Annotated in this window: 60 protein-coding genes, 3 tRNA genes and 1 other RNA gene (1 of these 64 running past the window's edge); 43 read left to right on the top strand and 21 right to left on the bottom strand. The window is 68.8% G+C overall.

The annotated features are described in order from the left end of the window. From ACIQF0_RS34775 to ACIQF0_RS34755, 5 genes are all read left to right on the top strand, one after another. On the top strand, positions 1-657 hold the 3' portion of the coding sequence (locus ACIQF0_RS34775; protein WP_401036747.1) for an ATP-dependent DNA helicase UvrD2. It extends 1,413 nt beyond the left edge of the window; 657 of the gene's 2,070 nt are visible here — the last part of the coding sequence; its start codon lies off the left edge, out of view; its stop codon occupies positions 655-657. Positions 658-803: 146 nt separating this feature from the next. Further along, positions 804-1,076, top strand: a complete 273-nt coding sequence (locus ACIQF0_RS34770) for a hypothetical protein (protein ID WP_401036744.1) — start codon at positions 804-806, stop codon at positions 1,074-1,076. Positions 1,077-1,174: 98 nt separating this feature from the next. Next, positions 1,175-1,495, top strand: coding sequence for a WhiB family transcriptional regulator (locus ACIQF0_RS34765; protein WP_093598193.1), 321 nt, complete (start codon positions 1,175-1,177; stop codon positions 1,493-1,495). A 286-nt stretch (positions 1,496-1,781) separates the two neighbouring features. Then, positions 1,782-2,654: a methyltransferase gene (locus ACIQF0_RS34760; RefSeq protein ID WP_401036740.1), complete on the top strand. Its 873-nt coding sequence runs from the start codon at positions 1,782-1,784 to the stop codon at positions 2,652-2,654. After that, entirely contained in the window at positions 2,651-2,821 is a 171-nt protein-coding gene (locus tag ACIQF0_RS34755) for a hypothetical protein (protein WP_330270783.1), read from the top strand. The genes ACIQF0_RS34760 and ACIQF0_RS34755 overlap by 4 nt, the downstream gene beginning before the upstream one ends. Before the next feature lie 796 nt (positions 2,822-3,617). Here ACIQF0_RS34755 and ACIQF0_RS34750 read toward each other — a convergent pair. The 4 genes from ACIQF0_RS34750 to ACIQF0_RS34735 form a co-directional block, all read right to left on the bottom strand. After that, the gene (locus tag ACIQF0_RS34750) at positions 3,618-4,160 is read right to left on the bottom strand and encodes a hypothetical protein (protein WP_401036738.1); all 543 of its coding nucleotides are present in this window, start codon (positions 4,158-4,160) and stop codon (positions 3,618-3,620) included. 85 nt (positions 4,161-4,245) lie between these two features. After that, complete coding sequence (locus tag ACIQF0_RS34745; RefSeq protein WP_401036736.1) at positions 4,246-5,556, bottom strand: ABC1 kinase family protein; 1,311 nt, start codon at positions 5,554-5,556, stop codon at positions 4,246-4,248. Continuing rightward, complete coding sequence (locus ACIQF0_RS34740; protein ID WP_360039638.1) at positions 5,553-6,317, bottom strand: TOMM precursor leader peptide-binding protein; 765 nt, start codon at positions 6,315-6,317, stop codon at positions 5,553-5,555. Before ACIQF0_RS34740 ends, ACIQF0_RS34745 begins: the two co-directional genes overlap by 4 nt. An 82-nt stretch (positions 6,318-6,399) precedes the next feature. Continuing rightward, entirely contained in the window at positions 6,400-6,555 is a 156-nt protein-coding gene (locus tag ACIQF0_RS34735; protein ID WP_169746029.1) for a DUF5679 domain-containing protein, read from the bottom strand. Between the two features lie 195 nt (positions 6,556-6,750). Here ACIQF0_RS34735 and ACIQF0_RS34730 point away from each other — a divergent pair, with 195 nt between their 5' ends. After that, a complete protein-coding gene (locus ACIQF0_RS34730; RefSeq protein WP_360039641.1) occupies positions 6,751-7,278 on the top strand; it encodes a M48 family metallopeptidase in 528 nt (175 codons plus the stop codon). A 103-nt stretch (positions 7,279-7,381) separates the two neighbouring features. Here ACIQF0_RS34730 and ACIQF0_RS34725 read toward each other — a convergent pair whose 3' ends face one another. Continuing rightward, positions 7,382-8,683: a zinc-dependent metalloprotease gene (locus tag ACIQF0_RS34725; RefSeq protein ID WP_401036731.1), complete on the bottom strand. Its 1,302-nt coding sequence runs from the start codon at positions 8,681-8,683 to the stop codon at positions 7,382-7,384. Between the two features lie 44 nt (positions 8,684-8,727). Between ACIQF0_RS34725 and ACIQF0_RS34720 the strand changes: the two genes are divergently transcribed. Continuing rightward, complete coding sequence (locus tag ACIQF0_RS34720; protein WP_360039647.1) at positions 8,728-9,807, top strand: PDZ domain-containing protein; 1,080 nt, start codon at positions 8,728-8,730, stop codon at positions 9,805-9,807. Positions 9,808-9,812: 5 nt separating this feature from the next. Here ACIQF0_RS34720 and ACIQF0_RS34715 read toward each other — a convergent pair whose 3' ends face one another. Both ACIQF0_RS34715 and ACIQF0_RS34710 read right to left on the bottom strand, forming a co-directional pair. Then, complete coding sequence (locus ACIQF0_RS34715; RefSeq protein ID WP_401036728.1) at positions 9,813-10,379, bottom strand: hypothetical protein; 567 nt, start codon at positions 10,377-10,379, stop codon at positions 9,813-9,815. A 133-nt stretch (positions 10,380-10,512) separates the two neighbouring features. Next, complete coding sequence (locus ACIQF0_RS34710) at positions 10,513-11,052, bottom strand: PPA1309 family protein (protein WP_093598216.1); 540 nt, start codon at positions 11,050-11,052, stop codon at positions 10,513-10,515. A gap of 94 nt (positions 11,053-11,146) precedes the next feature. Between ACIQF0_RS34710 and ACIQF0_RS34705 the strand changes: the two genes are divergently transcribed. The 3 genes from ACIQF0_RS34705 to ACIQF0_RS34695 all read left to right on the top strand — a co-directional run bounded on the left by ACIQF0_RS34705 (position 11,147) and on the right by ACIQF0_RS34695 (position 14,594). Then, positions 11,147-14,149, top strand: coding sequence for a UPF0182 family protein (locus tag ACIQF0_RS34705; protein ID WP_401036725.1), 3,003 nt, complete (start codon positions 11,147-11,149; stop codon positions 14,147-14,149). A gap of 53 nt (positions 14,150-14,202) precedes the next feature. After that, positions 14,203-14,276, top strand: a tRNA-Met gene (locus ACIQF0_RS34700). A 244-nt stretch (positions 14,277-14,520) separates the two neighbouring features. Next, a tRNA-Met gene (locus tag ACIQF0_RS34695) sits at positions 14,521-14,594 on the top strand. 118 nt (positions 14,595-14,712) lie between these two features. Here ACIQF0_RS34695 and ACIQF0_RS34690 read toward each other — a convergent pair. Further along, positions 14,713-14,922, bottom strand: coding sequence for a hypothetical protein (locus ACIQF0_RS34690; protein WP_089922009.1), 210 nt, complete (start codon positions 14,920-14,922; stop codon positions 14,713-14,715). A 386-nt stretch (positions 14,923-15,308) separates the two neighbouring features. Here ACIQF0_RS34690 and ACIQF0_RS34685 point away from each other — a divergent pair, with 386 nt between their 5' ends. The 7 genes from ACIQF0_RS34685 (at position 15,309) to ACIQF0_RS34655 (ending at position 20,396) form a co-directional block, all read left to right on the top strand. Beyond that, on the top strand, positions 15,309-15,809 hold the full coding sequence (locus ACIQF0_RS34685) for a PadR family transcriptional regulator (RefSeq protein WP_030470382.1): 501 nt from the start codon (positions 15,309-15,311) through the stop codon (positions 15,807-15,809). A gap of 61 nt (positions 15,810-15,870) precedes the next feature. Beyond that, entirely contained in the window at positions 15,871-16,974 is a 1,104-nt protein-coding gene (prfB, locus tag ACIQF0_RS34680) for a peptide chain release factor 2 (RefSeq protein ID WP_401036721.1), read from the top strand. After that, positions 16,947-17,360 (top strand): hypothetical protein, encoded by a 414-nt coding sequence (locus tag ACIQF0_RS34675; protein WP_401036719.1) that lies wholly within the window; start codon positions 16,947-16,949, stop codon positions 17,358-17,360. Before prfB ends, ACIQF0_RS34675 begins: the two co-directional genes overlap by 28 nt. Positions 17,361-17,429: 69 nt before the next feature. Further along, positions 17,430-18,119 carry a cell division ATP-binding protein FtsE gene (ftsE, locus tag ACIQF0_RS34670; RefSeq protein WP_086666930.1) on the top strand — a complete coding sequence of 230 codons (690 nt, stop codon included), beginning with the start codon at positions 17,430-17,432 and terminating at the stop codon, positions 18,117-18,119. A 40-nt stretch (positions 18,120-18,159) separates the two neighbouring features. Beyond that, positions 18,160-19,062: a permease-like cell division protein FtsX gene (gene ftsX / locus ACIQF0_RS34665; protein ID WP_360039663.1), complete on the top strand. Its 903-nt coding sequence runs from the start codon at positions 18,160-18,162 to the stop codon at positions 19,060-19,062. Positions 19,063-19,092: 30 nt separating this feature from the next. Continuing rightward, positions 19,093-19,569 (top strand): SsrA-binding protein SmpB, encoded by a 477-nt coding sequence (gene smpB, locus ACIQF0_RS34660; RefSeq protein ID WP_093598230.1) that lies wholly within the window; start codon positions 19,093-19,095, stop codon positions 19,567-19,569. Further along, positions 19,569-20,396 (top strand): amidohydrolase family protein, encoded by an 828-nt coding sequence (locus ACIQF0_RS34655; RefSeq protein ID WP_401036714.1) that lies wholly within the window; start codon positions 19,569-19,571, stop codon positions 20,394-20,396. Before smpB ends, ACIQF0_RS34655 begins: the two co-directional genes overlap by 1 nt. Here the strand turns inward: ACIQF0_RS34655 and ACIQF0_RS34650 are convergent. Both ACIQF0_RS34650 and ACIQF0_RS34645 read right to left on the bottom strand, forming a co-directional pair. Beyond that, positions 20,381-21,022, bottom strand: a complete 642-nt coding sequence (locus tag ACIQF0_RS34650; protein WP_360039668.1) for a response regulator transcription factor — start codon at positions 21,020-21,022, stop codon at positions 20,381-20,383. The two genes, ACIQF0_RS34655 and ACIQF0_RS34650, sit on opposite strands and share 16 nt — an antisense overlap. Further along, the gene (locus tag ACIQF0_RS34645; protein WP_401036711.1) at positions 21,010-22,248 is read right to left on the bottom strand and encodes a sensor histidine kinase; all 1,239 of its coding nucleotides are present in this window, start codon (positions 22,246-22,248) and stop codon (positions 21,010-21,012) included. Before ACIQF0_RS34645 ends, ACIQF0_RS34650 begins: the two co-directional genes overlap by 13 nt. A gap of 122 nt (positions 22,249-22,370) precedes the next feature. On the opposite strand from ACIQF0_RS34645, the gene ssrA reads away from it, so the two are divergent. Then, positions 22,371-22,748, top strand: a transfer-messenger RNA (tmRNA) gene (gene ssrA, locus ACIQF0_RS34640). Positions 22,749-22,920: 172 nt separating this feature from the next. On the opposite strand, the gene ACIQF0_RS34635 is transcribed toward ssrA, so the two are convergent. Both ACIQF0_RS34635 and ACIQF0_RS34630 read right to left on the bottom strand, forming a co-directional pair. Beyond that, positions 22,921-23,370, bottom strand: a complete 450-nt coding sequence (locus tag ACIQF0_RS34635; protein WP_360039673.1) for a hypothetical protein — start codon at positions 23,368-23,370, stop codon at positions 22,921-22,923. Positions 23,371-23,424: 54 nt separating this feature from the next. Then, the gene (locus tag ACIQF0_RS34630; RefSeq protein WP_401036708.1) at positions 23,425-23,556 is read right to left on the bottom strand and encodes a hypothetical protein; all 132 of its coding nucleotides are present in this window, start codon (positions 23,554-23,556) and stop codon (positions 23,425-23,427) included. A 96-nt stretch (positions 23,557-23,652) separates the two neighbouring features. Between ACIQF0_RS34630 and ACIQF0_RS34625 the strand changes: the two genes are divergently transcribed. Beyond that, complete coding sequence (locus tag ACIQF0_RS34625; RefSeq protein ID WP_401036706.1) at positions 23,653-24,615, top strand: GlxA family transcriptional regulator; 963 nt, start codon at positions 23,653-23,655, stop codon at positions 24,613-24,615. A 42-nt stretch (positions 24,616-24,657) separates the two neighbouring features. After that, positions 24,658-25,296 carry an HD domain-containing protein gene (locus ACIQF0_RS34620; RefSeq protein WP_401036703.1) on the top strand — a complete coding sequence of 213 codons (639 nt, stop codon included), beginning with the start codon at positions 24,658-24,660 and terminating at the stop codon, positions 25,294-25,296. Here the strand turns inward: ACIQF0_RS34620 and ACIQF0_RS34615 are convergent. After that, positions 25,271-26,197, bottom strand: coding sequence for a saccharopine dehydrogenase NADP-binding domain-containing protein (locus tag ACIQF0_RS34615; protein ID WP_401036700.1), 927 nt, complete (start codon positions 26,195-26,197; stop codon positions 25,271-25,273). The two genes, ACIQF0_RS34620 and ACIQF0_RS34615, sit on opposite strands and share 26 nt — an antisense overlap. A gap of 72 nt (positions 26,198-26,269) precedes the next feature. Between ACIQF0_RS34615 and ACIQF0_RS34610 the strand changes: the two genes are divergently transcribed. Genes ACIQF0_RS34610 through menC form a run of 4 tightly spaced genes read left to right on the top strand, consistent with a single transcriptional unit; the run spans position 26,270 to position 30,434 of the window. Beyond that, positions 26,270-27,196, top strand: coding sequence for a GlxA family transcriptional regulator (locus tag ACIQF0_RS34610; protein ID WP_401036698.1), 927 nt, complete (start codon positions 26,270-26,272; stop codon positions 27,194-27,196). Between the two features lie 28 nt (positions 27,197-27,224). Further along, on the top strand, positions 27,225-28,637 hold the full coding sequence (locus tag ACIQF0_RS34605) for an amino acid permease (protein ID WP_360039687.1): 1,413 nt from the start codon (positions 27,225-27,227) through the stop codon (positions 28,635-28,637). Beyond that, the gene (locus ACIQF0_RS34600) at positions 28,615-29,334 is read left to right on the top strand and encodes a hypothetical protein (protein WP_401036695.1); all 720 of its coding nucleotides are present in this window, start codon (positions 28,615-28,617) and stop codon (positions 29,332-29,334) included. The genes ACIQF0_RS34605 and ACIQF0_RS34600 overlap by 23 nt, the downstream gene beginning before the upstream one ends. Then, positions 29,331-30,434, top strand: a complete 1,104-nt coding sequence (gene menC, locus ACIQF0_RS34595; RefSeq protein ID WP_401036692.1) for an o-succinylbenzoate synthase — start codon at positions 29,331-29,333, stop codon at positions 30,432-30,434. The genes ACIQF0_RS34600 and menC overlap by 4 nt, the downstream gene beginning before the upstream one ends. Here menC and ACIQF0_RS34590 read toward each other — a convergent pair. The 3 genes from ACIQF0_RS34590 to hrpB are packed head-to-tail and all read right to left on the bottom strand — an operon-like array spanning position 30,419 to position 34,437. Further along, positions 30,419-31,021: a hypothetical protein gene (locus ACIQF0_RS34590; protein WP_401036689.1), complete on the bottom strand. Its 603-nt coding sequence runs from the start codon at positions 31,019-31,021 to the stop codon at positions 30,419-30,421. The genes menC and ACIQF0_RS34590 overlap by 16 nt on opposite strands. Then, complete coding sequence (locus tag ACIQF0_RS34585) at positions 31,018-32,100, bottom strand: macrolide family glycosyltransferase (RefSeq protein ID WP_401036687.1); 1,083 nt, start codon at positions 32,098-32,100, stop codon at positions 31,018-31,020. The genes ACIQF0_RS34590 and ACIQF0_RS34585 overlap by 4 nt, the downstream gene beginning before the upstream one ends. 57 nt (positions 32,101-32,157) lie before the next feature. After that, positions 32,158-34,437, bottom strand: a complete 2,280-nt coding sequence (hrpB, locus tag ACIQF0_RS34580; protein WP_401036684.1) for an ATP-dependent helicase HrpB — start codon at positions 34,435-34,437, stop codon at positions 32,158-32,160. A 26-nt stretch (positions 34,438-34,463) separates the two neighbouring features. On the opposite strand from hrpB, the gene ACIQF0_RS34575 reads away from it, so the two are divergent. The 4 genes from ACIQF0_RS34575 to ACIQF0_RS34560 are packed head-to-tail and all read left to right on the top strand — an operon-like array spanning position 34,464 to position 38,481. After that, positions 34,464-35,513, top strand: a complete 1,050-nt coding sequence (locus ACIQF0_RS34575; protein WP_401036681.1) for a glycosyltransferase — start codon at positions 34,464-34,466, stop codon at positions 35,511-35,513. Beyond that, a complete protein-coding gene (locus ACIQF0_RS34570) occupies positions 35,506-36,315 on the top strand; it encodes a GNAT family N-acetyltransferase (protein WP_401036679.1) in 810 nt (269 codons plus the stop codon). The genes ACIQF0_RS34575 and ACIQF0_RS34570 overlap by 8 nt, the downstream gene beginning before the upstream one ends. Before the next feature lie 50 nt (positions 36,316-36,365). Then, positions 36,366-37,652, top strand: coding sequence for an MFS transporter (locus tag ACIQF0_RS34565; protein ID WP_360039710.1), 1,287 nt, complete (start codon positions 36,366-36,368; stop codon positions 37,650-37,652). A 46-nt stretch (positions 37,653-37,698) separates the two neighbouring features. Continuing rightward, entirely contained in the window at positions 37,699-38,481 is a 783-nt protein-coding gene (locus tag ACIQF0_RS34560) for a DsbA family protein (RefSeq protein WP_401036674.1), read from the top strand. On the opposite strand, the gene ACIQF0_RS34555 is transcribed toward ACIQF0_RS34560, so the two are convergent. Beyond that, complete coding sequence (locus tag ACIQF0_RS34555) at positions 38,474-39,712, bottom strand: phenylacetate--CoA ligase family protein (protein WP_401036672.1); 1,239 nt, start codon at positions 39,710-39,712, stop codon at positions 38,474-38,476. The genes ACIQF0_RS34560 and ACIQF0_RS34555 overlap by 8 nt on opposite strands. A gap of 123 nt (positions 39,713-39,835) precedes the next feature. Here ACIQF0_RS34555 and ACIQF0_RS34550 point away from each other — a divergent pair. The 3 genes from ACIQF0_RS34550 to ACIQF0_RS34540 all read left to right on the top strand — a co-directional run bounded on the left by ACIQF0_RS34550 (position 39,836) and on the right by ACIQF0_RS34540 (position 42,714). Continuing rightward, a tRNA-Ala gene (locus ACIQF0_RS34550) sits at positions 39,836-39,908 on the top strand. Between the two features lie 214 nt (positions 39,909-40,122). Further along, entirely contained in the window at positions 40,123-42,264 is a 2,142-nt protein-coding gene (locus ACIQF0_RS34545; protein ID WP_401036670.1) for a DEAD/DEAH box helicase, read from the top strand. A gap of 51 nt (positions 42,265-42,315) precedes the next feature. After that, on the top strand, positions 42,316-42,714 hold the full coding sequence (locus ACIQF0_RS34540) for a hypothetical protein (protein WP_401036667.1): 399 nt from the start codon (positions 42,316-42,318) through the stop codon (positions 42,712-42,714). A 96-nt stretch (positions 42,715-42,810) separates the two neighbouring features. Here ACIQF0_RS34540 and ACIQF0_RS34535 read toward each other — a convergent pair whose 3' ends face one another. Next, complete coding sequence (locus tag ACIQF0_RS34535; protein WP_030475722.1) at positions 42,811-43,014, bottom strand: cold-shock protein; 204 nt, start codon at positions 43,012-43,014, stop codon at positions 42,811-42,813. A gap of 338 nt (positions 43,015-43,352) precedes the next feature. Between ACIQF0_RS34535 and ACIQF0_RS34530 the strand changes: the two genes are divergently transcribed. The 4 genes from ACIQF0_RS34530 to ACIQF0_RS34515 are packed head-to-tail and all read left to right on the top strand — an operon-like array spanning position 43,353 to position 46,358. Beyond that, positions 43,353-43,916, top strand: a complete 564-nt coding sequence (locus ACIQF0_RS34530) for a hypothetical protein (RefSeq protein ID WP_360039721.1) — start codon at positions 43,353-43,355, stop codon at positions 43,914-43,916. A gap of 5 nt (positions 43,917-43,921) precedes the next feature. Further along, the gene (locus tag ACIQF0_RS34525; protein WP_401036664.1) at positions 43,922-45,013 is read left to right on the top strand and encodes a sensor histidine kinase; all 1,092 of its coding nucleotides are present in this window, start codon (positions 43,922-43,924) and stop codon (positions 45,011-45,013) included. Continuing rightward, the gene (locus tag ACIQF0_RS34520; protein ID WP_401036661.1) at positions 45,010-45,633 is read left to right on the top strand and encodes a response regulator; all 624 of its coding nucleotides are present in this window, start codon (positions 45,010-45,012) and stop codon (positions 45,631-45,633) included. Before ACIQF0_RS34525 ends, ACIQF0_RS34520 begins: the two co-directional genes overlap by 4 nt. Before the next feature lie 32 nt (positions 45,634-45,665). Then, entirely contained in the window at positions 45,666-46,358 is a 693-nt protein-coding gene (locus ACIQF0_RS34515) for an excalibur calcium-binding domain-containing protein (RefSeq protein WP_401036659.1), read from the top strand. Here the strand turns inward: ACIQF0_RS34515 and ACIQF0_RS34510 are convergent, their stop codons facing one another. Continuing rightward, entirely contained in the window at positions 46,359-46,520 is a 162-nt protein-coding gene (locus ACIQF0_RS34510) for a hypothetical protein (RefSeq protein WP_360039733.1), read from the bottom strand. A 142-nt stretch (positions 46,521-46,662) separates the two neighbouring features. Between ACIQF0_RS34510 and ACIQF0_RS34505 the strand changes: the two genes are divergently transcribed. Continuing rightward, positions 46,663-47,532, top strand: a complete 870-nt coding sequence (locus ACIQF0_RS34505) for a peptidase inhibitor family I36 protein (RefSeq protein ID WP_401036657.1) — start codon at positions 46,663-46,665, stop codon at positions 47,530-47,532. Between the two features lie 55 nt (positions 47,533-47,587). On the opposite strand, the gene ACIQF0_RS34500 is transcribed toward ACIQF0_RS34505, so the two are convergent. After that, positions 47,588-48,814 carry a PucR family transcriptional regulator gene (locus tag ACIQF0_RS34500; protein WP_401036655.1) on the bottom strand — a complete coding sequence of 409 codons (1,227 nt, stop codon included), beginning with the start codon at positions 48,812-48,814 and terminating at the stop codon, positions 47,588-47,590. A 205-nt stretch (positions 48,815-49,019) separates the two neighbouring features. Between ACIQF0_RS34500 and ACIQF0_RS34495 the strand changes: the two genes are divergently transcribed. From ACIQF0_RS34495 to ACIQF0_RS34465, 7 genes are all read left to right on the top strand, one after another. Next, positions 49,020-49,286, top strand: coding sequence for a hypothetical protein (locus tag ACIQF0_RS34495; protein ID WP_360039741.1), 267 nt, complete (start codon positions 49,020-49,022; stop codon positions 49,284-49,286). Between the two features lie 77 nt (positions 49,287-49,363). Beyond that, on the top strand, positions 49,364-50,014 hold the full coding sequence (locus tag ACIQF0_RS34490; protein ID WP_401036652.1) for a hypothetical protein: 651 nt from the start codon (positions 49,364-49,366) through the stop codon (positions 50,012-50,014). A gap of 12 nt (positions 50,015-50,026) precedes the next feature. Beyond that, complete coding sequence (locus ACIQF0_RS34485; protein WP_360039746.1) at positions 50,027-50,869, top strand: NYN domain-containing protein; 843 nt, start codon at positions 50,027-50,029, stop codon at positions 50,867-50,869. A 69-nt stretch (positions 50,870-50,938) separates the two neighbouring features. Continuing rightward, positions 50,939-51,829: an ABC transporter ATP-binding protein gene (locus ACIQF0_RS34480; protein WP_401036649.1), complete on the top strand. Its 891-nt coding sequence runs from the start codon at positions 50,939-50,941 to the stop codon at positions 51,827-51,829. Next, the gene (locus ACIQF0_RS34475) at positions 51,826-52,575 is read left to right on the top strand and encodes an ABC transporter permease (protein WP_401036647.1); all 750 of its coding nucleotides are present in this window, start codon (positions 51,826-51,828) and stop codon (positions 52,573-52,575) included. The genes ACIQF0_RS34480 and ACIQF0_RS34475 overlap by 4 nt, the downstream gene beginning before the upstream one ends. Continuing rightward, the gene (locus tag ACIQF0_RS34470; protein ID WP_401036644.1) at positions 52,572-53,636 is read left to right on the top strand and encodes a sensor histidine kinase; all 1,065 of its coding nucleotides are present in this window, start codon (positions 52,572-52,574) and stop codon (positions 53,634-53,636) included. The genes ACIQF0_RS34475 and ACIQF0_RS34470 overlap by 4 nt, the downstream gene beginning before the upstream one ends. Then, a complete protein-coding gene (locus ACIQF0_RS34465; protein WP_401036642.1) occupies positions 53,633-54,235 on the top strand; it encodes a response regulator in 603 nt (200 codons plus the stop codon). The genes ACIQF0_RS34470 and ACIQF0_RS34465 overlap by 4 nt, the downstream gene beginning before the upstream one ends. Here the strand turns inward: ACIQF0_RS34465 and ACIQF0_RS34460 are convergent. Further along, complete coding sequence (locus tag ACIQF0_RS34460; protein ID WP_401036640.1) at positions 54,232-54,897, bottom strand: DNA alkylation repair protein; 666 nt, start codon at positions 54,895-54,897, stop codon at positions 54,232-54,234. The genes ACIQF0_RS34465 and ACIQF0_RS34460 overlap by 4 nt on opposite strands. Between the last annotated feature and the right edge of the window lie 94 nt (positions 54,898-54,991).

Raw genomic sequence — 54,991 nt, 5'->3', positions numbered from 1 at the left:
CACCCGCCGACGGTCGAAGGTGTGACGCTGGCGTCGCTGCACGCGTCGAAGGGCCTCGAATGGGACGCCGTGTTCCTCGTCGGACTGGTCGAGGGCACGATGCCGATCCAGTACGCCGACGGCGACGACGCGAAGATCGAGGAAGAACGCCGCCTTCTGTATGTAGGTGTCACACGCGCGCGTGAGCACATCTGGCTGTCGTGGGCCTTGGCGCGCGCGGCCGGTGGGCGCAAGTACCGCCGCCGGTCGCGGTTCCTCTACAACCTCGTTCCCGAGAACCACCCCGCCGCACGCGTATCCGGTGGCGCGCAGCGTCCTCCTCTCATGAAGAAGGAGAAGCCGACCTGCCGGGTGTGCGCGTCGACGCTGGTCGAGGCGCAGGCCGTCAAGCTCGGCCGATGCAGGTCCTGCCCGTCCGATGTGGACGAAGAGCTGCTCGAGTCGCTGCGCCGATGGCGTGCGGGACGGGCGCGGGAGCTCAAGGTGCCCGCGTACGTCGTCTTCACCGACGCGACCCTGGTGGCGATCGCGGAGCAGCGACCCACGGATTCGGCCGGACTCGTCGCGATCTCGGGCATCGGCGCCTCCAAGCTTGATAAGTTCGGTGACGACGTGTTGGGCCTGGTCCGAGCCGGTGTCGGGTACTCCGCCACCTGATCGGGACAAGTTTCGTTAAATAGGTTGCGAGCCCCAGGTACGGGGTCATAACCTGCTCATGCCGGGTCCGGAGGACCCGTCTGGGGAAGAAGAACTACTACTAGCTCTCGATGCAGAGCTCTCTCGTTCGGAGGAGGTGGCCCGTTGTGAAGATCTTCAGCATCTCTCGCGCGCTCGGCCTCCCGTTGACCGAGGGCATCTGCACGTCCGCATCCGCTCAGGCCATGTGGCACACCTCTGCCCACAAGCCAGTGGCACTGCTGGGCCGCGAGCGGGGCACCGCTCTGCGCGGCACCGCTCTGACTGTCTCGGAACTGGGCAGCGAGCAGTCGATCGCGCTGCCGGTCATCGATGACGTCGACAACTACACGAATGCGCTGTCCGCGCATCAAGTGAGAAGGCTCCTGCCGACCCCCTAGAGGGTCGAAGGACCACCAGGCTCACGAAAGCCGCGGACTCGCCAAGAGTCCGCGGCTTTCGTGTTTTTTGCTGTACCCCACACAAGGAGAAAACCCTGATGTTGACCGCGACTGTCCCGCTCACGGGCGAGACACTTCCGGACCTCGCGGAGGGGCTGGACATCCCCTGCCGCACCCACAACCCCGACCTCTGGTTCGCCGACGCGCCTGCTGACCTCGAGAAGGCGAAGTCCTTCTGCGGGACCTGCCCGGTCCTCGCGGAGTGCCTCGCCGGCGCGATCGCACGTCACGAGCCTTGGGGCGTCTGGGGTGGAGAGATCTTCGAGCGCGGTGTCGTCATCGCGCGGAAGCGCCCTCGTGGCCGTCCGCGCAAGGACGCGACCGTTGTCACTGCCAGCAAGACGGAGGCGGCGGCGTGAACACCGACCAGCTCAGCAACAGCGCGTTCCCCACCTACCTGAACGAGGGCCTGACACCCATGTCTCTGAATGAAGAACTCGTGCGAATACGAATACAAGAAGCCCAGAGGTTCGCTGAAGAGCAACGCCTGGCGAACCGCCTCGCGTCAGCGCAACGTTGGCGCAGGTTGTCGCGATGGGCGGGACGCAGAGCGGCTCGCTTCGACCTCTGACAGTCTCGAGCTGAGGCCGTCATCCACGAGAAGGTGGATGGCGGCCTCGGCCGTTCCTCCGTACCGTTCCCTTTGTGCCGCACCACACTCACGACGGAATCGACTGGTCCGCCCGCCTCCACGCGATGAGGCGCTACGGCTCGCTGCAGGCGGAGGCCCTGTCCTCGGTCGCGCGCAGGCTCGTCGCCCCACTGCCGGACTCGCCGGTGGTGATGGACGTCGGCTGCGGCGCCGGCTCGATGAGCGTGCCGCTCGTCTCGGCCCTGCGCGAGCACGGCGGAGGCGTCCTCGTGCTGGTCGACGCCACGCCCGAACTGCTGGACGCCGCGTGCGCCGCGGCCCGCACCGAAGGCGATGGCGTCGTCACGGTGAAGCCCGTGCTGGCAGACCTCGCCGCGGAAGACCCGCTGTCGTTCGCGGGCCCGGTCGAGCTCATCTGGGGCTCGCGGGTGATCCACCACCTCCCTGATCAGTTGCGCGGGGTGAAACGCCTGGTAGAAGCCTTGGCTCCCGGCGGCTGGCTGGCACTCGCGGAAGGCGGCCTCGAAACCCGCTTCCTCCCGTGGGACCTCGGCGTCGGCTCACCCGGCCTCCAGGACCGCATGGCCGCGGCCCGCGCGTCGTGGTTCACGGCGATGCGCGAGAACATGAAGGGCTCCGTCCGCCTCCCGGTCGGCTGGAACGTGGCCCTGGCCGACGCGGGCCTCGGCGAGATCAGCGCCTTCAGCTTCGTCGTCGACCACCCGGCCCCGGCCAAGCAACTCGTCCGCGACTGGGCGGTCGACCGCCTGACCTGGCTGTCCGAGATCACCGGCCCGCACCTGCACCCGGCCGACCGCGACGCACTGCGCCGCCTGCTCAACCCCTCCGACTCGGAGTACGCGGGCGCCCGCGAGGACGTCTTCCTGCTGGAGACCGACACCGTTCACGTGGGACGGCGCCGGTGACCGCCTGCCACAGATGCGGGCGGCTGCGTTCTTCCGTTTCCGACCTGGAGTTCCTGGCCTGGTCGTCCGAGCGGACCGGTGGCTCGATCCGGTGGTTGTGTCAGGTGTGCTCGAAGACCCACGTGCGGGACATCGAGGGCAAGCTGCCGGACGAGTACTGGCGCTGACTCACCTGGTCCGCGGGTCGCGCGGCGGGTGAGGTGACGCGGGTTCGCGGATGTGGGCCGCGTTGGTGAACGTCGTCCGCTGGGTGTGAGGGATGAGGTCTGCCTCCGTTGTCTGCAGGTGGCGCTGGCGCGGCGCTCGGCATGTGGCCGGTGGTCAGGGCCGTGCTGGCTGACCTGCGGTGTCTTGGGTGTGGTGGTGGTCGGTGGTCCGCTGGGGTGGGTTGGTGAGCGGGGTCGTGCGGTGCCCGGTGTGCCTTCGGTGGTCAGGAGCGTGCTGACCTGCGACGTTCCGGATGTGGTGGTGGTCCGCTGGGGTGGGGTTGGCGAGCGGGGTCGCGCGGTGCCTGGCGTGCCTTCGGTGGTCAGGAGCGTGCTGACCTGCGACGTTCCGGATGTGGTGGTGGTCCGCTCGGGTGGGGTTGATGAGCGGGGGTCGTGCGACGCCTGGCATGCCTTCGGTGGTCAGGACCGCGTTGGTGGACCTGTGGCGTTTCGGATGTGGTGAAGGTCGGCGGTCCACTCGGGTGGGTCGGCGAGAGGAATCGCGCGGCTCTCGGCATGCTGCCGGTGATCAGGACCGTGGCGGCTGACCTGCGGTGTCTCGGGTGTGGTGGGGTCGGCGGTCCGATCGGGTGGAGTCGGCTAGCGGGGTCGCGCGGCGGTTGAGGCGAAGCAAAACCTCGTCGGTGAAGGCATGCCGCCTGAGTGAGGGGCCGCCTCCGAGACCGGGCGGCAGTGCCCGCGCGACGCCGAACATGACCTTGCCGACTTGCGGCCGCACCTGCCGCAAGTGGCGTCAGGTCGGGTAGAGGTGGCTTAAGGCCCGCCTGACCAGCGCCGTTCCCCTCCGGCTGCTCACCCGCAACTCCTCCGCGAGATCCGCCGGCGAGCACAGCCGCGCCCCCACCACGGCGTCGAGGATCTCTGTGACGGCCCGCGGGTTCAGCTCTCGCCGAGCGAGGTCCAGAGCAGCCCGCGCGGGACCGGCCAGCCGAAGCCCGTGCCGCTCCACCACGTCCGGCGGACGGCTCGTGCGTTCGAGCAGAATCCACGGATGTGCTCTTCGCGCATTACTTCCCGCGAGCACGTGAATGTGCCGCGGAAGGGGAAGTACGGCGCCTTGGCGAACCAGTGCGTCGGCTCCCGTGATCACCGAGGAAGGCCCGGCAAAGGAAAGGACGGCGCGCAGCCGATCAAGCCTGGTCGCCGGTGACGGCTTGGTCAGAACGACGCCGGGCAGCAGCTGCTGCCACGACCCGGCGGGGGTGCAGTGGCGCAGGACCTCCCGCGAGGAGATACCGGATTTGCGCAGCTCAGCGGTGGTCGCGATGTGTGTCATGCGTTCATCGTGGCGCAGGGGAGGACAGGCGAAGTGGGGCTGAAGCCAACCTGTGGACAACTTCGGCCGGGTTCACTCGGACGAGTTAGTCGTCGAATCCCGGCTGCCAGCGCGCGACGATTTCGCGTGCGGTCACATGGGCGTCCAACTGGCAGAGAATGCCCGTCGCTCCCATTGTCACGCGGTGAATCAGCAGGTATTGCGGCGGCAGGTTCAACGAACGGCCCGTCTGCGAGTCCGGGCTGCGCAGATCACCCACCCGTTCGGCCTGCGACTGCAGCCAGCGGCGGGTGAAGTGGAACGACTCGGCGCGCAGCGGCTCCACGAACGGCGCCAGGTAGCCGAGCACGTCCTCGCCGTGCAGTTCCATGCCCTCGCGGATGAAGTTCTCGGTGCGCAGCAGCTCGACCAGGTCGGCGGAGCGGCCGTCCAGCGCCAGCCTGGTCATCAGGCCCAGCGTCTTCGGCAGGCCGTCGGGCAGGCGGGCGACGGCGCCGAAGTCGAGCACGCGCAGGCGGCCGTCGTCGCCCAGCATGAAGTTGCCGGGGTGCGGGTCGGCGTGCAGCAGGCCCGAGCGCGACGGGGCCGAGAAGTGGAACTCGGCGAGCAGCTGGCCCGCCAGGTCGCGGTCCTCCGCGGTGCCCTCGCGGATGATGTGGGCCAGGCCCACGCCCGACGTCCACTCGGTCACCATGACCTTGGGCGACGAGGCGATGACGCGGGGGACCAGCACGTGCGGGTCGTTCTCGAAGGCCTTCGCGAACGTGCGCTGGTTCGCGGCCTCGTCGCGGTAGTCGAGCTCCTCCAGGTACCGGTCGCGCAGCTCCTCCAGCAGGGGGCGCACGTCGGTGCCGGGCATGATCGCCTGCAGCAGCCGGCTGAACCGCAGCAGCTGCTTCAGGTCGGCGCGCAGGGCCTCGTCCGCGCCGGGGTACTGGACCTTCACCGCCACGTCGCGGCCGTCGTGCCACACGGCGCGGTGCACCTGGCCGATGGACGCCGACGCGGCCGGGTCGTCGTCGAACTCCTGGAAGCGCTTCGTCCAGGACGCGCCGAGCTGTTCGGCGAGCACGCGGTGCGTGGTGCGGGCGGGCATCGGCGGGGCGGCGGTCTGCAGCTTCGTCAGCGCCTCGCGGTACGGCGCCGCCAGCTCGTCGGGAACCGCGGCCTCGAACACGCTCAGGGCCTGGCCGAACTTCATCGCGCCGCCCTTGAGCTGGCCCAGCACCGCGAAGACCTGTTCCGCCGTCTTGGCCGTCACCTCGGCGTTGACCTCGTCGGCCGCGCGTCCGGTCAGTCGCTTCCCCCAGCCGCCGACAACCCGGCCGGCCACCCCGAGCGGGAGGCTCGCCAGCTTGGCGGTGCGCTGCACGGCCTTGCGCGGAATCTCGGTCACTCGGCCATGTTATGTGCGGAGCACTGACAGTCAGGGTGCGGATACCAGCTTCGCCTCTCAGCGACGCCCGCCGCGAGGTCGAGTTCGAGAGTGGCGTTCAGCACGGGCGGCGGAGCCAGGTCGCGGCCGCGGACGTAGATCAACGACTCCAGGATCTGCGCCACCGCCAGCGCCGCCGTTCCCGACGCGAACAGCACGTCGGTGGAGGCCGGTCGGTTCGCGAGCTGGGCGGCGATGACGGGCCACGCCGGATCCTGGTCGGCGCGGTGCAGGTCCGCGCAGTTCAGGCAGGAAGAACGGCCGGGCAGCACCAGCGGTCCGACGATGCCCACGCCCTCACGCACGCGCACGGCCAGATGCGGCGTCCGGAACGCCATCAGCGTGCTCACGAGGTTCGGATCGGGGACCTGCGTCGCCGCCAGCACCGTCAGATCGGCGTTGTGCGCGAGCTGAACGCTGGATTCAGCCAGAAGCGAAGTGATGGAGAGGGCGAGGTGCCCGGACCCGTGGACCGCGGCCGTCCCGCCCCTCGAAGGCGGGCCGTCGTCGAGCAGGCCGGCTTCTTCGAGTGAGACGAGAACTTCACTCAGCTGGGTGGGGTCCTCGCCCCGAGATTTCAGTCTTTCACCCAGTTCAGCGACGGTGTGGCGGCCGTCGAGGGTGATCAGTTCGTCGACCACCGCCTCGGGCAGCGAGTCGATGACGACGGCGTGCTTCGGGTCGGTGCCGACCTGGACGACGCCGGGGGCTCTGCGCACCACGGCCAGTCCTGCACGCACACGGGGTCTTGTGTCCACGAGGGTAGAGACTGGCAGGGGGCGGGGCCCCCTGCCAGCGCAAACGTCAGACCTTGGCCTTGCCGAGGATCCGCGTCATCTTCGTACCGCAGACAGGGCAGGTGCCCTTCGCCATGCGCCGCCCATTGGTCTCCTCGACGTTTCCGTCGAAGTCGCGCTTCTCGCGACACTTGACGCAGTAGCCGTTGTAGGTGTCGGCCACAGCCCCTCCCTTGCAGTTGTGAGTGCGGACACACTCGGGGACCTTGGCGCGACGGTACCTCCGCAGGCGTGCGAAACCGCGCATGTCGATCCCGCGCGTGTCCAGCCGCCGTTCGGTGGAACTTCACCCGCCGGGTGCGCGCCTGCCGCCGGTTGGGGGCCGAAAATTGTCGGTGACGACGTTTACGGTGACTGCATGGCCGAACCGCGGGTGGAAGTGCGGCGGAGCCCCCGGCGCCGCCGCATGGTCAGCGCGTACCGGGAGGGCGACACCGTCGTCGTCCTTCTGCCGGCACGGATGACCAAGGGGGAAGAGAAGCACTGGGTGGCGGAGATGTTGAGCCGCCTCCAGCGCAGTGAGACGCGCAGGAAGTCCCCTGCGCGCACATCGGACGAGGCGCTCATGGCGCGTTGCGCCGAACTGTCGGCGCGTTATCTCGACGCGCTGGCCGAACCGGTGAGCGTGCGCTGGGTGCCGCCCATGCGGACGCGTTGGGCGTCGTGCACGCCGACGGAGGGCACGATCCGCGTGTCCGAACGGCTGCGCGACGTGCCGCCGTGGGTGCTCGACTACGTGCTGGTGCACGAACTCGCGCACCTGCTGGTGCCAGGGCACGGCAAGGACTTCTGGGAGTGGGTCCACCGCTACCAGAAGACCGAGCGGGCCATGGGCTATCTGGAGGGCCTCTCGGCCGCCGCAGGCTGGGGGATCTCGGAAGACTGAAGATCGACCACGAAGAACACTCGGCGACGGTGTGCGCCGAGGCCCCGAACGCGAAGCGCCCGGTGAGGGAACTCCTCACCGGGCGCGGCGTTCAGGACTCAGGTCAGGCTTCGTCGGGCTTGCCGCCCTTCTCGCCGTCCTCGCGCATGGTGCGCTCCAGCTCGGCGATCGGGTCCTCGAGAGCCTTGCGGGTGTTGGTCAGGCGCTCGGCGAACTCCAGCGGGTCGTCGAGGTCCTCGGCGGTCGGGACGAGCTCGGCGTGCTCCCACACGCTGTCGCGCACCTCGACGCCGTGCTGGTCGCCGATGAGCTTCCACAGCGCGGAGGCGGCCCGCAGCTTGCGCGGGCGCAGTTCCAGGCCCACGAGCGTCGCGAACGTCTGCTCGGCCGGGCCACCGGAGGCACGGCGGCGGCGCAGCGTCTCGCGCAGGGCGGGCGCACCGGGCAGCCGGTCGGCGACGGCGGCGTCGACCACGACGTCCACCCAGCCCTCGACGAGCGCGAGGAGCGTCTCGAGGCGGTTGAGCGCCGCCTTCTGCTCCGGCGTGGTCTGCGGCTCGAGCAGGCCCGAACTCATGGCCTCCTCGATGGAGGCCGGGTTCGACGGGTCGATCTGGCCCGCGAGCTGCTCCAGCGCCGAGGTGTCGACCTTGATGCCCTTGGCGAACTCCTCGACGGTGTCGAGCAGGCGCTGGCGCAGCCACGGCACGTGCGTGAAGAGACGCTGGTGGGCTGCCTCGCGGGCGGCCAGGAACACCATCACCTCGGACGCGGGGCGCTCCAGGCCCTCGGTGAACTTCTCGATGTTCGCCGGCAGCAGGGCCGACGTGCCCTCGGGCCCGAGCGGCAGGCCGACGTCGGTCGAGGTGAGCACCTCGGAGCCGAGCTGCGCGAGCGCGTTGCCCAGCTGCGAGCCGAACGCCATGCCGCCCATCTGCCCGAGCATCGCGAGCAGCGGACCGGCCGCCTGCTTCGCCTCGGCGGGCATCGCCTCGACCCACGCGCCGGACATGCGCTGCGCGACCGGGTCGCACAGGCGCTGCCAGGTGGGGATGGTGCGCTCGATCCAGTCGCGCGCCGTCCACGCCTGCGTCGTGCGGGTGCCCGCGGGCAGTGACGTGACCGGGTCCAGCCACATCTCGGCCAGGTGCACGGCGTCGGTGACCGCGCTCGACTGGTCGGAGGCGAACCCGATGGTGGTCGTCGTCGAGGACAGCTGCTGGAACGCGATCTGCTTCGCGAGGTCGTAGTTGACCGGCCCGCTCGACGACCCCGCGTTGCTCAGCATGGAGCCCAGCTGACTGAGCATGTTGCCCAGCTGGCTGAAGTCGAACGGGTTGTCTCCCGGCTTCCCGCTCTTGTCGTCGGGGTCGTGCGGGCTGAACCCGAACGGCACGTCACTCATGCCTCTACCGTACGCGGATAGACATGGTCGTACGCTGTTCAGCCGTGAGTGAAACCGTCACGACCGCACCCCCACCAGCGCTCCCGCCGAGGGAACGCGGACTGACCCGCCGGACGTGGACGCTGATCGTCAGCTTCCTAGTGGTGGCGGCGCTCGGACTGCTCGGCGGTTTCGCCAGAGTCCCGTACGTCGCGCTGGGCCCCGGCCCCACCTACGACGTGCTCGGCAAGGTCAAGGACACCGACGTCGTCTCGGTGGACGGCCAGGACACGTTCCCCACCAAGGGAACCCTGCGCATGACGACGGTCTCGCTCACCGACGACGTCTCGCTGTTCGGCGCACTGGGCCTGTGGCTGTCGGGCCGCTACGCCCTGGCGCCGCGCGAGGAGTTCTTCAAGCCCGGCGAGTCGGAGGAGGAGGTGCAGAAGAACAACGAGCTCGCGTTCAGCGAGTCGCAGACCTCCGCCGAGGTCGCCGCGCTGCACTACCTCAAGTATCCGGGCATGGTGATCGCGAACCAGGTCACCAAGGGCAGCCCCGCGGAGAACATCATCCCGCTCGGCGCCCGCATCATCTCGGTCAACGGCAAGCAGGTGCAGAGCGCCGCCGACGTCAGCAGCGCCCTGGAGAACACCAAGCCGGGCGACCGCATCGAGGTGGCGTTCGAGAAGGACGGCACCTCCCAGTCGACCCAGCTCACCCTCGGCACCCGCGACGACGGCCGCCCCGCCGGCTTCATCGGCATCTCGCCGGTCGACCGCGCCGACGTGCCGTTCAAAATCAAGATCAGCCTCTCCGACGTCGGCGGCCCCTCTGCCGGCCTGATCTTCGCGCTGGCGATCGTCGACAAGCTGACGCCGGGCGAGCTCAACGGCGGCAAGGCCATCGCGGGCACCGGCGAGATCGCGGGCGACGGCACGGTGAAGCCCATCGGCGGCATCGCGTTCAAGATGGTCGCCGCGAAGGAGGCGGGCGCGCAGGCGTTCCTCGTGCCCGCCGCCAACTGCACGGACGCGAAGCAGCAGGCGCCGGCGGACCTCAAGCTGATCAAGGTCGAGAACCTCTCGGACGCCGTGTCGTCGCTGGAGGCGCTCAACTCCGGCAAGGACACGCCGAGCTGCTGACCTGATCAGGTCAGCACGGCCGGAGGCCACCCGTCCAGGCCGGCGAACTGGCGCAGGTACCGCTCGCACCGCGGCCCGAAGTCGGGGCCGCGGTCGGGCAGCCTCGTCAGCTCGACCACGCGCTGCGGCGAGGGCTCCGGCGGCTGCAGCATGAAGATGTTGATGTCGACGAACTCACCGCCGCCCCGCTCGGCGGCGGTGAGGGCGAGCGCGGTCGCGACCACGACGCCGGCGCAGGTCCGCTCAGGACTGAAGGACGGTTCGACGTGGTCGAACGCGACCGCCACCGCACCGCCTTCCGCCGAGGTGGCGAAGCGGAACCAGCGGCGGCTCGGCAGCTCGGCGGGCGCGTCCCGGTCGTGCTCCGCGACCGTCAGGGAGTGCTGTTCGGCCGAGTCGAGGCGACGGCCGGCGTACACGAGTCCGGCATCGCCCCACTGCGGGTCCGCGAAGACGTGGACGGCGGGCGGGTCGTCGATTCCGAGAAGCCGCCCCATGGTGTCGCGCGCACCCGTGACGAGCTCCTCGAGGGAGATCGGGGTGCGCATCGTTGCCCAGAGGTCGACGGTCATACCGGGACCGTAGGCAGCCGTCTCGTGCCGTTGCCACCGGGAAATCGCTGTCCGCTTGCCGCGAACACCGGGCAACGAGATCAACCCCGGCGCGAGCACGCGCCGGGGTTGTGCCAGCCTGGGGACGTGACGACTAGGGCCGCAGCGTGGCGAGCAGGGCGTCGGTGAGGTTGGGCGCCAGCTCGGGGTGCTCGACGACCTCCTCTGGCACCTCGACCGTGCCGCGCAGCCGCAGCAGGCAGGAGACCGAGCCGTCGCGCAGCACCACCGCCACCAGGCGGGCCTCGCGCCGCGCCGGGTGCGCGGCCGCGAACTGGCGGGCCGCCTCGTCGTCCAGGTCGCCGTGGCTCAGTTCCGTCTCCGCCTCCGGGGGCAGCACGACGATCTCCTGGGCCAGGGCGCAGCCGGTGACGGCCGGGGGCCATTCGATGCCCGCGAGCGCGTCGGCCAGGTCGCCGTCCAGGGCGTCCTGGGCGATCGGGGTCAGCGGGCTCGACTCCGGGTCGAGCTGGCTGCGCAGCTCCGGCTGCTGGTCGATCAGGTCTGAGGTGGCCACGAGGGCGAAGAGTTGCGGAGGCTGCTCCCAGCCGCCTGCCGCTACGAACTCCTCAACCTCGCGGGCGACCGTCGGGAGGATGACCGCTGGCGTTTCACTCGCTGACACGCGTGTCATCGTAAGACTGCGGGCTTCACGGGAACCCAGGGCGTCGTCCGTAGAGTTGGACTAAACGTACGTAACGAAATACCGCGATCCAGGAGCGTGCCTCGTGGCCACACGGCCTCCGGTCGGACTGCCGAAACTGTCCCGGCGCAGCCGAATACTGCTCATCGTAGGTGTTGTGCTCCTGTTCGGTCTCATCACGGGATCGCGGCTGCTCGACACCTACGTGAACTGGCTGTGGTTCGGCGAGGTGAAATTCCGCGACGTCTACAGCACGGTGCTCCTCACCCGGCTGGCGCTCTTCGTGGCCGCCGGCGCCGTCGTCGGCGGCATCGTCGCGCTCAACCTCTACCTCGCCTACCGGGCCCGGCCGGTGTTCGTGCCGGTGTCCGGACCGGACGACCCGGTGGCGCGCTACCGGACCGTCGTGATGCGGCGGATGCGTCTGTTCGCGATCGGCATCCCGGTGTTCGTCGGGCTGATCGCGGGCGCGTCGGCGCAGGACGACTGGCAGCAGATCCAGCTGTTCCTGAACTCCCAGCCGTTCGGCGTGACCGACCCCCAGTTCGGGCACGACATCGGCTTCTACGCGTTCCAGTTGCCGTTCTACGAGTGGCTGCTGTCGTGGCTGTTCATCACGGTCGCGGTGTCGTTCATCGGCGCGGTGATCGCGCACTACCTGTTCGGCGGCATCCGGCTGGCCGGTCGCGGCGGTCAGCTCTCCGGCCCCGCGCGGCTGCACCTGGCGCTCGTCGCCGGCACGTTCGTGCTGCTGAAGGCGGTCGCGTACTTCTTCGACCGGTACACGCTGCTGCTGCACGAGAACGAGAAGTTCGTCGGTGCGAGCTACACCGACCTCAACGCGGTGCTGCCCGCCAAGCTGATCCTGCTGTGCATCGCGGTGTTCTGCGCCGTCGCGTTCTTCGCGGGCGCGTTCATGCGCAACGTGCAGCTGCCCGCCATCGCGACCGTCCTGCTGGTGCTGTCGAGCGTGCTCGTCGGCGCGGCGTGGCCCGCGGTGCTGGAGCAGTTCTCGGTCAAGCCGAACGCCATCCAGAAGGAAGCCGAGTCGATCACCCGCAACATCGCGGCGACACGGCAGTCGTTCGGGCTGACCGACGACAAGGTCGAGACGAAGCCCTACGAGGGCAAGCAGAACGTCAGCAACGACCAGGTCAAGACCAACGACGCGGCGACGCTCGGCAACATCCGCCTGCTCGACCCGGCGGTCCTGTCGCGCACCTTCACGCAGTTCCAGCAGCTGCGGCCGTTCTACGGCTTCCCGAACAAGCTCGACGTCGACCGGTACACAGTGGACGGGAAGCTGCGCGACTACATCGTCGCGGTGCGCGAGCTGAAGCTCGACAGCCTGCCGCAGGGTCAGCGCGACTGGATCAACCAGCACCTCATCTACACGCACGGCAACGGCTTCGTCTACGCCGAGGCGAACAAGGTGAACGCGGTCGCCGACGAGTCCAACGGCGGCTACCCGGACTTCAAGACCGGTGAGGTCAAGTCCAACGGCGACGTCGGCAACGTGCAGAACGGCATCAGGGTCGACCAGCCGCGCACCTACTACGGCGAGCTGTTCGGCCAGAACGACTACTCGATCGTCGGCGGCCGGCCGGCCGGTTCGGCGGCGGAGTACGACACGGACGCCAAGTCCTACACCTACACCGGCACCGGTGGCGTCCCGATCGGCGGCCTGTTCGACAAGCTCGCCTTCGCGGCCTACTACGGCGAGCGCAACATCCTCTTCAACCAGTCGATCGCGGACGACTCGAAGATCCTCTTCAAGCGCACCCCGCGCGACCGCGTGCAGGCCGTCGCCCCGTGGCTCACGGTGGACAGCGACCCGTACCCGGCCGTCGTCAACGGCCGCATCACGTGGATCGTCGACGGATACACCACGCTGGAGAACTACCCGTACGCGCAGCGCACCCAGCTCGGTGACGCGACGAACGACTCGCTCACCGCGGACGGCGTCGTCATCTCGCAGGTCAACAAGCCCGTCAACTACATCCGCAACTCGGTCAAGGCCACTGTGGACGCCTACGACGGCTCGGTGAACCTGTACCAGATCGACGACAAGGACCCGGTCCTCAAGGCGTGGATGGGCGTCTTCCCGAACACGGTGAAGCCCGGCAGCGAGATCTCGAACGAGCTGCGCCAGCACTTCCGCTACCCCGAGGACCTGTTCAAGGTGCAGCGGCAGATCCTGTCGAAGTACCACGTCTCGTCGCCGTCGGACTTCTACTCCGGTGTCGCCTACTGGGCGCCGCCGCAGGACCCGACGATCGACAACGTCACGACGGCCGACGCCCAGCGCGACGCGGCGAGCAAGCGCAGGGACGCCCAGCCGCCGTTCTACGTCCTCGCCGGTGACCCGAGCGACCCGAGCAAGGTCCGCTTCCAGCTGACCAGCCCGCTCGTGCGGGAGAACCGCGAGTTCATGGCGGCCCACGTCTCGGTCGGATCCGACCCGGACAACTACGGCAAGATCAGCGTGTTGCAGCTCAGCCAGGACGCCAAGGGTCCGCAACAGATCCAGACGCAGTTCCTCACGTCGGACAACGTCAGCCGCGAGCTCAACCTGCTGACCCAGCAGAAGACGACCGTCGTCTACGGCAACCTGCTCACGCTTCCCGTGGGCGGAGCGCTGCTCTACGTCGAACCCGTCTACATCGAGCGCGCGTCGAACAACACGTCGTACCCGCAGCTGTCCAAGGTGCTCGTCTGGTACGGCGACCGGGTCGGCTACGCGTCCACGTTGAACGAGGCGCTGGACCAGGTCCTCAGCGGTGCCGGCGCGGTCGTGCCGCCGCCGAGCGACAACAACACCGGCAACGGCCAGACCTCCACGCCGCCGTCGACCACGCCGCCGACCAACGGGGCACTGAGCCCTGAGCTGCAGAAGGCGGTCAACGACATCGACGCGGCGCTGGCCGACATCAAGAGGGCCCAGCAGAACAGCAACTTCACCGAGCTCGGCCAGGCGTACGCGAAGCTGGACGACGCCACGAAGAGGTTCAAGCAGTACAACACCGGTGCCGCGACACCGCCGACGGGCCAGTCGTCGGTTGTGCCGAGCCCCACACCGTCCGGCTGACCTACCGATTTGCTTTTAGCTGCTCCCTCCGCGTAAGGTTCTATTCATACCGACGCGGGGTGGAGCAGCTCGGTAGCTCGCTGGGCTCATAACCCAGAGGTCGCAGGTTCAAATCCTGTCCCCGCTACAAAGTTGGAAGAGCCCTGTTCGCGGAGATCGCGAACAGGGTTTTTTCGCATTTACATTGGGGGCTTGCCCCCAGACCCCACCCTGGGGGCAAGCCCTCAGACCCCCGTAGGTCGCCCAGTTGACGCGGTGTCGGCGGCGAACAGTGGTTGACCTGCGGAAATGGCGGTTAGTGGGGGGTGGTAAAAACGGGTTCTCAGAGGGTGTATAGTTCTACTTACAACAGCAAGACAAGCAAGAAGCGGCGCGGGGTGGAGCAGCTCGGTAGCTCGCTGGGCTCATAACCCAGAGGTCGCAGGTTCAAATCCTGTCCCCGCTACAAAGGTAAGAAGGCCCGATTCGCGGAGATCGCGAATCGGGCCTTCTTCGTATTGTGCTCGGTGTCCCCGGTCCGGGGGCTCGCCCCCGGACCCTGCAGGTCGTCCAGGTGGGGTCGTTCAGGTCATGTTCTCCGCCCAGTACTGGGCGCACAGCATGCTGGAGCAGATGCGGCCTTCACCGTTGACGGTGCGGTGCTTGCGGATCTGTTTGCCGCACACCATGCACTCGTCCTTGCCGGCCTGCTCCGGGATGCCCCCCGTCACCCACGCCCTCGTGTGCGCCGCCACCTTCTTGTGGTCCAGCCACTTCAAGTTCAGGTTCTTCATGGGTCCCCGACCTCCGTCGTCTCGCACCGCTGCCTGGCAATGATCATTTTCCCGCAACGGCGGGCCTGGGAAAGGGGTCTGCGCCTACATCACCGGGTCGTGCGACGTTGCACCCCGACCGTCCATTCGGGTGGCTTCGGCCGGTGAGCTCGTACCGCCGATCGAGTGAGAGTGGGGGACTTTCGTTTCTGCGAAAGGACTTTTCCATCCGGGATGGACACGGACGGTCAAGCGGCCAAACGCGTGAGGTCTGAAAACTGCCGCTTACTCAGCGAGACTTTTCGTTGCTCCGCATGGCCCATCAGACTAGCCCGGTGATCAGCCACTGTGGACAGAACGGCTGACCATTGTGGACAGCTTCCCCCAGACGTGGGAACGTTGTCGTTGTGTCAGACCTGAATGCGACCGCAGCCGCCCTGCTCGGGCTGCTGCACGACGGACCCAAGACCGGTGGCCAGTTGGTGGCGGAGGCAGGAGACCGCTTCGGCGCGTTCTTCAGCGTGACCCGCTCCCAGGTGTACCGCGAGCTGCCCGCGCTGGCTGACCAAGGCCTGCTGCGCCTCGGCAAGCAGGGACCGCGGTCCAGTCAGCAGTACGTGCTGACGGCCGCGGGCAAGAAGGCCTTCAAGAACTGGCTGCTGTCCGAGCCTGGCCCGGACCACCTGCGCAGCCCGCTCATCCTTCGTCTGGTGCACGCCGGTTCGCTGACCGCGAAGCAGCGTGAATCCCTGATCACGACCGCGCGTTCGACGTACGGTCAGGAACAGGAGAGCGCGAAGAGCGCCGCCAAGACGGCGGAGGACCCCTACGCCAAGGCGGTGGCCGAGTTCGGTCTCGCTCACGCCAAGGCCGTTCTCAAGCTGCTCGACGCGATCCCCACCGCGTAACAAGAGAGCGCCAGTGAGCACCGGTCGCGTACGGCGGCCGGTGCTGGCGTAATCTTTTTGCGTGAACCCGGACGTCGAAGCAGACATCAAGGACCTCTCCGCCACTCTTTCGAGCATCGAGGCGGTGCTGGACCTCGATGCGTTGCGCGCCGCTGTCGCGGACCTGGAGGCGCAGGCGACCCGCCCCGACCTCTGGGACGACCAGGAGAAGGCGCAGAAGGTCACCAGCGCGCTCTCGCACAAGCAGGGTGAGCTGCGGCGCGTGACCGGCCTGCGTTCGCGTCTCGACGACCTGCCGCTGCTCTACGAACTCGCCGAAGAGGCAGAGGACGCGGAGGCGGCGGCCGACGCGGACAACGACCGGGCCAAGCTCCGCGACGAGATCGCGAGCCTGGAAGTGCGCACGCTGCTGTCCGGCGAGTACGACGAGCGCAACGCGCTGATCACCATCCGCGCCGAGGCCGGTGGCGTCGACGCCGCGGACTTCGCCGAGATGCTGTTGCGCATGTACTCCCGCTGGGCTGAGCGGCACAACTACGGCGTCGACGTGTTCGACACGTCCTACGCCGAAGAAGCGGGCATCAAGTCCGCCACCTTCCGCATCAGCGCCCCGTACGCCTACGGCACGCTGAGCGTCGAGCAGGGCACGCACCGTCTCGTGCGCATTTCGCCGTTCGACAACCAGGGCCGCCGCCAGACGTCGTTCGCCGGCGTCGAGGTCGTGCCCGTCGTCGAGCAGACCGACCACGTCGAGATCGACGAGAAGGACCTGCGCGTCGACGTCTACCGCTCGTCCGGCCCCGGTGGCCAGGGCGTCAACACGACGGACTCGGCGGTGCGCCTCACGCACATCCCGACCGGCATCGTGGTGTCCTGCCAGAACGAGCGCTCGCAGCTGCAGAACAAGGCCACGGCCATGAACGTCCTGCAGGCCAAGCTCCTCGAACGCCGCAGGCAGGAGGAGCAGGCCAAGATGGACGCGCTGAAGGACTCCGGCTCCAGCTGGGGCAACCAGATGCGCTCCTACGTGCTGCACCCGTACCAGATGGTCAAGGACCTGCGGAACAACCACGAGGTCGGCAACCCGTCCGCCGTGCTCGACGGTGAGATCGACGACTTCCTCGAGGCCGGCATCCGGTGGCGCAAGCAGTCCCAGCAGGCGTAAGCGAGTTCAAGAGCCTGGTCCACGAAGCCGCCCGCCGAACCGGTGGGCGGCTGTCGGCGTTCACGCCCGCCGAAGACGTGACTCCGAACTTCCACCAGGCCCTCATCACCTACCGCGACCGCACCGTCGCGATGCTCTGTTCGCGTGACGACGGCTCGGTCGTGCTGACCGAGCCGTTCGACGTGCGCGCGGACTGGTCTCTGGCCTTCGTCGACGAGCCGGAACTCGCCGCCGTGGTCAGGCGGTTCGCGGGCTTCACCGTGTTGTCCAAGGACGACGCGGAGCGACCGTTCAGTCACCCGGATCACCCGCACGTGTCGGTACGCGATCTGGCCTACTGGAAGCCTGAAAACACCGGTCAGGCCCTGTTCCACTGGTGGGACTGACCGGCCGTTCCGGTGCGGAAGTTAACCGGAACGGGGGCTTTACCCCGGCCATGAGTAGACTCGCGCCTCGTGATTCGTCTCGAACACGTTTCCAAGGTCTACAAGACCTCCACGCGTCCTGCGCTCGACGACGTGTCCGTCGAGATGGAGAAGGGCGAGTTCGTCTTCCTGATCGGGCCTTCCGGGTCCGGCAAGTCGACGTTCCTGCGTCTGCTGCTGCGCGAAGAGGTGCCGACCAGGGGACGCGTCTACGTCTCCAACTTCGACGTCGCCAAGATGTCGCGGCGCAGGGTCCCCCGCCTGCGTCAGTCCATCGGCTGCGTGTTCCAGGACTTCCGCCTTCTGCCCACGAAGACGGTCGCCGAGAACGTCGCGTTCGCGCTCGAGGTCATCGGCAAGCCCCGCAACACCATCGTCAAGGTGGTGCCGGAGGTGCTGCAGCTGGTGGGCCTCGACGGCAAGGAGGACAGGTTCCCGACCGAGCTGTCCGGTGGTGAGCAGCAGCGCGTCGCGATCGCCCGTGCGTTCGTGAACCGCCCGCTGGTGCTGATCGCCGACGAGCCGACCGGAAACCTGGACCCCGACACGAGCCAGGACATCATGTTGCTGCTGGAGCGGATCAACCGCACCGGCACGACCGTCATCATGGCGACCCACGACCACGGCATCGTCGACTCGATGCGCCGCCGAGTGGTGGAGCTCGCGTACGGCAAGGTCGTCCGTGATGACGCGCGCGGCGTTTACGGCGTTGGCCGTTAAGCGTCCCTAAGCCCCCGAACCCCAAGGAACCCCGCCCCCGATGCGTACCAGCTTCGTGTTCAGCGAGGTCATCACCGGACTTCGCCGGAACGTCACGATGACGATCGCGATGATCCTCACGACCGCCATCTCGCTCGGGCTGCTCGGCGGTGGTCTGCTCGTCGTCCGCATGGTCGACAAGATGCAGGCCAACTACGCGGGCAAGCTCGAGGTCTCCGTGCTGCTGACCAACGACGTCAGCGCCAACGACAAGGACTGCACCCAGCAGCCGTGCGCGGGCCTGCGTTCCGCCCTGGACCAGACCTCGGGTGTCGAGTCCGTCGTGTACCAGAACCGCGACGAGGGCTTCGAGCGCTTCAAGAAGATCTTCGAGGCGCAGCCGGAGCTGCTCAAGCTCGCGCGGCCGGAAGCCATCCCGGCGACGTTCCGCGTGAAGCTCGAGGACCCGGAGCGCACCGACGTCATCAAGCAGGCCTTCGAGGGCAAGCCCGGTGTGAAGGGCGTCGACGACCAGGGCAAGTTCCTGGAGCGGTTCTTCGAGGGCCTCAACGGCATGCGCGACGTCGCCCTGATCCTCGCGCTCATCCAGGCGTTCGCCGCGCTGCTGCTGATCTCGAACACCATCCAGGTGTCGGCGTTCACCCGCCGCGTCGAGGTCGGCATCATGCGACTGGTGGGCGCGACGCGGTGGTACACGCAGTTGCCGTTCCTCATCGAGGCGGTCGTCGCGGGCATCATCGGCTCGGTCACCGCGGTCGGCGGTCTGGTGCTGTTCAAGGCGTTCTTCCTCGACCGGATCACCAGGAACCTCACCGAGTCGGGCATCATCCCGCCGATCGGGTACCTGGACATCCTGATCGTGTCGCCCTGGCTGTTCCTCGTCGCGGTCGTCATCTCGGCGACCACCGGCTACGTGACACTCCGCCTCTACGTGCGGCTTTAAGAATTTTGCCGAGCACCTAAACTGGTCGTCATGGTCAAGGAACGCGGGCAGAAGGTCATCGCGTCGAACCGCAAGGCTCGGCACGACTGGTCCATTCTGGACACCTACGAGGCGGGCATTCAGCTCGTCGGCACCGAGGTGAAGAGCCTGCGCATGGGACGGGCGTCCCTGGTGGACGCCTTCGCCCAGGTCGACGACGGCGAGATCTGGCTGCACGCGCTGCACATCCCGGAGTACGTCGCGGGCACCTGGACGAACCACGAGGTCCGGCGCAAGCGCAAGCTCCTGCTGCACAAAAGCGAGATCGAGCGGCTGATCGGCAAGACCAAGGAGTCCGGTCTGTCGCTCGTGCCGCTGCAGATGTACTTCAAGGACGGCTACGTCAAGGTCGAGATCGCGCTGGCGAAGGGCAAGAAGTCCTACGACAAGCGCCAGGACCTGGCGAAGCGCGACGCGAACCGCGAGATCGCGAAGGCGCACGGACGGGCGTTGAAGGGCCGGTACTGATGGCGTTGGTGGACGTCCACGTCCACTTCATGCCGCAGAACGTCCTGGACAAGGTCTGGGCGTACTTCGACCGCGTCCGCGAATCCGGTGTCGACTGGAGCATCTGGTACCGCACTGACGAGAACGCCCGGCTCACCGCACTGCGGGAGCTGGGCGTCGTCGCGTTCGCACCCCTGCTCTACCCGCACAAGCCGGGGATGGCGCAGTGGCTGAACGAGTGGGTCGCCGACTTCGCGGCGCGGGTTCCCGAGGCGGTGCCGACGGGCACGTTCTACGCGGAACCGGGCGCGGAGGCGTACGTGCGCAAGGCCCTGGAGGCTGGCGCACGGTGCTTCAAGTCGCACGTCCAGGTCGGCGGCTACGACCCTCGTGACGCGCTGCTGGACGGCGTCTGGGGCCAGCTCGCGGAGGCCGGCGTGCCGGTCGTGGTGCACTGCGGCGACGGGCCGATGCCGGGCGAGTTCACCGGGCTCGGCGTGTTCGAGGAGGTGCTGAAGAAGCACCCGCGGCTGACGGCGGTCGTCGCGCACGCGGGGATGCCGGACTACTCAGGCGCGTTGGACCTGGTCGAGCGCTATCCGAACGTGCACGTCGACACCACGATGGTGGGCGTTCCGTTCACCGAGCAGATGACGCCGTTGCCGGCCGACTGGCGTTCCCGGATCGCGGGGCTGGTGGACCGGGTGGTGCTGGGCACCGACTTCCCGAACATCCCGTACCCCTACGAGGTGCAGATCGACGCCATCAGGTCGTGGGGCCTGGACGCCGCCGCCGAGCAGGCGATCCTGCACGACAACGGCGTCCGACTGCTTCAGCTGTCGAGATAGGCGAGCACGGCGCGCACGCGGCGGTGCTCGGAGTTCGACGGCTCCAGGCCGAGCTTCGCGAAGATGTTGCCGACGTGCTTCTCGACGGCGCCGTCGGACACCACGAGCGTGTTGGCGATGGCCGTGTTGGACAGTCCCTGAGCCATCAGCCCGAGCACCTCGCGTTCGCGGGGCGTCAACGAGTCGACGGGGCTCTTCTTGCTGCGCACCATGAGCTGCGTGATCACCTCGTGGTCGATGCTCGTGCCGCCGTCGGCGACCCTCCGCACCGCGTCGACGAACTCCTTCACGTCCGCCACCCGTTCCTTGAGCAGATATCCGACACCGCTGGCACCGCCCGCGAGGAGTTCCACGGCGTAACGCTCCTCGACGTACTGCGACAGCACCAGCACCGGCAGCCCCGGATAGCGGCGGCGGCACTCGATGGCGGCCCGCAGCCCCTCGTCGGTGAACGTCGGCGGCATCCGCACGTCCACCACGCACAGATCCGGCCTGTGCTCGGTCACGGCGTCGAGCAGCATGTCGCCGTTCTCCACCGCCGCGACGGTCTCGATGCCCTCATCGGCGAGCAGGCGTTGCACGCCCTCCCTCAGCAGCACCGAGTCCTCGGCGATCACCACGCGCACGGCAACTCCGCTCGAATAACGGTCGGCCCACCAACGGGGCTGACGACGACAACCACACCGTCGATCGTGGCGGCACGGTCCGCGAGCCCGGCGAGTCCGCCGCCCGGCTTCAGCTCCGCGCCACCCTGACCGTTGTCGGTGACCTCGACCAGCACCCCGGTGTCCACCCTGTTGACCCGCACGGTCGCCCTGGTGCCGTTGGAGTGCTTGGTGATGTTCGTGAGCGCCTCGCCGACGGTGAAGTACGCGGCGCTCTCCACCGACGTCGGCGGCCGCGGCTCCACGTCGACCTGCAGCTCGACCTCGATCGGCACACGGGCGGCGAGCGCGGACAAGGCGGCGTCGAGCCCCCGGTCACCCAGGACCGACGGGTAGATGCCCCGCGCCAGGTCCCGCAGTTCCTTGATCGCGAGCTTCGCGTCCGCGTGCGCCTCCGCGATGAGCTCCGCGGCACCCTCCGGATCGGAGTCCATTTTGGACTTCGCCCGGCCCAGCCCCATCGCCACGGCCACGAGCCGCTGCTGCGCGCCGTCGTGCAGGTCGCGTTCGATGCGCCGGCGCTCCGCCTCGGCCGCCTCCACCCCGCGGGCCCGGCTCGACGACAGCCGCTCCGCCTCGATCGCCAGCGCGTCGGCCCGCGTCGGACCGAGCATGCCCCGCGCGAACTTGCCGTGCACCGTGCCGAGCGCCCTGGTGCCGAGAACGGCGAACGGGATCAACGCCAGCCCGATCAGCGAGACCGGCAACGCCGACACGAACGAGTCGATCGTCCAGAACTCGCCGACGATCACCGCGAACGGCGCCTCGCCGATCCAGAACGGCACCGCTATGAACGCCGCCACCGCGACCCACATCGCGAGCACGGTCGCGAACTCCACGATGCCGACCGGCAGGAGGAGCAACAGGTAGCCGTAGTCGCGCCAGGTCGCCGGATCGGTGAACTGCGCCTTCCAGCGCTGCCACAACGTGCCCGTCGCCGGCTCGCGGTACGGGCTGGGGATGTCAGTGCGCAGCGCCGCCCTGACCCACGACCGCTCCAACGTCGCGCCACCCCGCACGACGTTCATCGCGAGCCACAGCAGCGGGATGCCCACCCAGACGATCGCTGTGGCGAACCCGACCACCGTCAGCACGACCAGGAGGGTGAACCAGAAGATGCCGGTCACCAGGTTGGTCAGCAGGTAGAACCCGGCTGCGAGCGCGTTCGGTTTCCTCATGACGTCCATGGTGTCGTTCCCGCTGGTCAGAGACCATCTGGCTAGCTATCCGGTCGGAGGTGGGGACAGCCCTACCTGCCTCGGGAAGAACTCGTTGGCCCCAGTCGTTATGCTAGGTGCAACCACTACCAGGGGGTGAACGGTTTCGACTGTGGACGTTGATTCAGGGGAAGCGTGTCGGTGCAGGCGAGAGACCACCGTTAAGCGTCATCGCAAACCAATAAGCGCCACGTCTAACGACAAGCGCACCGCGTACGCTCTCGCTGCCTGACAGCGGAGCTAGCGGTTGTCGGCCTAGGAGTGCCTTCGGCCTAGTTCCCGGCATCAGCTAGAGGGCTTACCTGCAGTCTCGGTCGCGGAGACTGTTCGGGAAACTCACAGCGACTGGGCCCGTCACACCTGCTCGTTCGCGTGACAGGTGGGGTCAAGCAGAGACACAGCGGACTGCACACGGAGAAGCCCTGATGAACCGGCACAGGACCCGGGTTCGATTCCCGGCACCTCCACTCGATCGGTGAGTGCTGTTCGTGGACAGCACTCACCGTTTCTCGTTCTCGGGCGTCTTCTGGGGGCCGAGCCCCCAGACCCCCACGCCGGGGGCAAGCCCCCGGACCCCCGGCCGCCTCGTGCTTCGCACCTCGGCGGCCCATCATGGGGCGCTGGTTGGGGTGTTGGGTGTTGTTAGGGGCAGTAGGGCTCGTAGTAGTAGCAGTCGACTGTGCGGACGATTTGGTGGTCGATGTCGCGGACTGTGATTCGGACGAACTCGATTCCGCCCGGAGTGGTCGTGGTCAGGGAGAACGTGCCCATTTGTACGACCGCGGAGCTCTTGTTCCGGCGGTCTCCCTGAGCCCACTTCGGCTTGGTGACCGTCTTGTTGCCCTGGTGGCCCGTCAGTTCCACGTCTGCCCACTCGCCGGCTGAGATGCCCAGCGACGGGGTGGTCACGGTCACCGTTCGGCGGGACGTGGACCAGGCCAGGTTGCCGTTGCCGCTGGCGGCCAGCACGCCCGAGCTGTGGAAGACGTTCACCGCGTAGCCGGTTGGCGCCGCCGAGGCCACGCCTGCCGTGGTCGTCGCCAGAGCTGCCATGGCCAGCAGGGTCACGCCTAGCCGGGTGAAGATCCGCATGTGAGTCGCTCCGTGTTTTCGTTGTCCGAGGGCGGGTGCGTCGCTGGCGTGGGTTTACTGGTTGCCGTCTACGTAGTAGGTGTTGGTCACCGTGAAATCGGTGGTGGCTGAGGCCACGCTCGCCGTCGTCGTTGCCAGTGCCGCGATGGCCAGCAGGGTGATGCCCAGCCGGGTGAAGATCCGCATCCGAGGTTCCCTCCGTGCTTTCGTGTACGTGGGGACGGTACGTGGCTGGGCTTGCAGGAGTTCTGGAATCCGCAGGTCAGGGCGTTGGGAGGGGTGGTGGGGCGGAAGGTTGTCTTCGTCGTTTTCGACGGCATGAAGATGCTGGACGTCACCGGGCCCGCCGAGGTGTTCGCCGAGGCCAATCTGGCCGGTGCCGACTACTCGATTCGCTACGTGTCGCCGTCCGGGGAGGCGGTCACGACGTCTGTCGGGATTCGGCTGCCGGTGGACGGGGTGGCGGGTGACGTTGCCGAGGCTGACACCGTCATCGTGTCCGGGGGCGAGGCTTTGGGGCGGCTTCCCGTGCCCGTTGAGTTGGTTGCCGCGATTCGTGAGTTGGCGCCTCGGGTTCGGCGGCTTGTTTCGATCTGCACGGGGTCGTTCGCGCTGGCTGCGGCTGGGGTGCTGAGCGGGCGGCGGGCCACCACGCACTGGAAGCAGGCTGGGCGGCTGGCTCGCGGGTATCCGGACGTCGAGGTGCTGGCCGACGCGATCTTCGTGGAGGACGGCGGGGTCTTCACGTCTGCCGGGGTGTCTGCGGGGATGGATCTGGCGTTGGCGTTGGTCGAGCGGGACTACGGGGCTGATCTGGCTCGGACTGTCGCTCGTAGCTTGGTGATGTTCATGCAGCGACCTGGCGGGCAGTCGCAGTTCTCGGCGCCGTTGGAGGTTCGGCGGCCCAGCACGCCGGTGTTGCGGGAGGTGGTGGACCTCGTGTCGGCTCAGCCTGCGTTGGACCACAGCGCCGGGAATCTGGCGGCACGGGTCGGTGTGAGTGCCCGGCACCTGGCGCGGATGTTCGTCAGTGAGTTGGACACCACGCCCGCGCGGTTTGTGGAGCAGGTTCGGCTGGATCACGCGAAGGCGCTGTTGGACGCTGGTCTTGGGGTGGCGCAGGCCGCTCGGCAGGCCGGGTTCGGGAGTTCCGAGACGATGCGGCGGGTGTTCGTGGCCCGGCTCGGGGTGTCGCCCAGCGAGTACCGGGCGCGCATGTCCACATCTGTGGGGTGGCGGTCCTGATTGACAGTGGGCGGCTGAAGGTGCCGAGCTGACCATTGGGGCATGTCAGAAGTTGTTGCTGGGGTTGTTGTTCCCGATACGGATCTGGTTCGGGCGGCCACGTCGTTGGTGCGCGAGGCCGCGGACGACACACTGTTCCACCACTCGCGGCGGGTGTTCCTGTGGGGAGCGCTGAAGGCTGCCGCGCGCGGGTTGGACGTCGATTTGGAGCTGGCCTACGTGGGTGGGCTGTTCCACGATCTTGGGCTGACGACTGCTCACGCGACTGAGGATCGGCGCTTTGAGATCGACGGTGCTGAGGTCGCGCGGACGTTCCTGTTGGAGCACGGGCGGTCTGAGGCGGACGCGCGCAACGTGTGGCTGGCGATTGCGCTGCACACGACTCCCGAGGTGCCGGAACACCTGTCGCCCGAAGTCTTCGCGGTCGCGCTGGGGGTGAAGACCGACGTGCTCGGGCTTGGGCTGGACGAGTTGAGCGCCGAGCAGCGGGCGGAGGTGGTGGCCGCGCATCCTCGGCCCGACTTCAAGAATCGGATTCTGCGGGCGTTCTACGACGGGATGGCCCATCGGCCCGACACGACGTACGGGACGATGAACGACGACGTGCTCGCGCACTTCGATCCCTCGTTCCGGCGCACGGACTTCGTGGACGTCATCAAGAACAGTCCCTGGTCTGAATGACGTCGGACAGTGCGTTCAGGAAGTCCGGGGCATTGAACATCGCGCCTGCTGAGGCGACGCCGGTGACGTTGAAGCGGTTGGTCAGCAGGCGTTCTGCTGCTTCTACGGCCAGAGGGGCGCTCACGGCGTAGATGTCCTTGCCGGAAGCGGTCAGGCGGCGTTCCTCACCGGCCCTGCGGACGCGGACGTCCACCTCGAAGGTCTCCGGGGTCTGTCGGGCTTCTGCTGCTTGGAGGCCGGTGGCCGCTTCCGTTGACATGTAGCTGGTCACCGACTGGATTTTCAGGTGGCTGGGGACCGTGACGATGTCGGCCATCGAGAACTCGGCGATGACCTCGCGCTCGCCGTCGGGGAACTCCCACTTCAGAGGTGGGCGCGGGGCATCCTGGTGGTACTGGAGTTCGCCGTCGCGGAACCGGACTCGGTGGCCTTCACGTCGGTCTCTGGAGACCTGACCTGCGGTGATGGTGCCTGCGGTGGGCTGCCAGCCGCTCAGGCCGTAGGCGATGTGCGCCTCGTCCGCCGTGGTCCAGCCGGCCATCGCGGTGGTGATCAGGAGGTCGGCCAGGCCGCCGAAGAAGGCCATCGCGGGGACCGCCGGGATCGAGGCGCCGCGGGCGAACGTGTCGGCGTTCGCCTCGATCTCCGCCGCCACGTCGACGTACGGGATGCCGGCGCGTTCGGCGGCGGCGAGCAGTGGGAGGGCGGTCGTCGCGAACGGGCCCGCCGTGTTGATCACGGCGTCGGCACCGGACAGGGCGCGGTCGAGAGCATCGGGGTTGTCGGCCGTGGCCTGGGCGCGGCCGAACGGGAGCGGGGTGTGGCCGCGCTTTTCCAGTTCTGCCAGGACGAATCGTCCCGTGTGGCCCGACGCGCCGTAGACCGCGATCTTGTGTCCCATGTGGACCATTCAAGTCCTGGGGGGTGGGTGGGGGCTAGTGTCTGGAACGACACGATGCGTACAGTTTCGGACATGCTGGCGTTTGCTGCGACGAGCGGGATGCTGCACTTCGAGCTGACCGCCACGTACGAGATCTTCACCGCCCCGCAGCTCGGCTACGAGGTGCGGATCTGTGCGGACGGGCCGGTTCGTCTCGGCAAGTTCACGGTGGAGCCCGACCTGCCGCTCGATGGGGTGCGGAGTGCGGACACGGTGGTCGTGCCCGCCATTGAGGACGTGGACGAGCCGCTCGCCCCCGCGCTCGTTGAGGCTGTCAAAGCCGCTCACGACAAAGGGGCGCGGATCGTCTCGTTGTGCACGGGGGCGTTCGTGCTGGCGGAGGCCGGGGTGCTCGACGGGCTTCGGGCCACGACGCACTGGGGACACACCGACGAACTGGCCAGGCGGTATCCGCGGGTCGAGGTCGATCCGGACGTGCTGTACGTCGACAACGGGCAGGTGCTGACGAGCGCGGGCAAGGCGGCGGCGATCGACCTGAGCCTGCATGTGATTCGCAACGACCACGGCGCCGCGACGGCCAACACGGCGGCGCGCCGGCTGGTCGTGCCGCCGCATCGGGACGGTGGGCAGGCGCAGTTCGTGCTCGCGCCGGTGCCGTCGGGGGAAGGGCATCCGCTCACCGAGTTGTTCGACTGGGTGTCGGCGCGGTTCGACCAGATGATCACTGTGGAGGACATGGCGCGGCAGGCCAGCATGAGTTCGCGGCACCTCGCTCGGCTCTTCCGGGCCGTGACGGGCACCACGCCGTTGCAGTGGCTGCACACCCAGCGGATCCGGCGCGCGCAGGAGTTGCTGGAGATGACGGACGACAGCGTGGACCAGATCGCGGAGGCGTCCGGGATGGGCACCGCCACGACGTTGCGCCGGCACTTCCACCGGACCGTGGGTGTGCCTCCGGACACATATCGCCGTACGTTCCGCCCTGTTGGTGGCCGATAGCCACCTGGCTGGGCGTTACGGTGACCTGATGAGCAACGAACAGCGCATCGGGGCGCGGGTGTTGCGGCGCAAGCCGATCGACCAGCTGACTCATCCTGGCAGCGAGCTCAAGCGCACCATGGGCGTCGGGCACCTCACGATGATCAGCATCGGAGCCACGCTCGGCACCGGCATCTTCGTCGTGCTGGGAGAGGCGGTGCCGCTCGCCGGGCCCGCCATCGTGTTGTCGTTCGTGCTGGCCGGCATCACCGCGTTGTTCTCCGCGCTGTCGTACGCCGAACTCGCGGGCCTGATCCCCGCGTCCGGCTCGTCGTACTCCTACACCTACGCGACGCTCGGCGAGATCGTCGCCTGGGTCTGCGGCTGGTGTCTGGTGCTGGAGTACGGGGTCTCGGTCGCGGCGGTCGCGGTCGGGTGGGGGCAGTACGTCAACGAGTTGCTGCACCTCGTGACGGGACTGCGGATTCCGGACGTGCTGAGCCAGCCGCCGGGTGCGGGCGGGGTCGTCAACATTCCGGCCGTGGCGATCGTGGTCATCGCGATGCTGGTGCTGCTCGGTGGCTCCAAGGGCAGTGCGCGCACGAACACGATCCTGGTGTGGGTGAAGATCGGCGCGCTGCTGATGTTCTGCGCCGTCGCGTTCACCGCGTTGAAGGCCGGCAACCTGCAGCCGCTGTTCCCGTTGGGACTGGCCGGGATGAGCGCCGGCGCGGCCACGTTGTTCTTCTCCTACATCGGGTTCGACGCCGCGTCGACCGCCGGTGAGGAGGCCAAGAACCCGCAGCGCGACCTGCCGCGCGCGATCATCATCTCGCTGGTCGTGATCACCGCGCTGTACTGCGCGGTCGCCCTGGCCGCCGTGGGTGCCATGCCGTGGCAGACGTTCGAGGGCACGGAGGCCGCGCTGAGCCGGGTGCTGACCGACAACGTCGACGGCGCGATCTGGCCGATCCTGCTGTCGATCGGTGCGGTGGTCGCCACTACTTCCGTGGTGCTGACCGTTCTTTATGGACAGACGCGCATCCTGTACGCCATGTCGCGGGACGGGTTGGTGCCGTCGATCTTCGCGAGGCTGAGCCCGAAGACGGGGGTGCCGTTCGTGAACACGGTCGTCGTCGGCCTGTTCATCGGTGTGCTGGCCGCGCTGGTGCCGCTGGGGTCGCTGGCCGACGCGACGAGCATCGGCACGCTGTTCGCGTTCGCGCTGGTCAACATCGCGGTGATCATCCTGCGGCGCACCGAACCGGACCGCAAGCGCACCTTCCGGGTGCCGTTCTCGCCCGTGACGCCGTTGGTGGGCCTGGGGTTCTGCGTCTACATGATGTTCAGCCTCGGGCTGGACACGTGGATCGCGTTCCTCGGCTGGATGGTCCTCGGGTTCGTCATCTACTTCGGGTACAGCGTCAGGAAGGCTCGCCTTGCGGTTCCAGGTGATCAGTGACGTCGCCGGCATCGCCCGCGCCGCCAGGTACTACGCCGAGGTCTGGGACACCACCGAGGACGTGCTGTCCTCGGAGACGCTGCACTGCGTCCGGCACGCGGGCGGCGCGACGATCGGGGCGTTCGACGGCGACGAGCTGATCGGCGCCACGACGGGCCTCTTCTGCCCGGACGGCTCGGTGTACTCGATGATCGCGGCCGCGCGGACCGGCGTCGGGCATCCGTTGAAGCTCGCGCAGAAGGACTGGGCGGTCGGGCTCGGCGCGAAGTCGATGCGCTGGACCTACGACCCGCTGGTGTCGCGCAACGCCCGGTTCAACCTGGTCAAGCTCGGGGCGATCGTCACCGAGTACACAGTGGACTTCTACGGGCCGATGCGCGACGGCGTGAACGACGGCGACGAGACCGATCGGCTGACCGTGCGCTGGGACCTCACCGAGTCCCGCGAGCCGCACGAGTCGGTGCCCGCCGGCGAGGTCGTCGAGACCGCACCTGACGGGGAACCGTTGGCGCGCACGGACGGCGAACGGATCTGGTGCCGGGTGCCGCGCGACGTCGTGCAGGTGCGCAAGGAGTCCGCCGAGTTGGCCCGGCAGTGGCGGGAGGCGGTGCGCGGGGTGTTCGTCGACGCCTTCGAGCGGGGTTACGTCGCCACGTCGATGTCCCGCGAGGGCTGGTACGAGCTGGAGCGCCGATGAAGATCGAACGGATCGAGCTGCTGCACGTCGCGATTCCGCTGGTGTCGCCGTTCCGCACGTCGTTCGGGACGATGACGACCAAGGACACGTTCCTGCTGCGCGTCGTCACGGACGAGGCGGAGGGCTGGTCGGAGTTCGCCGCCGACCCGGAACCGCTGTACTGCTCGGAGTTCGTCGGCGCCGCGGAACTGGTGCTGGAGCACCACCTCGTGCCGCGGGTGACACCCGAGATCACGGCCGCGGAGGTCGCGCCCAGGACCGAGGCGATCAAGGGTCACAAGCTCGCCAAGGCCGCGCTGGAGACCGCGATCCTGGACGCCGAGCTCCGGTCGTTCGGGATGTCCATCGGCACGTTCCTCGGCGCCACGGCCACGAGGGTGCCCGCCGGGGTGTCGGTCGGGATCAAGAACTCGATCCCAGAGCTGATCAGCGACGTCGAGGGCTACCTGGCCGAGGGCTACGCGCGGATCAAGCTCAAGATCGAGCCGGGCTGGGACGTCGAACCGGTGCGGGCCGTGCGCGAACGGTTCGGCGACATCCTGTTGCAGGTCGACGCGAACACCGCCTACGCGCTGGCCGACGCCGAACACCTGCGAAAGCTGGACGAGTTCGGCCTGCTGCTGATGGAACAGCCGCTCGACGAGGACGAAATCCGCGGGCATTCGCTGCTCGCGCAACGGATCCGCACGCCGATCTGCCTGGACGAGTCGATCACCTCCGCCAGGGACGCGGCGACGGCCATCGCGCTCGACGCGTGCCGGGTGATCAACGTCAAGCCCGCGCGGGTCGGCGGCTACCTGGAGGCACGCCGGATCCACGACGTCGCAGTGGCGCACGGGATTCCGGTGTGGTGCGGCGGAATGCTCGAGACCGGCATCGGGCGCGGGCCGAACCTGGCGCTGGCCGCGTTGCCCGGGTTCGTGCTGCCCGGCGATGTGTCCGCGTCCCGCCGGTACTTCGCCGAGGACCTCACCGAACCGTTCGAGCTCCAGGACGGCTTCATGCACGTGCCGGCCGGACCGGGCATCGGCGTCGAACCGATCCCGGAGACGGTGAAGCGCTTCACGACCGCGAAGAAGGTCCTCTACCCCAGGGACTGAAGCTCGCGCGCCAGGTTGGTCCGCGCGGCGGCGTCCCACAACTGCCGCGCGGGCTCGGTCACGAACAGCACCTCGCGGTCGAGCAACGTCTTCACCACGCGGCTGCGACCGGCGCGCCAGGTCGGGTCGTCGTACTGCGAGTACTCCTGGCGCACGGCCTGGCTGTAGCGCTCGTAGTGCTCCGGTTCCGAGCCGAGGATGGCCAGGTCGGCGTCGAGCAGCACGTGCGCCAGCGGGTCGCTGGACGAGTGCGTGATCGTGGCCAGCACCAACGACTCCACCCGCGCGATGTGCTCTTCCTCCACGCCGGCCAGGCGTTCCCGTGCCCAGGCGGCCGACGCGCGTTCGTCCTCACCGGGCTTGCCGTCGTAGATCACGTCGTGCGCGCAGGCCGCCAGCGCGAGGATCGAGCGCTCCTCCACGGTGAACGCGAACGCGTCGGCCAGCGCCGACGAGTCGCGGACGACGGACATCACGTGGAAGGTGTTGTGGTAGGTCCGATGCGGCTCGGCGTAGCGCTCCATCAGATCGCCCACGTCCGGTGCGCCACCGAGCGTGCGGACCGCGTCGTCCCAGATCCGTCTCACCGCGCCAGTTCCTCCTCGACGACGTCCGCGGCAGCCGCGCTGCCGCCCGCCTGGTGAATCATGCGCCGCATGTCCTTCACCCGCGCAGAGATCGCGGAATCCGACGTCAGTTGACTCACCAACGAGCGCACCCCCTCCACGGTCACCGTGTCGAGCAGCACACCGAGCCCGAGTTCCTCGACGCGCTGGCCGTGCAGCCGCTGGTCGGTCATGTGCGGCACGACGATCATCGGGACGCCGTGGTGCAGCGCCTCCATCACGCCGCCCATGCCGCCACGCGTGATGAACACGTCGGCGTGTTCCAGGACGGCCAGTTGCGGCACTTCCTCGTGCGTTTCGACGTTCATCGCGGGACTGAGGACCTTGCCTTTCGTGACCAGGTGCCACGGCATTCCGCGGGCCGCGTCCGCGCAGATCTGCGTACCGGTCGTCGCGAGCACGACCGGCCTGTCGGGCGGCGGTGTCCACGTGCCCTGGAAAGCGCGTTCGGTCAGGCACGGGCCGGTGAAGGCGAAGCGCTCGTCGAACGTGTGGCCCTGCGGCTGGAACTCCCTCGGGAACAACGCGATCCGGCGGCGCGCGCCCGAGACGAACTCCGGCAGCGAGCTGCCGACGAAGCCGTGCACCCTGGTGAAGAACCTGATCGCGGCCGGGTCGAACCGGCGCGGCGGCACCACCACGGTGCCGAGCGACCAGTGCTCGTTGCTGGTCAGGAGGACTTCCAGCAGCACGTTCGGCACGTCCAGGCGGTGCGCGATGACCCCGCCGGACCAGGCCGCGATGTCCCAGGCGATGACGTCCGGCCGGTCGTCGCGGAACCTGTCCTCCAGCTGTGGCAACGCCGACTCGGCCTCGGTGAGCGCGAGCCGCGCGGCGTCGTAGAGCGACTCCGGCAACTCGCCGGGAAGCGTCGACTCGTAGTCGATCGCGGTCGCGCCGCACTCCGCGACGGCGGGGGCGAACCGCGCGGTGACCGGGCAGCTCACCCGATGGCCTCGGCGCACCAGCTCGGCGATCAGCCCGAGCGCGGGCAGGACATGTCCGCGCTCAGGCATGAGGAAGACCGCGATGTGCGCCATAGCCCAGAATAACGTTGTTCGATTCCTAATGGTTCAACGAGATTGTGGTGACTCGGTTCAGCTCTTGTTGTTATTACCTTTGTCGTAAGGGCGTTCCGGCCAGTGGTGCTTGGGATAGCGGCCCTTGAGCTCGCTGCGCACCCGCAGGTAGCCGTTGCGCCAGAACGACCTGAGATCGCTGGTCACGGCGGTGGGACGGCCGGCGGGGGAGAGCAGGTGCACCACCACCGGAACTCCGGCGATGAGCGGCGTGTCGGCCCACTTCATGGCGTCCTGGAGCCGGACGTGCAGCGCCGGCTGGTCCTGCGTGTAGTCGACTTTGCCCTGGCCGATGCGTTCCGGGGCGAGCTTGTCGAACTCCGCCGCCTCCGGCCACGGCAGCAGACTCCGCAGCAACGCCACCGTGTCGATCTTGGCCAGGTCGGAGCGCTTCTTCGCCTTGCCGAGATCGATCGCGCGGATCACGTGCTCGTCGTCGACGCTCGGCCAGTCGCGGGTCCGGTGCAGGAACGCCATGCGTTCGCGCAGGCGTTCGGCGGCGTCGGTCCACTTGAGCAGGCCCAGGCCTTCGGCTTCGAGGCCGAGGCGGAGTGCCTGCTGCGACTTGGCGAGGTCGTTGAGCTTGCGTTCGCCGAGGCTGATGGCGCCGAGCTTGCGGACCTCGTTCGCGATGACGTCGCCGTTCCAGCGGATGTCGTCGACCGTGTGCACGAGGGCTGCCGCGGCGGTGACGGCGAGTTCCTCGTCGGCCGGCGCGGCGAGGCGGACGCGGCCGTGCTTGCTGCCCGGTTCGCGGTCGGCGATCGCGACCGCCAGCCACTGGAACTGCGAGTCGGTGTGCTCGACGGCCGTGCCGTTGGCCATCAGGTAGACGTTGCTGTTCTTGGAACGGCGTTTCGCCAGCCGTTCCGGGTAGGCGAGGGCGACGACCAGCGCCGGGTCGCCGTTGCCCGCCGGGTTGGAGCCGAGCTTCTCCAGCTTCTTGACCTCCTGCCGCCACTTGCCGGGGGCCTTCAGCGCGGTCGCGAGGTCGGTCGTGGAGGTGTGCGTGCTGTCGTCGAGCAGCGCCACGACCTCGGCGGCGGTCCGGTTGCCCGCGAGCGCGCTGCCGTCGATGAGGGCGCGGCCGAGCCGGGGGTGCAGGCCGACGCTCGCGATGCGGTCACGGCGATCGGGGGCGAGGGCGCCGATGGCGTCGAGGGTCTCCTGCGCTGCCTTGAGCGCACCCTCTGGAGGGGCGTCCCACCAGTTCAGGCCGCTGCCGTCCGGGGTGCCCCAGACCGCCAGTTCGAGCGCGAGCCTGGTGAGGTCGGCGGTCTTGATCTCCGGTTCCGGGTAGCGGGGGAGCGTCGAGTGCTCGTGTTCGGGCCAGCAGCGGTAGACGCGGCCGGGGGCCTCACGCCCGGCTCGCCCGGCGCGTTGCTCGGCGACGGCCTGGGAGACGCGGATCGTGGCGAGTCCGGCGAGACCCCGGCGGTGGTCGACCCTGGGTACTCGGGCCAGGCCGGCGTCCACGACCGCGCGGACGCCCGGGACGGTGAGGCTGGACTCGGCGATGCTCGTGGCGAGCACGACCCGTTGGTTCGTGCCGCGTTTGAGGGCGGCGTCCTGGGTCTGGGCGTTGAGCTGGCCGTGCAGGATCACGGTTTCCACGTTGAGCAGGCTCGCGGTTCGGTTGATCTCCCGGACTCCCGGCAGGAACGCGAGCACGTCTCCGTCCACTTCGGACAGTGCCTTCTTGATGGCCCTCGCGACCGTGGTCTCGATGTGCTCGTTGCGCGCGGGCGGGACGTAGGTGATCGGCGTCGGGAACATGCGCGACTCGGTGTGCAGGACCGGTGCGTTGAGCAGGTCCGAGAGTCGTTGCGCGGCAACGGTTGCGGACGTGGCCAGGAGTTTGAGGTCCGGGCGCAGGCCTGCCTTGGCGTCCAGCAGGAGCGCGAGCAGGAGGTCGGCGTCGAGGTGGCGTTCGTGGACCTCGTCGAGCAGGACCGTGCCGACGCCCTTCAGTTCCTGGTCGTGCTGGAGCCTGCGGACGAGAAGACCGCTGGTCACGACCTCGATGCGGGTGTGCCTGCTGGTCTTGCGGTCACCCCTGACCGAGTAGCCCACGGTGTGGCCGACGGGTTCGCCCAGCAGGCTCGCCATGCGTGCGGCGGCGGCTCTGGCGGCGATCCTGCGTGGTTCGGCGACGATGACCCTGCCTTCGAGCGCGAGCGGGACCAGCGTCGTCTTGCCGGTTCCCGGTGGCGCGACCAGCACGGCGGCCCCGTGCTCCTGGAGTTGTTCCAGGAGTTGGGGGAGAACGGATTTCACCGGGAGATCGGGCAGGTCCACGCCGATGAGTGTGTCAGGGTGGTCGGATGGGGTTGATCGGCGTGGCTACTGGGGTCCTGTCGGTGTTGCGGTCCGGACGGACCGTGCGGCAATGGAGGCACGTGCCGGAGGTGTCGACGTCGTCTGTGGACGCGTCCGTCCTGGCCGTCGTGCCGGCGCGCAACGAGGAAACGACGTTGCCGCGGTTGTTGCCCGGTCTGGTCGGGCAGCCGGGTGTGCGTGTCGTGGTGGTGGACGACGCTTCCGAGGACGGAACGGCCGCCGTCGCGCGGTCACTGGGCGCCGAGGTGGTCGAGTCGGCCGGACCGGCGGCCGGCTGGGCTGGGAAGACGCACGCGATGCATCTCGGCGTCGCGTCCGGCCGTGACGAAGAGTGGTTGTTGTTCGTGGACGCCGACGTGACCTGCACGCCTGACCTGGTCGGACGGCTGGTGGCGACGGCGACGGAACTGGGCGCGGACCTCGTGTCGTCGTCGGCGCGCGGGACCGGGCCTGCCTGGTGGTTCCTGCTGCCCGCGTTCAACACGCTGGTGTTCGAGGGCTCGCCCCCGGACGGTCGCGGGGCCACGGCGCTCGCCGTCGGGCACTGCATCCTCGTGCGGCGGGCCGCGTTCGAGGCCGCCGGTGGCTGGGAGGCGATCGCGGGGACCCACGCGGACGACGTCGGCCTGGGGACGTTGATCAGGGACTCCGGCGGGTTCGTGAAGTTCGTCGACGCCTCGGCGTTGCTGACGACCTCCGGGATCGACACGTTCGGCGACTGCTGGCGGTCGTTGCGCAAGAGCATCCAGCCGGCGTTCCGGGAGATGTTCGGGCCGTGGGGACGTCCGTTGCTGGTGGCCGCGGGGCTGTTGCACCTCGCGTACGGGCTGGTCCCGGTGCTGCGGTGGCGTTCGCCGTGGTCGTGGCTGGCGTGGTTCGCGCAGGCCGTGCCGCACCGCGAGTTCCTGCTGCGGACCGGGCAGCCGGGGACCGCGGCTGTGCTGGCGCCGCTGGCGTGGGCGACGATTGGGGTGTTCCTGTTGGACTGCGCGTTGCGTCCAGGTGCCCAGTGGAAGGACCGCCGCGTTGGTTGACCCGTTGCGCGACCCGGACGACCCGGAGCTGCTCGACCCCTATCAGTCGAGGTCGCTCGCGATCCTGGTGGAAGGGGCGCGGCTCGCGTCCGGCGCCGTCCGGTACGGCAAGGTCGGCAAGGTCGGTTCCGCGGCCGTGGTGATCAACCGCGAGAACCCGCTGCCGTCCGGCAACTTCGGCTGCGCGCTGGACGGGTCGTCCGTCGAGGTCGCGTCGACGTTGTTGCAGCTAGAGCACACGTTCGCCGCGGCGGGGCGCGCGGAGGCGGTCGTGTACGCCTCGCCGACCACCGTGGACGAGATCGAGGGGATCGCCGACGACTCCGGCTGGTACGCGGTCGAGGAGCTGCAGACCGTGGTCCATCGCGGGCCCGCTTCGGTCGTCGACGGGGTGCGACGAGCGGTCGACGCGGACGTTCCTGGGATCGTCGAGCTGCTGTCCGACGAACTGGTCGGCAACCGGGAGCGGTTGTCGCGGTGGCTCGGGCATCGGCTGGACGACCCTCGGTGTCTGGTGATGGTGGTGGACGACGGCGACCGGGTCGGCGGGTTCGTGTCGGGCTTCGCCGAACGCGGCGTGGGCCTGGTCGAGCAGTGCGTGGTGCGTCCGGCGCGACGGCGTCGGGGCGTGGGGCGGTCGTTGGTGGTGTCCGCTGTCTCCGTGTTGCGTTCGTCGGGCGCGATGCTGGTCGCGTCGCAGGTGGACGAGGGTCCGGGGGAGCGGTTCGCCGAGGCGTGCGGGTTCGTCGCGGCCTATCCGGTGACGGCATATGTACGCAGAGTGGATGAGCTGCTCGATTGAGTTAGTTAGTTGCCGCGTGACATATCCTTAGCAGGGCTAAGGGAGGCTTTGTGCGCGAGCGGTTGCCGGTCGAGGTGTGGGTTCTGGTCGCGGCGAGCTTCATCATCGCCGTGGGGTTCGGGATCGTGGCACCTGTTCTGCCGGTGTACGCGTCCTCGTTCGGTGTCGGTCACACCGCTGTCGCGGCGCTGATCAGCACCTTCGCGTTCGTGAGGCTGGCGTTCGCGCCGGTGAGCGGCAAGCTGGTCAACCGGTTCGGCGAGCCTCGGGTGTACATCGTCGGGATCCTGATCGTCGCGTTCGGCACCGCGATGTCCGGGTTCTCGACGAGCTACGCCGAGATGCTGTCGTGGCGCGCGCTGGCCGGTGTCGGGTCGACGATGTTCACGGTCGCGGCCCTCGGGCTGCTGATCCGGATCACGCCGGCGCCGATGCGCGGGCGAGCCTCGGGGATGTGGGCGGCCGGGTTCCTGATCGGCAACATCGCCGGTCCGATCATCGGTGCCGGGCTGGTGCCGTTCGGGCTGTGGGTGCCGTTCGTGTCGTACGGCGCGTTGCTGTGCGTCGCGGCGTTCGTGGTCTGGATCTTCCTCCGGCGGTCGACGCTGGTGGCGCTGGACCGGACCAACACCGAAGTGCCCATGACGGTGCGTGAGGCCGCACGGCACCCCGCTTACCGCGCGGCGCTGGCGTCCGGGTTCGCGAACGGCTGGGCCGTGTTCGGCGTGCGGATCTCGCTGGTGCCGGTGTTCGTCATCGAGGCGCTGGAACACAGCGCGGCCGTGGCGGGCATCTCGATGTCGGTGTTCGCGGCCGGCAACGCCGCGATGCTGTTCCTGTCCGGCCGGATCGCCGACACCCGCGGCCGCAAGCCCGTCGCCATCGCCGGTCTTCTGGTGAGCGGCCTCGCGACGGTCGGGATGGGCTTCACCGGCGACCTGTGGACGTTCATGGCGGCGTCGTTGATCGCGGGCGCCGGAGCGGGCCTGCTGAACCCGCCGCAGAACGCGGTGGTGGCCGACGTCATCGGCGCGCGCGGCAAGGGCGGACCCGTGCTCGCGGGCTTCCAGATGGTGACGGACCTGGGCGCGATCATCGGCCCGATGTGCGCTGGCCTGCTCGCCGACTCGTTCGGCTTCGGAGCGTCGTTCGCCATCACCGGCGCCTCGCTGCTGCTGGCCGTGGGCTTCTGGTTCATCGCTCCCGAGACCCTGCCCACACATGAGGAGGAGCACACGGCCGCCGCGGTGGCGCCGGAGTGCGGCTGCCTCGACGAAAGTGCTGAGGTTCCGACCGGCGAACGCGTCGGCGGCAAGCCTCGTCACCCGGAAGCGTGATTGCGCGCTCAGCTTTCTTTTAGTTTGTGTCGCTACCCTCGTCGCCGTGGGTGGAGCAGAGCGCAGTGCGCGGAAGAAGAAGCAGGCCGCGCGTGCGGTGGTCCAGGCTCGTTCGTCGGGCTCTGACCGCACGAAGGTCATCGCGGGCATCGCGGTCGTGGCGGTGCTCGCCGTCGCCGTCATCGGCTACGTCATCTTCCAGCAGATGAAGCCGTCCACGTCGGCCACGGACGCCATTCCGCTGGCGCCGGCCGACCACACGATCTCGGCGCCCGCCGTCCGCGACGGCAGCAGCGTGCTCGTCGGCAAGGACACGGCCACCGTGACCGTCGACGTGTACGAGGACTTCCTGTGCCCGATCTGCGGCACGTTCGAGAAGACCTACGGCACCGACATCAAGAAGGCCGTCGAGGACGGCAAGGTCAAGATCCGCTACAACATCCTGCCGATGCTCAACCGCGCGTCGAAGCCGGAGGGCTACTCGACCGAGTCGGCCAACGCCGCCCTGTGCGTGGCCGACGACGGCAAGTTCAACGCGTTCCACGCGGCGCTGTTCAACTCGCAGCCCGAGGAAGGCGACGCCGGCTACACCAAGGACCAGCTCATCAAGCTGGGCAAGGAAGTCGGCGTGACCGCCGCCGGTTTCGAGTCGTGCGTGCAGAACCAGACCTACAAGTCGCAGCTGGACGAGCTGATGTCCAAGACCAGCAACGATCCTGTTCTGAAGGACGCCGAGACGGGCCGCTTCCGCGGCACGCCCAGCGTCGCCGCGGGTGGCAAGCTCGTCGACCTGGACAACAAGAACTGGTTGTCCGACTTGGCTAAGTAAGTCCGTCGATCGGCGCCTGGCCCTGGGTCCACCGGGCCAGGCGTTGTGCTTTGCCCACTTCGGTGCGCGGCAGCTTGCCCGGCTCCAGGACGTGCACCTGGCAGGTGATGCCCAGGCGTTCCTTGAGCTTGTTCGTCAGCTGGCTCTTGACGTCCTCCGTGGACTCGACGGCCACGTGCAGCTGCGCCGTGGTGGTCCGGCGGTCCTCGACGATCAGGTAGTGCGGGCTCGCGAGGTCCAGCACGACGGCCTCGATCTCCGTCGGGAACACGTTCACGCCCCGGATGACGAGCATGTCGTCCTTGCGCCCCTTGAGCTTGCTCATGCGCCTGAGCGTTCGCTGCCCTGCTGGCCCGTGCAGCGTGGCCACGTCACCGGTGCGGTAGCGGAGGAGCGGCATACCGGTCTTGGTGAGCGTGGTGAAGATGAGCTCGCCGTCGTCGGTCTCCGGGTAGAAGTGGTCCTCGGCGATGTTGAGAAGCCCTTCGGAGTCAAGGGATTCGCACGCCACGCCGGGCCCGATGATCTCGGACAACCCGTAGATGTCCAGCGCCCTGATGCCCAGCCGCTGCTGGATCTCCTGCCGCATCTCGTCCGTCCACGGCTCGGCACCGAAGATGCCGACCTGGACGGAGTTCTCGCCGAGGTCCTCCGCCAGCCGCAGCGCGTACGACGGCGTGCAGCACAGCACGTCCGGCTTCAGGTCCTCGATGAGCCGGACCTGCCGTTCCGTCATGCCGCCCGACATGGGGATGACCGTGGCGCCGAGCTTCAGGCCACCGTGATGCACCCCAAGTCCGCCGGTGAAAAGCCCGTAGCCGTAGGCGTTGTGGACGATCGAACTCGTGGTCGCGCCCGCACCCTTCAACGCCCTGGCCATCACCGTGGCCCAGACCTCGACGTCGTTGGCGGTGTAGGGGATCAGCGTCGGCCGACCGCCCGTGCCGGACGACCCGTGCACGCACACGATGTCTTCCTGCGGCGCGATCCGCAGCCCGAACGGATAGTGGTCCCACAGGTCCTGCTTGCTGATCGTGGGCAGCAGGTGGATCTCGTCCAGCCGCACGTCTGTGCCGCTCGTCACTCCCGATTCCCTCAGCCTGGAACCCTGGAGGTTGTCCGTGCTCAGCAGGCGGTCGACGAGTGCTCGCAGACGCTGTTCCTGCAGCTCGTGACGGGCCTCGGGGTCCATGCACTCGATCTTCGGGTCAAGCGGTGCTCCGGCGGTCATCACCCGGTCCTACCAGCCTGAATGCGCTTTGGATACCCCCGATTTTTATCTTGTGGCGTCGATGTTGTACGGTATTGCCACACGAGAACGGCAGGGAAACCTACCGGGAACGTGGACCTTCAAGGGGCTGTGGCGCAGCTGGTAGCGCATCACACTGGCAGTGTGAGGGTCAGGGGTTCGAGTCCCCTCAGCTCCACTCGTTCCGAGGGCCGAGAAGTATCTGCAAAAAGCGCAGATCTTCTCGGCCCTCGGTGTTTTCTGGGGGCCGAGCCCCCAGACCCCACGCCGGGGGCAAGCCCCCGGACCCCCGTAGGTTGACCGGCAGGTCGGGGTTCTTGTGTGCCGCAACCATGTTCCGTTTTTGGCTTGGGATGCTGGGTACCCTCGAGCCGCCTTACGGAAGGACACGGGTGGACGACTCGGCGAAGGTCGGTAGGCACGCTCGCGCGGTGCTGGGCGCTGCGGAGGAGTTCCGGGCCGAGGCAGCTGGGGTGCGTGCGGAACCTGATCGGTTGCTTGCGCTTGCCCGCGCGCAGTACGAGGCGGTTCTGGACTCGGTGGTGGCCGAGCGGCTTCGTGCCCTGTCGGTGGACAAGCTGCGGGACACCGAGGCGAACCTGCGGCTGAGCACGTTGAAGGCCGCTGGGTACCGGACTGTGGCCGACGTTGCCGAGGTGCGGCCGGAGCAGCTTGACGGTGTGCCTGGAGTTGGCCGGCAGTCCGCCGAGCAGATCGTGCGGGTCGCCCGTGCCGTTGTTGACGGTGTCGTGCGTGACACGACTGTGCGGCTGAATCCTGACCGTGCTGATCGCGCTCAGACCGAGTTGCTGCAGTTGATGTCCAAGCTGCGCAGGGCCAACCAGCTCGTCGGGCCGTTGCGTGAGCCGCTCGGGGACGTGCTGGGGCGGGTTGACGCCGATGTGCGTGCCGCGTCCCGTGCGTTGAGCCGGGTGCGGATGTTCTTCTCGTTGCGGAAGAACCGGCAGGCCGCCGTCGAGTCGCTCGATCGGCTTGAGGTCCTGCTGGCCAGTCGTGACGTGGCGGCGTTGCGTGCGGTGGGCGCGCAGTTGCGGGTGCCGGATCTGGATCATCGCGCGCTTTGGCGTGACTACGAGCTCGACGCGGCCGCGTACAACACGCTTCTCGCCGAGTTGGCCGGTGCGGACGCGGTGCCGGATCGCAGTGCCGCCAAGGGGTTCGTCCCGGCGGACATCGAGCACGAGGTCGACGCGACCACACTGGACACCAGCCGGCTGAAGGTGGCGCTGCGCGGGTACCAGGTGTTCGGGGCCAAGTTCGCGTTGGCGCGCAAGCGCGTCATCATCGGCGACGAGATGGGACTGGGCAAGACGATCGAGGCCATCGCGGTGATGGCCAGCCTCGCCGCCGGCGGTCGCAAGGGCTTCCTGGTGGTCTGCCCGGCGAGCGTTGTCGTCAACTGGGTCAACGAGATCGCCAGGCACAGCGACCTGGTGCCGCACCGGATGCACGGCTCTGGTCGCGACGGCGCGGTCGGCGAGTGGCTGGCGCAGGGCGGCGTCGGCGTGACGACGTTCGGCACGTTGCCGAAACTGGTGCTGCCGAAGAGGTTCCGGCCGGCGCTGGTCGTGGTCGACGAGGCGCACTACGTGAAGAACCCGGACACGCAGCGCTCGCAGGCGGTCAACACGATCGTGCAGCGCGCGGAACGGGTGGTGCTCCTCACCGGTACGCCGATGGAGAACCGCGTCGAGGAGTTCCGCAACCTGGTCGCCTACCTCCAGCCGGGCGTCGCGGCCCGCACTGGCGCCACCGACGCCGTGGTGGGAGCGAAGGCCTTCCGTCGCGTCGTCGCACCGGTGTACCTGCGGCGCAACCAGGAGGACGTGCTGGGGGAGCTGCCGGAACTGCTCGAGGTCGAGGACTGGGTCGAGTTCGGCAAGCAGGACCGTGGTGCGTACCTCGACGCGGTGCGCGAGGGGAACCTGATGGCGATGCGCCGCGCCGCCTACGCGCCCGGCACGCCCCGTGGTTCGGCGAAGCTGGAGCGGTTGCTGGAGATCATCGAGGAGTCGAGGGACAACGGCTGGAAGGTCGTGGTGTTCTCGTACTTCCACGACGTGCTGGACGCGGTCGCGGAGCACGTCGAGGTCTTCGGCCCCCTGACCGGCGCGACGTCGGCGCAGGGCCGTCAGCAACTGGTGGACGACTTCACGGCGTGCGAGGACCACGCGGTGCTGGTGGCCCAGATCGAGGCGGGCGGCGTGGGCCTCAACATCCAGGCCGCGTCCGTGGTGATCATCGCCGAGCCGCAGTGGAAGCCGAGCACCGAGGACCAGGCGATCGCCCGTTGTCACCGGATGGGCCAGGTCCGCAAGGTCCACGTGCACCGGATGCTGGTCAAGGACAGCGTGGACGCGCGGGTGCAGGAGATCCGGGACCACAAGACCCTGCTGTTCGACCACTACGCGCGTGAGAGCGACACGAAGCACTCGCACGCGAGCGCGCTGGACTCGGCGGTGTCGGTGGAGCAGCGGGTGGTGCGGGCCGAGCAGCAGCGCCTCGGCCTCTAGGACGCACAAATGCGGAGGCGGGCCCGGTGCTGGCCGGCATAGGTTCGCGGGGTGGCCGCCTTCGTCGAACTGCCGCAGGGATCCTGGTGGGACTGGGACGTGGTCTCGTGCAACGCCGGTGAGCTGCGGCTGGGTGCCGGGACCGACCTGGCGTACCACCACGGCCTGGAGCTGGTGTTCCACGATCCGGTGCTCATCCGGTGCCCGGCTGCTTTCCAGGACCCCGTCTTCCGCGCGCCGAGTCCAGACGAGGTGCTGGCGGTGACCCGGCAGCTCGGCGCAGCGCCGCCGCTGGTCCTCGCCTTCGAGGCCGATGCCGGAGGGACCGAACCGGCGACGTCCTTGATCGCGGCCGGCGGTGTGGAAGTAGTTCTGGGAACGGTCTTCCGGTACTGGCGTGACGAGTTGGAGCCGGGGCAGCGCCTGGCGCCGTGGGTTCGTCCTTCCTGACACAGCGCGGACACGACGAAGCCCGGCCGGATGAGTCATCCGGCCGGGCTTCGGTGTCGTCCTGCTTGCCGCTGAGATCAGAGGCGGGCGAGGGGACTAGGCGGGGACGATGTTCTCCGCCTGCGGGCCCTTCTGGCCCTGCGTGATGTCGAAGGAGACCTTCTGGCCCTCCTGGAGCTCACGGAAGCCCTGAGCGGCGATGTTCGAGTAGTGGGCGAAGACGTCGGCGCCGCCACCGTCCTGCTCGATGAAGCCGAAGCCCTTTTCGGCGTTGAACCACTTGACGGTTCCGGTGGCCATGGTGCACTCCAAGCATGAATGTGGCGCCCGCACTGTGCGGGGCCGAGGTAACCCGTCATGGCCGAAGAACACCGAACAGCAAAATGCCCGTGACCTGCGATCACGGGCGAACGGTACTTCGTAGCCATGACAGATGGGCATCACCCTACACGGATCGGCCTCTGAGCGGGCGCCGTACACGCCCCAATCTCCAGGTTCTGCCGTGAATTCGACGCTCGCCAGGCGGTCGGGGGTGCTGGGCACGTGTCGATCGGCACACTTCTGGTCATGACGTTTGACGTCCGAAGTGGCTGATCGGGACTTCGGGGCACGGTGGTGGCGTCCCTAGCGTCGGTCGTGTGACGGACAACAGGATTTTCTTGCCGAGGTTCGGGGCCGCGTGCGGGGTCGTGCTGGCCCTGTCGATCGGAGTGCCGGGGGCTGTGGAGGCCTTCACCGGGGAGACGGCGGTCACCAGTGCGGTGATCGGGCTGGGGACGGCCTTCGGGGCGCCCGCGGTTCTGGCGTTGCACGGGCATCAGGCACACGCGTCGGGGCGGTTCGGGGCGTTCGCGTTCGCCGCGAACCTGCTCGGGCTCGGGTTGTTCACCGGGGTGGCGTTCGCGCTGAACCTGGTGATCTTCTTCCTGGAACCGGGGCAGGTGGCGCCGGTGACCCAGGTGGTGCTGAAGGTGGCCTCGTTGGTGTTCGTGGCCGGCACCGCGTTGTTCGGGGTGTCGATGGTGCGGGCGAAGGTGTTCCCCGCGGTGCCGGCGTGGGGGTACGGGATCAGCTTCGTCGTGCTGGCCGTGTTCGCGGCGCTGCCGGACACGCCGTTGACGGCGCTGGTGCACGTCGCGTGCGCGGTGGTGCTGGTGTGGCTGTCTTCCGCGGTGTGGTCGGCGCGTCCGGCACTAGCCTGAGCGGCATGTTCACCTCGCGGCCCGCGTTCTGGGTCTCGCCTGTGATGTGTGCCGCGGTGCTGGTCGCGGGGGTGTACGCGGCGGTGTCCGGGCTTGGTGACACGAGCGTGCCCCTGCTGGTCGGCGGGCTGGTGGTGCTGGTGGCCGTGGACCTCGTGGAGTTCCGGCGTTATCCGGTGCGCACGCCCAAGGCGGTGGCGGCGGGGCTGTTGGTTTTGCGCGCGGCTCTCTACTTGGGACTGGCCTATGTGGACGGTTCTGGGCTGGCGCGGGTGATGTTGCTGCTCGTGCCGTTCACGGCGTACTTCGCGTTCGGGCAAGGCGTTGCGGTTGTGCTGGCGGTGGCGTGCTTCGCGGTGGCCGTGGTGAGCACTCCGGAGTGGTACGCCGATCTCGAACAGGCGTCGGACCTCGTGATGTTCGCCGTGGGGCTGGTGCTCACCATCACGATGGCGGCGGTGGCGGTGCGCGAGCGCGACGGGCGGATCCGGTTGCAGGAGTCGCATCGGACGGTCGCGGAGCTGTCGGCGGCCGCGGAACGGGCGCGGGTGGCCAGGGATCTGCACGACGACCTCGGGCACCACCTGACGGCGATCGTGGTGCTGCTGGAGAAGGCCGCCGCGTTCCACGACCTCGAACCGGGCACGGCGAAGGCCGCGGTGCTCGACGCCGAACGGTCGGCGCGGCGGGCGTTGGGCGAGGTGCGGGAGTCGGTCCGGTCGCTGCGGTCGTTCCACCTGCCGGCCGCCCTCGACGAACTCGTTGCGGGGCAAGGGGATGTGACGCTCACGGTCAGCGGTTCGCCCGAGGCTCACGACACGGGTGCGTTGCACGCGCTGTATCGGGCGGCGCAGGAGGGCATCACGAACGCGCGCAGGCACGCTGCGGCGGGCAGCATCGCCGTCGCGGTCGAACTCGACGCCGAGCGGGCGCGGCTGACGGTGGCCGATGATGGACGCGGCATGGGTGCCGCGGCGGAGGGGTTCGGGTTGCTCGGGATGCGGGAACGGGTCGCGCTGGCCGGCGGACGGGTCGACCTCGTCAGCTCGTCGGCCGGCACGCGGCTGACGGTGACGATTCCGGTGAGGACGGCGTGACGCGCGTGCTGGTCGTCGACGACCAGCGGTTGATCCGGGAGGGCATCGCGTCGCTGCTGGGGCTGCAACCCGGCATCGAGGTCGTCGGCACCGCCGCGGACGGGCACGAGGCCGTGGAGCAGGCGGTGACGCTGGCCCCGGACGTGGTGCTGATGGACGTGCGGATGCCCGGCCTCGACGGTGTGGAGGCGGTGGCGTTGCTGCGCCGGCGCGCGCCCGCCTGCAAGGTCGTCATGCTGACCACGTTCGACGACGAGGACTACGTGGTGCGTTCGCTGCGTGCGGGCGCCACGGGCTATCTGCTCAAGGACCTGCCGTCGCAGGAGCTCGCGGCGGCGGTCAAGCTCGCCGCGGCGGGCGTGGCCCAGTTCGACCCGGCCGCGGCGGCCCGGCTGGCGGCGGTGCTCGGCCGGTCCGACGGCCACCGCGAACCGCTCACCGTGCGCGAGGTCGAGGTCCTGCGGCTGGTCGCGAGCGGGGCGACGAACAAGGAGATCGCCGAGCGCCTCCACCTGTCGGAGGGCACGGTGAAGAACCACATCTCGCGCATTCTCGGACGGCTCGGGCTGCGGGACCGGACGCAGGCCGCGCTTTATGCCCAGTCGCACGGACTTGTGTAACGACGCGTGGCGAAGGTCGCGATGTGGCGGCCATGACCGATTTCCAGCAGCTGTCGAGGACAGCCGCGATCGCTGCCGGTGTCCTGCTCGTGGTGTCCGCGTGCGGCACGCCGGAGCCCACCCGGCTCGCGGCCGGCCTCACCACCACGACCACGACCGCCAGTTCGGCCGCCGCGACGACCACGCCTCCGCCGGTGACCGTGGAGTCCATCGTGGACGGTCGGACGGCGATGTTGTCCAACGGCACCACGGTTGTGCTGTCCGGACTCGCGCAGCCCGGCGAGTGCTGGGCCGCGTCGGCCGTCGAGTTCGCGACGAAGACCCTGGTGGGCACGTCGGTCCAGGTCGCGGACTCGCGACTGCTACTGGCCGACGGCAAGGACTACGCGGCGCTCGCGGTCAGCCAGGGCGCCGGCCGGGCGATCGCCGGGGCGGACACGGCGATCCAGGTCGCGGAGACGGCCGCCAAGAAGGCCGCTCTCGGGTTCTGGGGACCGTCGTGCGGCGGGCTCGACGTGAAGCCCGCGCCCGTCGTGGCACCGCCCGTCGCGCCGCAGCCAGTGGTGCCGCAGCCGGAACCAGCGCCCGCACCCCCGCCGCCCGCAGCCGCGTACTACGCGAACTGCGCCGCCGCGAAGGCCGCCGGTGCGGCGCCGCTCTTCCGGGGACAGCCCGGCTACCGGGCCGCTCTCGACCGTGACGGGGACGGCAAGGCCTGCGAGTAGCTAGAAGCCGCCGCGCTCCAGCACGTTGCGCGCCTCCCGCAGTTCACGGCCGCCCTCGGCCTCGTCGAGGGCACCGGGCAGCGGCGGGTTCGTGTCCTTCTCCGCCACCCACTCCTCCGGTTTCGGACGGTCGGGCAGCGCGTCCCACTTGTTCTCGCTCATGAATCCAGTGTGCCCTGACAAAGCGGTGGCCGCCGGTGTCAGCGGAATGTCAGCGGCTCTCGCGATCCTTCAGTCGAAACGAAGCTTCCCCGGCACGACTGGGGTGTGCTGGGGCCGGTAAAACGGGACAAAGGGTTCAATCGTGCTGAAGAAAACCATCTTCGTGGCATTGATGGGCGCGCTGGTCAGCGCGTCCTTCGGGGCGGGCGTCGCGAACGCGGCGACGGACCGCAACGGCGTCTGCGAGTCGGGCGAGTTCTGCCTCTACTACAACAGCGACCAGGCCGGTTCGGTCTCGGACTTCGCCGGGTCGATCTCCGACTACGGTGACAGCCAGCCGTCCTGCTACGAGTTCAAGAGCGCGGGCAACGGCCAGGGCGTGTGCGTGAAGAACAACGCCGCCGCCGTCTGGAACCGCACCAGCGGGAACGTCACCGTCTACTACAACAGCGGCTACGCCGGCGCCAACCAGACGTTCGCGTCCGGTGCCAAGGGCAACCTCAAGGCGGAGCTCAAGAACGAGAACGCCTCGCACCGCTTCGGCGCGGGCAGCGACCCGGACCCGGACCCCGGTACGGGCACCTACCCGACCCCGCCGACCAACAACCAGCCGTCCGAGGCCGTTCGCGCGCCTCAGGCCAGCAAGCGGACCGCGTTCGTGCGCACGCAGATCGCCGACCTGACCGGTGAGAAGCAGTGCTACGTGGGCGACTACCGCTCCGGTGAGTCGTCGACGAGCAACCACAACACCGGCAACGCGCTCGACTGCACCATCTCGAACGCGATCGGCCAGTACCCGAACGCCACGCAGAAGGCCCAGGGCTGGAAGCTCGCCTACTGGCTGCAGAAGCACGCCGTGAAGCTCGACGTCCGGTACGTCATCTGGCAGGGCAAGATCTGGAGCGTCGCCCGCGCGTCCGAGGGCTGGCGCAAGTACACCGTCGCCACCGACGTGACCGGTGGCCACTACGACCACGTCCACGTCTCGATGCAGAACCCGTACGGCGACTGATCTGAGTCGTTTCCCGAAAAGGCGAGCGCATCAAGCGCTCGCCTTTTCGGCGTTTTCAGGACCTCAGGTCGTGAACGATCAACGACGCCGAGAGCAGCCGGATGTCGGTGGGATCAGCCGGGTTGTAACCGGTGAGCTCGGTGACGCGGCGAAGGCGGTAGTTGAGCGTGTTGCGGTGCAGGTGCAGCTCGTCGGCCGTGCGGTGGCGGTTGTGGTCGCTGTTGATGAACGTCCGGAGCGTGTGCAGCAGGTCGGGGTGCTCGGCCAGCCGGTCCATCACGCGAGCCAAGCGCTTGCGGCCGGGGCCGGGACGGCAGAGCTGGTACTCGAGCAGCACGTCGTCGAGGACGTACGCGCCGGGCGGACGTCCGAGGCGCTGGGCCAGTTCGGCGATGTCGGCGGCCTGACGGGCGGCGGCGGGAACGTCCTCGCGGTGCTCCGCCACGGCGATTCCGCCGGTCAGGACGGTGCCGGCGGCGGTGTGCAGGCCGCGGACCAACGCGGCCGCTTCTTCCAGGTCTGATTCGACGGTCTCCGCGGTGGTGGGCAGCAGCACCGTTCCGCCATCGTGGTCCAACGCCGAGAGGGCGTGTTTCGGCAGTTCAGCCCGTAGGCGCCGCACGAGACCATGGACTGCGAGCCGTGCGTCGGAGCCCTCGGCCAGTGCCGGCGCCTCGACGCGCACGGCGACCACGACGTGGTGGCTGGACAGCTCCAGCCCGATCCGTTCGGCCAGCGGCTCGGCCTCCCTGCCGGTCAGCAGGGCCGCGACCAGCGCACGACCGGCCTCGCGGCGTTCGGCGTGCAGGGCCTGCTGCTCGGCGAGGTACGACCCGGCCACGGCGGGAACGGCGACGCTCAGGTACCGCAGCAGCGCCGGCACCGTCGCCAGCAGGTCGGGAATCTCGTCCGGCTCGGCGACGGCGGCCATCGCCTCCCAGCCGACGGTCGCGGCGACGTGGTAGGTGCTGAGCACGATGTCGAGCGGAACGCCCTGCTGGGCGCGGCGCACCGCCGTGGCGATCTGCATGTCGAGCTCCTCGGGCGCCGGAGACCGTTGTTCTCGCAACGAGCGCAGGAAGACCTGGAGGTGCCGGGTCACCGCTTCGGTGATCTCGCGGTCGACCAGCTGGTGCGGCAGCTGCCGGTACGTCGCGGATCTGGCGAAGAACGCCTCCAGCACCTTCTCGGCGATGCTCGGGATCTGCGTCGCGGCCCGGTCGTACAGCGGCGAGGCGGGGTCTGGTGCCTGGATGTCGACCACCGCCAGAGGCTTGCGCATCCGTGAGTCGCAGGCGATAGCCCGTTCCGGTGTGGTTGGTTGCACGAAAGAGGGACACCTCCGTTGTGCACGTGCCCCAAACATTTGACCCTATCGAGTGATGGACGATGAGGACGGCTCCGTCGCGCGGTCAGAATCAGGCGTTGTGAGCAGCGTCGAGGAATGCATGAAGTTGTTGCTGCGTCGCGGGTTTCGGCGGTCTGTCGTGCGTGATCAATTCACGTGCGTCAACGCGGTGATGTTCAGACGGGTGTGGCGTGGCACCAATGAGACGGTGCTCGCGTTGTCGGAGTCAGAGGCCCTGGCGTATCGCGTGGCCGAGGGCGACGCGGATCCATCGGACCCGTTCGTCGTCGATCCCGATCTGACGATGTGGCAGTGCGGTGGCGAGTTCCTGGACGTCGCGGGCCAGTTGCTGGGGCTGCCCGCCGCGCCGGGACAGTCCGCTTTCGACCGGAATTCCGGCGGGTGACGTACCGCCGTTGATGCGTTGAGATGGAGTTCGGCTGCCGCCTGTGTGAACCCTGTGACCACACAAGGAGCAACCCGATGCGTCTCATGGCGATCGCCGGTGTCACCGTTCTGATGGTGGCCGGCATCCAGCCCGCGGCCCACGCCGGTCCGGTGGGCAGCGGTTGGACCGAGCACAGTCCCGCGTGGAACCTGCAGATCCAGAGCAAGGGCGTGATCACGTCCTATCCGAGCAGCACCACCAGCGCGTCCGGGCCCGGCGGCTCCTACTCCCGTTCGGGCGGGGTGCAGACCTTCAAGCTGGTCAACAACGGTTCCAACCGGGTCGAGGCGCGGATCCAGGACAACTACCGGACCGGGCAGCGGCAGTTCGAGGGCGAGCTCAAGGTCACCGCGGGCACGGACGACGAGAGCGCCATGCAGATCTTCGGCAACGACGGTGACGGCGCCACCACGTTGATGATCAGGTCGTTCTCCCGCGGCGGCGGCACCCTGCGTGGCGGAGGCAAGGACCTGATCAGCGGCATCAACGGCAAGTGGGTGCGGATCAACGTCACCCACAACGCCACCGCGACGGGCGGCAGCTACTCGATCCACATCAACGGCGAGCAGGTGCACACGGCCGACGGTCCCAAGGGCGACCACTACTTCAAGTACGGCGTGTACGGCACGTTGAAGGCGTCGAGCGCCGAGCACCAGTGGCGCAACGTGCACTTCTACCGGAAGTAGTAATCTCGTCCGGTGGGTGAGACCGACCGGATCGGAGTGTTCTACGACGGCACGTGGTTCGCCTACCTGAGCGATTTCTACGCCACCGCGCACCCCAGGGGCGCGCGCATCTCTCTTGACGGCCTGCACGACGCGTTGCGCTGGTACGTCCACACGGAGACGGGTCGTCCATTGGACGAGTGCGTGGTCGCCGAGGCGCATTACGTTCGCGGTCGCATCGACACTCCCGCCGAATCCTTCGACCGGGCACTGGCTGCCGCCGGCATCACGCGGCACGACCTGCCGTTGCACAACGGCAAGGAGAAGGGCGTCGACGTCCTGCTCGCGCTGGAGGCGTGGGACCGGGCGACGACGGTGCCGTTGCAGTGGGTCGTGCTGCTGACCGGTGACTCGGACTTCGCGCCGCTCGCGGAGAGGCTGACGGCGCGGGGCGTGCGCGTGATCGTGCCGGTGGTGGACATCCAGACGGTCCACAAGCCGCCCGCCTGGACTCCGCGGACCGCGGCGCCGTTGCGGGCCGCGACGCCGTTCACGCCGGGGTTCGACGCGCTGTTCGCTCCCGGTGACCAGGCCGACTACCCGTTGCGGCGCGCCTTCGTGCGGTCGTCGCAGGCGGTGGCGTCGCCGGTGGGAGCGCCGCGCGGCCGTCGCAAGGGCACGGTGGCCAGCTGGAAGACCGGGCAGGCGCACGGGTTCATCACCGACACGCGCGGCGGGTCGTGGTTCGTCTCGCGCGACGAGCTGCCGTCGGGGCTGACGCTGTTGCTGGCGGGCACGACGGTGTCGTTCACCGGGTCGCCCTCGCCGTTGCCCGGCCGCAAGTACCCGAGGGCGCAGGCCGTCCGGCCCGAATGACAATTGTCATCCCGACGTCGTGACGCTGCCTCACTACTGGTGAAAGCCCGCTCCGACCAGGCTTGACGCATGGAAACGGTGCTCGAGGTACGGGGAGCGCGGCACGACTACGGTGCCACGCGAGCGTTGGACGGTGTCGACCTCGACGTCGGCGCGGGGGAGTGCGTGGCGTTGCTCGGGCCGAACGGCGCGGGCAAGACGACGCTGGTCAACCAGGTGATCGGGCTGCTGCCCGCCAAGGCCGGTTCGGTGCGCGTGCGCGGTGGAGATCCGCGGGTCGCGGCCACCCGGCGGCACCTCGGGGTGGTGCAGCAGTCGCTCGGGTTCCCGAACACGTTGAAGGTGTCCGAGCTGGTCACGGGGGCTGCGGTGCGGGCGGGCAAGCCTCGGGCGGCCGCTGGGCCGGTGATGGCCGAGCTCGACCTCGTCGACCTGGCCGGACGGCGGGCGGCCAAGCTCTCGGGCGGCCAGAAGCAACGGCTGCAGCTCGCGATGGCGCTGGTCGGCGACCCGTTGCTGCTGGTGCTGGACGAACCGACGGCGGGTCTGGACGTGCCCGCCCGCAAGCGGTTCTGGCAGATCCTGGCCGAACGGCGGGAGCGCGGGACCGGCGTGCTGCTCACCACGCACCTCATCGAGGAGTCGTCGGCCGTGGCCGACCGGGTCGTCGTGCTCGACCACGGCCGCGTGCTCGCCGAGGGCACGCCGGACGAACTGGTCGCGCGGCTGCCCGACCGCACGGTCATCGCCCGGACGGGTCTTGGCTTGGAGCGCCTCCAAGCGCTGCCTGGTGTCGTGTCGCTGCGCAGCGACGGCGAGCACGTCCACCTCGGGACGCGCGCGCCGGAGGCGTTGCTGCGGGTGCTGCTCGCGGAGGACCCCGGACTGACCGACCTGCGGGTCGAGGGCGCCGGGCTGGAAGAGGCAGTGGCCGGTCTGATCGAGAGAGGTGCGGCGTGACCGCGGACATTTCCGGGAAGGTCTTCGGCGTCGAGCTCGCGGACGAGCTGCGGGGCATCGTCCGCGAGCCGGCCGCGTTGTTCTTCTCCATCGTCATGCCGGTGGCGTTCTTCGCGCTCTTCGTGTCGCTGTTCGGGAAGTTCAGCGACGGCGGGCTGTCCTCGGGCACCACGATGATCGCCACGTTCGGCGCTTTCGGCGTGATCTCGGTCGTGCTGATGAACCCCGGCATCGGCGTCGCGGCAGACCGGGAACGCGGCTGGCTGCGGGCGAAGCAGGTGTCCGCGGTGCCGATCGGCGTGACGCTGGCGGCGAAGGTGGTGGCGGCACTTCCTTACGCGGCAGGGGTGTTGGTCGCGATGACGGCGACGGCGGCCGTGACGGGCGCGTTGAACGCGCCGTTGCCCGCGCTGCTCAGGGTGCTGGGGGTGCTGGTGGCCGGCGCGCTGCCGTTCGCGTTGCTGAGCCTCGCGATCGGGTTCCAGGTCGGTTCGGGCGCCGCGGCCGCCGTGCTCAACGCGATGCTCATCCCGTCCGCCGTCGTGTCCGGACAGTGGATGCCGCTCGACATGATGCCCGCGTTCTTCCGTGACGTGGCACAGTTCTTGCCGACCTACCACCTGTCGGAGCTCGCTCGCGCGCAGCTCACCGGCGGTCCCGTGCTGACGCATGTACTGGTGTTGCTGGGCACGGCGATCGTGGCTGCGGTGCTCGCGGCCGTGTCGTATCGTCATGCGCGGTCATGAGAAAAGTCGCTGGGATCTCCCGCTGGTTGCACCTGATCTACCTGGGGAACCTGCTGTGGGCACCGATCTTCGACCCGGCCACGGACTGGGTGGACTGGGCGCTCGTCGCCGTCGTCGCCGTGGCCTTCGTCCCGATGTACGTGCTGGCGTGGCTGCGGCCGGACCGCGTGCGCTGGTGGTGCCTGGTGCCGACGGTCGTGCTCGGGGCGTTGGCCACGCCGTTCAACGCCGGTGCCGCCGTGCTCTTCGTCTACGCGGGGGCGTTCGCCGGCCTCGCGGAGTCGCGGCGGGTGGCGATGCGGTGGTTCGTCGGCCTGACCGCGTTGATCTGCGTGTTCGGCGTGGTGTCGGTGGTCGAGATGCCGTACCGGCTGTGGGCGCTGCTGCCGTCGTTGATCTTCCTGTGGGTGATCGGCATCGTGCAGGTCGAGTGGTCCGAACGGGACCGCGAGGGATCCGAGCTGCGCATCCGCACCGCGCGGATCGAGCACCTCGCCACCCTCGCCGAACGGGAGCGCATCGCCCGTGACCTGCACGACCTGCTCGGCCACACGCTGACCGCGATCATCCTGCGCGCCCAGCTCGTCGCCGCGGATCCCGCACGGGCGCAAGAAGAAGCGGCCGAGATCGAACGCACCGCCCGTGCGGCGCTGGGTGAGATCCGCGACGCCGTCACCGGCTGGCGCAGCGCGTCGCTCGACACCGAACTGGAGGCGGCGCGCACCGCGTTGGCGAGCCTCGGCGTCGAGGTCGTCGTGCGCAGGGATCCCGAACTGGTCATCGTCGGCTCGACCGAGCACGAACTGGCGCTCGCGTTGCGGGAGGCCGTCACCAACGTGGCCCGGCACGCGAACGCCAGGACGTGCCACATCGGTGTCGAGGCCCGCGACGGCGAGCTGCGGCTGGTGATCGCCGACGACGGCATCGGCGGCCACGCGGCGGAGGGCAACGGGCTGACGGGCATGCGCGAACGGATCGCCGCGCTCGGCGGCCTGGTCGGGCGCACCGCGACGGCCGGCACCACCGTCACCATCGCCGTCCCGCTGAAGGTGGCCACGTGATCAGGGTCGTGCTGGCGGAGGACCAGGCGATGGTGCGCGGCGCGTTCGCCCAGCTGCTCGACCTGCAGCCCGACGTCACGGTCGTCGCGACCGCGGGCGACGGCGACGAGGCCCTTGCGGCCGTGGCGGAACACCGGCCCGACGTGCTGCTCACCGACATCGAGATGCCGGGCAGGACGGGACTGGACGTCGCCCGGGAACTGAGCTCCCGAGGCGACCCGACGCGCGTCCTGATCATCACGACGTTCGCCCGCAGCGGGTACCTGCGGCGCGCGATGGACGCAGGCGTCGCGGGGTACGTGCTGAAGGACGCGCCGATCGCCGACCTGGTCTCGGCGTTGCGGCGCGTCCACGCCGGCGAACGCGTCGTCGCCGCCGAACTCGCGATGGCCGCGTGGGACAGCGCCGATCCGTTGACACCGCGCGAACGTGAGTTGCTGCAGGAGGTCACGACCGGCGCGAGCAACGCCGATATCGCGGGCCGGCTCAACCTCGCCGAGGGCACGGTCCGCAATTACCTGTCGACCGCGATGGCGAAACTGGGTGCGCGCAACCGTTCCGAGGCGGCGAACACCGCCCGCGAACGCGGCTGGCTCTAACCCTTGCGCCGCACCATCTCGTTGATCCAGATCGGCGCGAACGGCGACGTGCAGCCCGGCGGCGTCGGGTAGTCCTTGAGGACCTCCAGGCGTTCGCCGATCCCGAGCGCACGGGTGCGCAGCGGTGGGTGCTCGATCCCGATCTGCGCCAGGCAGTGGTTCATCGCCCACTGCAGCCGTTCCGGGGCGTCCTTCATGTCCTTCTCGACGACGTCGAGCAGACCGTCGAGGTCCAGGCCCTCCGGCTGCTTCGCCACGCGGTCGACGGTCAGCGCCCAGCCCGCGCTCGTGACCACCGGGTCCGGGTCGGCGAACCACAGCACGCGCAGCTCCTCGGTGTGCGGGCTCTTCTTCACGACGTAGTTCACGAGCCAGTCGTGCACCTTGGGCCGCCGGGCCTCGCGCAGCATGGTGTCGAGCTGGTCGCGGGAGAACGCCTTGGGGCGGCAGATCAGCAGCGCCAGCAGCCGGGCCGCGGTGTCGCCCGTCGCCCACAGGTCGAGCGCGAGGTCCTGCTGGGTCTTGAGGCGCTTCGCGATCGCCCGGAGCTTGCCGAGGTTCACACCGTGGTCGTCGCCGTGCTTCTCGTTCACCGCACGGGCTTTCGGGTCGTCGAGCGCGGCCAGTTCGGCCACCAGCTCCGCCACCGTGTCGTCTGCCACCGCTTGACCTCCCGCTCGCCACCGACGCCCGACAGCCTACGAGCCGGAACGCCGGAAGGCGGGTTGTGCCTCCGGCAAGAGGCACAACCCACGT

It is taken from the genome of Lentzea sp. NPDC092896 (assembly GCF_044754905.1).
In the GTDB taxonomy this organism is placed as follows: Bacteria; Actinomycetota; Actinomycetes; order Mycobacteriales; family Pseudonocardiaceae; genus Lentzea.
The sequence above is the reverse complement of the archived record's forward strand: the minus strand, read 5'-3'. Positions and strand labels throughout refer to the sequence as shown.

Bases quoted from the DNA above. Each gene is read 5' to 3' on its own strand.
- ACIQF0_RS34655 (WP_401036714.1), top strand. From the start codon at position 19,569: ATGGCGTTGGTGGACGTCCACGTCCACTTCATGCCGCAGAACGTCCTG.
- ACIQF0_RS34535 (WP_030475722.1), bottom strand. From the start codon at position 43,014: ATGGCCACCGGAACCGTCAAGTGGTTCAACGCCGAAAAGGGCTTCGGC.
- ACIQF0_RS34645 (WP_401036711.1), bottom strand. From the start codon at position 22,248: ATGGACGTCATGAGGAAACCGAACGCGCTCGCAGCCGGGTTCTACCTG.
- ACIQF0_RS34750 (WP_401036738.1), bottom strand. From the start codon at position 4,160: ATGACACACATCGCGACCACCGCTGAGCTGCGCAAATCCGGTATCTCC.
- ACIQF0_RS34605 (WP_360039687.1), top strand. From the start codon at position 27,225: ATGAGCAACGAACAGCGCATCGGGGCGCGGGTGTTGCGGCGCAAGCCG.
- ACIQF0_RS34620 (WP_401036703.1), top strand. From the start codon at position 24,658: ATGTCAGAAGTTGTTGCTGGGGTTGTTGTTCCCGATACGGATCTGGTT.
- ACIQF0_RS34630 (WP_401036708.1), bottom strand. From the start codon at position 23,556: ATGCGGATCTTCACCCGGCTGGGCATCACCCTGCTGGCCATCGCGGCA.
- ftsX (WP_360039663.1), top strand. From the start codon at position 18,160: ATGCGTACCAGCTTCGTGTTCAGCGAGGTCATCACCGGACTTCGCCGG.
- ACIQF0_RS34555 (WP_401036672.1), bottom strand. From the start codon at position 39,712: ATGACCGCCGGAGCACCGCTTGACCCGAAGATCGAGTGCATGGACCCC.
- ACIQF0_RS34615 (WP_401036700.1), bottom strand. From the start codon at position 26,197: ATGGGACACAAGATCGCGGTCTACGGCGCGTCGGGCCACACGGGACGA.
- ACIQF0_RS34500 (WP_401036655.1), bottom strand. From the start codon at position 48,814: ATGCGCAAGCCTCTGGCGGTGGTCGACATCCAGGCACCAGACCCCGCC.
- ACIQF0_RS34575 (WP_401036681.1), top strand. From the start codon at position 34,464: ATGGGGTTGATCGGCGTGGCTACTGGGGTCCTGTCGGTGTTGCGGTCC.
- ACIQF0_RS34515 (WP_401036659.1), top strand. From the start codon at position 45,666: ATGACCGATTTCCAGCAGCTGTCGAGGACAGCCGCGATCGCTGCCGGT.
- smpB (WP_093598230.1), top strand. From the start codon at position 19,093: ATGGTCAAGGAACGCGGGCAGAAGGTCATCGCGTCGAACCGCAAGGCT.
- ACIQF0_RS34730 (WP_360039641.1), top strand. From the start codon at position 6,751: ATGGCCGAACCGCGGGTGGAAGTGCGGCGGAGCCCCCGGCGCCGCCGC.
- ACIQF0_RS34490 (WP_401036652.1), top strand. From the start codon at position 49,364: ATGCGTCTCATGGCGATCGCCGGTGTCACCGTTCTGATGGTGGCCGGC.
- ACIQF0_RS34480 (WP_401036649.1), top strand. From the start codon at position 50,939: ATGGAAACGGTGCTCGAGGTACGGGGAGCGCGGCACGACTACGGTGCC.
- ACIQF0_RS34765 (WP_093598193.1), top strand. From the start codon at position 1,175: ATGTTGACCGCGACTGTCCCGCTCACGGGCGAGACACTTCCGGACCTC.
- ACIQF0_RS34610 (WP_401036698.1), top strand. From the start codon at position 26,270: ATGCTGGCGTTTGCTGCGACGAGCGGGATGCTGCACTTCGAGCTGACC.
- ACIQF0_RS34470 (WP_401036644.1), top strand. From the start codon at position 52,572: ATGAGAAAAGTCGCTGGGATCTCCCGCTGGTTGCACCTGATCTACCTG.
- menC (WP_401036692.1), top strand. From the start codon at position 29,331: ATGAAGATCGAACGGATCGAGCTGCTGCACGTCGCGATTCCGCTGGTG.
- ACIQF0_RS34690 (WP_089922009.1), bottom strand. From the start codon at position 14,922: ATGAAGAACCTGAACTTGAAGTGGCTGGACCACAAGAAGGTGGCGGCG.
- ACIQF0_RS34525 (WP_401036664.1), top strand. From the start codon at position 43,922: ATGTTCACCTCGCGGCCCGCGTTCTGGGTCTCGCCTGTGATGTGTGCC.
- ACIQF0_RS34710 (WP_093598216.1), bottom strand. From the start codon at position 11,052: ATGACACGCGTGTCAGCGAGTGAAACGCCAGCGGTCATCCTCCCGACG.
- ACIQF0_RS34725 (WP_401036731.1), bottom strand. From the start codon at position 8,683: ATGAGTGACGTGCCGTTCGGGTTCAGCCCGCACGACCCCGACGACAAG.
- ACIQF0_RS34715 (WP_401036728.1), bottom strand. From the start codon at position 10,379: ATGACCGTCGACCTCTGGGCAACGATGCGCACCCCGATCTCCCTCGAG.
- ACIQF0_RS34585 (WP_401036687.1), bottom strand. From the start codon at position 32,100: ATGGCGCACATCGCGGTCTTCCTCATGCCTGAGCGCGGACATGTCCTG.
- ACIQF0_RS34510 (WP_360039733.1), bottom strand. From the start codon at position 46,520: ATGAGCGAGAACAAGTGGGACGCGCTGCCCGACCGTCCGAAACCGGAG.
- ACIQF0_RS34635 (WP_360039673.1), bottom strand. From the start codon at position 23,370: ATGCGGATCTTCACCCGGCTAGGCGTGACCCTGCTGGCCATGGCAGCT.